Raw genomic sequence first — 55,205 nt, forward strand, 5'->3', positions numbered from 1 at the left:
GGCAGCAGGTCGGCCTCGGAGACCACACCGACGACCCTCCCCTCGCCCTCCAGGACCGGCAGGGCGCTGATCCGCCACTGCTCCAGGGTCGCCACGATCTGCTTGAAGGGGGCGCCCCGGCCGATGGCGACGACGGTGTGGGTCATCACGTCGCTGACGATGTAGGGGGTGCCGTGGGTGCCGTGGGTGCCGTCGGTGGTGTCCATGGTGTCTGCTTTCTCGGTGTTCTCCGTGGTTTCGTCGGACGCCCGGACGGCGGGGCCTTCCGGGCGTCCGGTGCGCCTCAGGGGCGCGGGCCGCTGCCGTACGGCCCGTACAGGTCCAGCAGCCGGGTGCGGGCGCTCTGCAGCCGGTGCCCGACGATCTCGGCGACCCGCAGGAAGACCGCGCGGCCCAGCACCGGGTCGGCCTCGCACAGTTCGCGTACCCGGGCGGCGTCGAACTCCACCGCCCGTACCGGGCTGAGCGTCTCGGCGCCCAGGTGCCAGATGCGGGGCGGGAAGAGCCACGACCAGCCCAGCAGGTCACCGGGGTGGAGGGTCTCCACGGCGGCGGCCCGGCGGCCGGGCACATGCAGGTCGAGGGTGACCGTGCCGGTGCGGATCACCCAGAACCGGTCGGCGCGCCCGCCCTCCTCGAAGATCCGGGCGCCGGCGGGGAAGGCCACCTCGTGGGCCAGTTCCAGCAGCCGCTCACGGCCTTCGGCGGGCAGTGCGCTCAGCAGGTTCGTGGGAGCGGAGATCATGTCGGTCCTCCCGTCGCGGCGTGCCGGATGCGGGCGGGGCGCCCGCGCCCGGCCCGGAGGGGGCCGGTGCGGCGGTACGGGCGTCCCCACCCCCATCGTCGGACGGCTCCCCGCACCGGGGCAGGGCCGTACGGGTGCGGCACGGGGGACCTTCGGCCCACCGTTCCGGGGCGCGCGGCCCCTCCGCGCCGTCCCCCGTGGCCCCGGCCGCCCCCGCCGGAGCCACGGGGACCTTCGGCCCCCGCCCGGGACTTGTGACTCTGCCGTCCGGCGGGTACCCGGGGCGATCATGGAGGCGAGAGAGGGCGGAAGCCGCCCCGCGACTGGAGGTGTGTGATGGTACGTACGGTCACCGTGGGAGTGGACGGCTCGCGGGAGAGCCTGGCCGCCGCGGACTGGGCGGCCCGCGAGGCGCGGCGCCGCGAGGTGCCGCTGCGCCTCGTCCACGTGCGGGAGCCCGACCCCTTCACCCTGCAGGACTCAGCCGCGGACCCCGAGACCCGGGAGCACTGGGCCCAGCGGATCCCGCGCGAGGCGGCGGAGACGCTCGCCGAGCGGTACCCCGGGCTGGAGATCACCACCGACCGGCGTACCGGCACCCCGTCCGCCGAGCTGATCGACGCCGCCCAGGAGGCCGAGGTACTGGTCATCGGGTCCCGGGGGCTGGGCATCGTCACCGGCTTCCTGGTCGGCTCCGTCGCCCTGGCCACCGTGGGACGCGTCGGATGCCCGGTGGTGCTGGTGCGTGCCGAGGGCGAGGAGCAGGGTGAACGGAGCGGCGGGGAGCAGGCACGGGGGGAGGAGGTCGTCCTCGGTCTGGAGCTGTACCGGCCCTGCGAGGAGCTGCTGGAGTTCGCCTTCGACGCCGCCGCCCGGCGCGGCGCGCCGCTGCGGGTCGTCCACGGCTGGAACCCGCCGCTGGTCTACGGCATCGACCCCATCGCCGTCGACCCGCGGCTGGCGACCGACCTGGCCGAGGAGAGCGCCCGGGTCCTCAAGGACGCGCTGCGGCCCTGGCGCGAGAAGTACCCCAGGGTCGAGGTCAGGGCGCAGGCCGTGGTCGGCAGGCCCGCCCGGCACCTGCTGGAGGCCGCCGAGGCCGCCGCCCTGGTGGTCGTCGGCCGCCGCAACCGGCGTTCCCCGCTGGGCTTCCACATCGGGCCGGTCGCCCACGCGGTGATGCACCACGCCACCGTGCCCGTCGCCGTCGTCCCGCACGACTGACACCGCCCCGTCGTCGGCCGGGACTCCGGGGCCGCGCCCGTCCGGCACTCGCCGGGCGGGCGCGATCCTCGGCGTACCGGGCGCCTCAGGGCGTGAACGTCTCCAGGTGGTCGACCACCGTGAAGCGGGTGTCCGGGCTCGCCGCGGCCACCGCCTCCCGCAGATCCGCCAGGCCGCCCCAGTCCACGGCGGGCTCGTCCAGCGGTTCGTCGAAGTCGTCCCAGTGGGTGGGGACGACATGCGGCGGGTGGTCCAGGCAGGACAGCAGCCGGGGCACGTACTCGTGCACGGAGGCACCGCCGGGCTGGATCATCGCCAGGTCCGGGGCGAGCCCGTCGAGGTCGGCGGCGCTGAAGTTGGAGCCGCCGAAGTTCACCGCGGTGAAGCCGGTCGCGTGGCAGGTGACCGCGTACGCCAGGGTCCCGCCCTCGACGAGGTCGGCGATGGTCCGCGGCCGGGGTGGTGGGCCGCCGGGCCGGGTGCCCGGGAAGGGGACCCGGGCGCGCTCGCCGGTCATGGAGTGCAGCGAGCGCAGCACCCGGACGGAGTAGCCCGCAAACCGCAGGTACTCGCCGCCGCTCACCACCGAGAGCTGTTCCTCCGGCGCCCCCAGCGCCAGCAGCATGTTGACGTGGCTCTCGGTGCCCAGGACGGTGGCGCCGGTGGTGCCGGCCAGATAGGGGACGTCGGGCAGGTGGTCGTAGTGGCCGTGGGTGACCAGGATCTGGTCGGCGCGCAGCCGGTGGCGGTCGATGACGTCCTCCCGCACGGACAGCTCCGTCGCCGGATCGGCGCCCTCCTCGGTGTAGGTGCCGGTGCGGAAACGGGTCAGCCAGGGGTCCACCAACACGGTGGCGGGCCGGGAGCCGGGCCGGGCGACGCGGATCTCCCAGCCGTTGTTGCCCAGCCAGCGCAGCCGGATCCCCGACCTCCCCGGCTCGGTGCGGGCGGGACGGGCACGGGCCGGTCCGGTAGCGGCGGCCGGCCGGACGGCCGCGCCGGTGACCAGACCGGTGGTCAGACCGGTCGCGGAGACGCCGAGCAGACCGCGTCGGGACAGGGCTGGGGGGCGCGCGGAACGCGCGCCTCGGAAGAGAGGTCGCATGCCGGGCAGCAGAGCACACCCGGCCGTACGGCGTCCAAGATCGGAAAATGCTCCCGGCGATACCGGAACCGGTATCGTCCCTGCGTGGACCTGTTGCGGCACCTGCGGTACTTCCGGGCCGTCGCCGAAGAACTCCACTTCGGGCGGGCGGCCGAACGGCTCGGCATGGCCCAGCCGCCGCTGAGCCGGAGCGTCCGCTCCCTGGAGGAGGAACTCGGCGCCCGGCTGTTCGACCGCACCTCGCGCGGGGTGCGGCTGACCGCCGCGGGCGAGGTGCTGCTGGCCGAGTCGGAGGAACTGCTCGCCAGGGCGGAGCGCACCCGGACCCTGGTGACGCGGGCCCACCGCGGCGAGTACGGTGTCCTGCGGATCGGCGTCCCGCCGGAGCTGCCCGGCCGGGTGCTGGCCCGCGTCCTCACCCGTTTCGCCGCCGAGGCACCGGACGTCCAGGTGGAGCCGCGGGAGCTGGGCACCGCCGAACAGGCGCGGCTGCTGGCGGACCGGGAGCTGGACGCCGGCCTCCTCCAGCACCCGGTGGAGCTGACCGGGCTGGTGAGCGAACCGGTCACCGAGCTGCCGCTGGGCGTCGTCGTCCCCCGCGGCTCGCCGCTCGCCGGGACGGAGCCGCTGTCCCTGGCCGCGCTCGCCGGCAGCCCGCTGGTCCTCTTCCCCCGGCCGGCCGCGCCGGGCCTGTACGACGCCACCCTCGGGGCCTGCCGCGCCCAGGGCTATCACCCGCCCCGGGTGCTGCACGCCGGCAGCCCGGAGACGGTGCTGGCGCTGGTGATCGCCGGGCGCGGTGCCGCCCTGGCGCATGCCGCCGTGGCGCAGAAGGAGCCCCGGGTCCTGTGGCGTCCGCTCGCCGCCGGCGGGCCGGTCTGGCCGGTGTCCTTCGTGCGGCACGCCACGGCGCCCCATCCGGCCGCCGGCCGGCTGGCGCCCGCCGCCACCGCGGCGCTGCGCGCCGAGACGGGGGAGTGCGCCCCGCGGGACCCGGGCGCGCCGGGCCCGAACGGCACACCGCGCCCCTGGGACATCGTCTACCCGCTGACGGAGGGCGGTGTCTGACCGGCCGCCCGGCCGCAGCAGCCGCGCAGTTCCGTCACCGCCGCCCGTCCCGCCGCGCCGATCGCCGCGTCGAGGTCCGGGCGGCGCTGCCGCAGCGAGTCGGTCTCGGCGAACACGGCGACCGCGTACCGGCCGCCGTCCGGGAGACGGACCACGCCGATCTCGTTGCGGACACCGGGCAGGGTGCCCGACTTGGCCGCGACGGCGACCTCCTCGGGGAAGGCCGCGGCCAGCCGGTGCCAGCTCACCTGCCGTGCCATCAGATCCCGCACCCAGCGGCACGCCCGCGCGGGACCGGCGCGGTCGGTCCAGATCAGGGTGAGCAGCCGGGTCATGTCCCGGGCGGTGCCGCTGTTCGTCCTCGGCGGGTCCAGGGTGGGCAGTGCCCGTATCCGCTCGGGGGAGAGCGTCGGATAGACGGCGGCGAACGCGGCCGGGTCGGCGGCACCCACTTCCGCCAGCACCTTCTCCAGCACGGTGCGCGGCGATCCGGCGATCCGGGTGGCCGTCAGCCCCAGCTCCCGGACCAGCAGCCGTACGGTGTCCACCCCCACCCGCCGGAACAGCAGGTCCGCGGCGGTGTTGTCGCTGACCGACATCATGAGCAGGGCCAGATCGCGCAGGCTCATCTCCACGTCGTCCCAGCACCCGGCGGTGCCCGTGCCGCCCAGTCGGTCCCCGCGCCGCACCACCACCCGCTCGGCGGGATCGAGCTGGCCGTACGCCGCCTGCCGGGCGAACTCCAGCACCAGCGGCACCTTGACGACGGAGGCCAGGATCACCGGAAGGTCCGCCCCGACGCCCGTTCGGTGTCCGCAGTCCACACAGCGCGCGTGCAGCCGCACCCGCGCGCCCAGCGCCTCGAACTCCCGCTCCACCCCGGCCGTACCCGCCCCGCCTGCCACCCGGCCATCCTGCCGCACCGCGCAGGGGCCCGAACGGCACGGGGTCCGCCGTTCGGCCGAGCGTGACGAGAGAATCACGCGCCGCTGTCCGAGGCTGAGGAAGACGCCCGGCAACCGGCCGGGTCGCTTGACAACCGACGCCCGGAGAGTTCCATGCGCCGATTTCCCCGAAGCGACCGCGCGGCCCTGACCGCGGCCGCCGTACTCCTCACCGGCTGCTCGGCGGCCGGCTCCACCGACCCCGGACGCTTCGACTTCAAGGGGGGCATCACAGGGAAGGGGACGGGAGGCAGAGCCGCGGAGGCGCCCGTCGAGGCCGGGAAGCCCGGCGACGCCGACCCGGCGAGCGTGGGCGCCAACGAGCTGGGCGCGGTACCGGTGCTGATGTACCACCGGGTCACCGACGAGCCGCTGGGCGTGGACGACCGCACCCCGGAGGACTTCCGCGCCGAGATGGAACGGCTGGCCCGGGAGGGGTACGTGCCGGTCACCGCGCGGGAGTTCACCGGCGGCGAGATGGACATACCCGCCGGTGCCCACCCGGTGGTCATCACCTTCGACGACTCCCAGCCCAGCCAGTTCCGGCTGGACGCCGACGGCCGTCCCGATCCCGGCACCGCGGTCGGCATCCTGCTGGACGTCGCGGAGCGGCACACGGGGTTCCGGCCCGTGGCCACCTTCTTCGTCAACGAGGACCCGTTCCGCGACCCCGGCGGGCGTGAGACGCTCCGGTGGCTGCACGACCACGGCTTCGAGATCGGCAACCACACCCTGCGCCACACCCTCCTGGAGACCGCCGGGGAGGAGTGGGTCCGCTGGGACATAGCCGCGATCCAGTGGGAGATCCACAAGGTCCTGCCCGGGGTGCCGGTGGTGTCGATGGCACTGCCCTACGGCGCGATGCCCAGCCCCCGGGACCTCGCCCGCAGCGGCGAGTACGCCGGGGTGCGCTACCGGCACCAGGGGGTCTACCTGGCCGGTGCCGGACCCGCGCCATCGCCGTACGACGCCGGGTTCGACCCCGGCGCCATCCCCCGCATCCGCTCCCAGGACGACACCGGCCCGGACGCCTCGTACGGTTCGCTGGCCTGGCTCGACCGGCTGGCCGACGGCACGGTCGAGCGGTACACCTCCGACGGGGACCCGGAGCGGATCAGCTTCCCCCGTTCCTGGGCGGACCGGCTCGGCGCCGCCCACCGGGACGCCGCCCGGCCGTACTGACTCCCCCTCCGGCCGCACCGTCCCCCGTCCGGATCAGCCCCGGTCCAGGGAGCGCACGATCATCACATGCGGCCGCCAGCCGGGGTACGGCTCCATCCGGCCGACCGGCTCGAACCCGTACTTGGCGTAGGTGGCGAGCATGACCTCGTTGTCCGCGGCCACCAGGCCCGCGGCCCGCTCCTCCCGGCGTTCGGCGAGGAACGCCTCGAACAGACGCTGCCCCACCCCGGCGCGGCGCCACCGCGGACGCACCAGCAGTTCGCACACCCCGACCGTGCGGTTCGGGTACTCGCGGGTGAACTCCGGGCCGGGGTCGGGGGTCAGCCCGTCCCACCACAGGGAGTCGGCGGGCAGGGTGTAGCCGTAGAGGAAACCGGCGACCGGGTCGCCGGCGTCGCCCGACGGACCCGGAGACCGGCTGCACGGCCTCGTTCCGCGCGGCCTCGACCTGGCAGGGCGGTTACCGGGGCGAGGTGACGGTGCGCAACTCCGGTGCGGCGCCGCTGTCCGGCTGGACGGTGCGGATCGTCCTGGCGGACGGCGGGCGGATCACCCAGGTCCGGAACGCCGCGCTCGACGCCGCCGGCACCGCGGCCGGCGCGGCCACCGTGCGCAACGGTGCCTGGAACGGAACGCTCTCCGCCGGGGACAGCACCTCCTTCGGTTTCATCGCGTCCGCCGGATCCGCCTCGGCGGCGGTCGACTGCGCAGCCGGCGCGGTCTGACGGCACCCTCCCGCCCCGGCGGCACGGCTCCTCGCCGTCGGGGCGGTCACTCCGGGGGGCGGTTCCCGGGGCGGTGACACGCACGGCCCACGGAGACCGTGGCCCAGACCGTCTTGCCGCCGCTGCCGGGCGGGGACCAGCCCCAGTTCTGGCTCAGCGCGTCGATGATGTGCAGTCCGCGCCCGGTCTCGGACAGCTGGTCGGGCCGTCCGAGGACCGGTGTGGCGGGGCTCGGGTCGGAGACCGCGCACAGCAGCGTGGGGCCCCGCCACAGCAGGCCCAGCCGGACGGGGCCCTCGGCGGGCCGTTCGGAGCGCTCCGCGGGGAGCGGGGGACGGGGCCCGGCGGTCATTCCGTAGCGCAGGGCGTTGCCCACCAGTTCGGACACGATGACCGCGACGTCGTCGACGAGCGGGCCCAGACCCCAGCCCCGCAGGGTCTCTCCGGTGAACTCGCGGGCGGCGGCGGCGTCCTGCGGGGCGGGGCCGAAGCCGCGGACCGCGATCCGGCCGTCCGCCGTCCCGTCCGGCGCGGCGGGGTGGCGGACGGCGGCGTGGGGGCGGAGGAAGGCCGGAGGTCTGGGAACGGAGAAGCGGCGTCCGGTCGGTCCCGGCCAGTCACCGGCGAGCACGGTCGGCAGAACGTCACTCACCGGAGTCATCGGATGCGCTGTCATCGCGGTCTCCCACCGTGCCTGTTGGGAAGTCGGCACGAGAATCGGCCTGTTGGGGCTACTATCCCGACTGCCGCATGCGGCTGCAAGCGCATCTGCACTTACAGATGTAATTGCAATCACGGCGGTTCGTGTGCGTAAAGTAACGTGACGTCATGTCCGCGGCCCGATCCGGAGGGACGACCGAGAGGGCCGCGGCCGGTGAGAGGCGGACCATGCAGCAGATCGTCAACGGCGTGCGGGCCACGGAGATCCAGGGCGCGCGCTGGCGGAAGAGCCACCACAGCAACCCCAACGGCAACTGCGTCGAGCTGACCCCGCTGCCGGACGGCGGGGTGGCGGTGCGCAACTCCCGTCACCCCGGCGGGCCCGCCCTGGTGTACACCCGGGAGGAGATGGTCGCCTTCCTGCGGGGCGCCAAGGACGGGGACTTCGACGACATGGTCGGATAGACCGGACAGGGGTGCGCCTGGGTGAGAGGGCGGGTGAACGGTGCGCCCGGGCGGCGCCGGTTCGGTGCGTTCGCTGTACGGCTCGATACCGACAGTGGCACACTGAGTGCCTGTCCCCTCACCCAGGAGAGCGCGCATGGCCGCCGAACCCAGTGGCTCTTTGTCGATAAAACGCTACATTGAGCACCCCAAGGGAAGCCCGACGGTTCTGCGGCTGGTCATCGGTGCCCAGCTGCGGCGGCTGCGCAAGGAGTGCGGCATCGACCTCGAGGAGGCGGCCAAGGCGATCCGCGGCTCCACTGCGAAGGTCAGCCGCCTGGAGCGGGGCCAGGGCGCCTGCAAGGAACGCGACGTGGCGGACCTGCTCACGCTCTACGGAGTGCTGGACGAGGAGGAGCGGGCCGACTTCCTGGCGCTGACCCGCCGCACCAGCACCCGCGGCTGGTGGCACCAGTACAGCGACATCCTGCCGCACTGGTTCGACCGGCACATCGGCCTGGAGGAGGCCGCCCAGCTCATCCGCACCTACGAGGTGCAGTTCGTGCCCGGCCTGCTGCAGACGGAGGAGTACGCCCGCACCGTGGTCCTCCTGGGGCATCCCCGAGCCTCCGCCGAGGAGAACGAGCGCCGCGTCCGGCTGCGCATGGAGCGTCAGGAACTGCTCGGCAGGCCGGACGCGCCCCGGCTGTGGGCCGTCCTGGACGAGGGGGCGCTGCGCCGCCGGCTCGGCGGCCCCGAGGTGATGCGCGACCAGTTCCGCCATCTGATCGAGATGGCCGGACGGCCGAACGTCACCATCCAGGTGGCCCCGTTCAGCATCAGTGACCTGGCCGCGGCGGGCGGCCCGGTGACCATCCTGCGCTTCCCCGAGCCCGATCTGCCCGACGTGGTCTACCTGGAGCAGCTGACCAGCGCCCTCTACCTGGACAAGGAGGAGGACGTCGACCACTACCTGTCCATCATGGACCGGCTGTGCGCGGCCGCCCAGACGCCCGCACGCAGCCTGGAGTTCCTGACCGAACTCCTCGACGAACTCGGCTGAGCGGAGGCCGGGAGACCGGAGGCCGGGAGACCGGACCGGCCGGTTCCCGGCCTCGCGCACGTCTGCCGGGCGTCCCCCGGGCGGCTCAGGGTTTGCGGCCGACGCCGCCGTACTCCTGCCACTCCCAGGTGGTCTGCTTCGGGCCGAGGTCGGAGTCGGGCCGCCAGGTGGAGACCTCCACCAGACCGGGCTCGAGGACCTCCAGCCCCTCGAAGAACCCGTCGACCTCGTGCGGTTCCCGGACCCGGCCCCAGTTCCCGCCGGTGCTCTCCGCCATGAAGTCGGTCACGGCCCTGCGGGTCTCGGGGTCCTGGCTGACCAGTTGACAGACCACCAGGAGACTGCCCGGTGCCAGCCGGCCGGCCACCCGCCGGACCAGACCGGCCGGGTCGTCGGCGTCGGGGATGCAGTGCAGGACGGAGACGAACAGCGCGGCGACGGGCTGGTCGAAGTCGATCAGCCGGACGGTGTCGGGGTGTTCGAGGATCCCCTCGGTGTCCCGCATGTCCGCCTGTATGACGGTGGTGTTCTCGTTCTCCTCCAGCAGGGCGCGGCCGTGCGCGAGGACGATCGGGTCGTTGTCCACGTAGACCACCCGGCAGTCCTTGTCCACCTGCTGCGCGACCTGGTGGACGTTGTCCTGGGTGGGCAGACCGGAGCCGTGGTCGATGAACTGCCTTATCCCGTACTCCCGGGCCAGCACCCGGACCACACGCTGCAGGAATCGGCGGTTGTTGAGCGCCAGGGCCTGGGTGCTGGGAACGACCTTGAGGAGCTCGTCCACGGCCTCACGGTCGACGGCGTAGTTGTTCTTGCCGCCCAGGATGTGGTCGTACATACGGGCGACACTGGGAACATTGACGTCGATCTTGTCGGGCAGCGGATCCCTGGCCTGTTGCATGAGGGCCTTCACAACCTTCCCGCCTGGAGGGCACGTTGAGGACTGGGCGGAGTTCGCCGGGTGGGGCCCCATGCTGCCAGCTCCGGCGCTCTTCCGCTGCGGAAAGCGAAACCAGGTGAGCACCGGGTGGTGGAAAGTGTCCGGAAGGCTCATTCCAGAGGCAACCCCGTGTAGTTCTCCGCCAGTTCGGCGGCGGCGTGCGGCGAGGCGGCGATGCGGTCGAGCTGCGCGAGCTGGAGCCGGGTGGTGAACGGACTCTGCTCCGGATCGGTGTGCAGGGTGGTGGTCATGAAGTACGAGAAGTGCTCCGCACGCCAGACCCGGCGCAGACAGGTGTCGGAGTAGGCGTCCAGGAGCTCCGCCGAACCGGTCCGCGCCAGGTGCGCGAACGCCCGGGCCAGGACGGTGACGTCGGAGACCGCGAGGTTGAGGCCCTTGGCACCGGTGGGCGGGACGATGTGCGCCGCGTCCCCGGCCAGGAACAGCCGCCCGTGCCGCATCGGCTCGGTGACGAAGCTGCGCATCGGCAGCACCGCCTTGGACGTGATGGGCCCGCGCTCCAGCGTCCAGTCGCCGTCCACGGCGAACCGGGCGGCCAGCTCGTCCCAGACGCGCTCGTCGGGCCAGTCGGCCGGGTCGGTGCCGTTGGGCACCTGGAGGTACAGCCGGCTGACGGCGGGGGAGCGCATGCTGTGCAGGGCGAAGCCGCGCGGGGAGTGGGCGTAGACCAGCTCCTCGCAGGACGGCGGCACCTCGGCCAGGACGCCCAGCCAGGAGTAGGGGTAGGTCCGCTCGTAGGTGTGCCGCACGTGCTCGGGCAGCGCGGCGCGGGCCACGCCGTGGAAGCCGTCGCAGCCGACGACCCAGTCGCAGGTGAGGGTTCTCTCGCGGCCCTCGTGCTCGAAGCGGACGACGGGCCGGTCGCCCTCGGCGCCCTCCACCGCGCGCACCGCGGCCTCGAACAGCAGCGGTACGCCGTCGGCCAGGTGGAGCGCTGTGAGGTCCTTGACCACCTCCGTCTGCGCGTAGACCGTCACCCGCCGGCCGCCGGTCAGGGAGGGGAAGTCGATCCGGTGGGAGCGGCGGTCGAAGCGCAGCTCGATGCCGTCGTGGACCAGGCCCTCGCGGTCCAGGCGCGCCCCGGCGCCGCAGGCGCGCAGCACGTCCACGGTGGCCTGCTCCAGGATGCCCGCGCGCTGGCGCCGCTCGACGTACTCCCGGTCGCGGCTCTCCAGGACGGCGCAGTCGATGCCCCGCAGCCGGAGCAGCCGGGCCAGCAGCAGCCCGGCCGGGCCGCCGCCGACGATGCCGACAGTGGTGTGCATGTCCCTCCTCGGTTCGCCCGGCTCAGTTCCCGTGGGCCGGGGGCTCGTTCAGGATCCGGTCGGCGACGGCGAACGCCGAGTTCGCGGCGGGGACGCCGCAGTAGACGGCGGTCTGGAGCAGGACCTCCCGGATGTCCTCGGGGGTCAGTCCGTTGCGCAGCGCGGCGCGTACGTGCAGGGCCAGCTCCTCGTGGTGGCCGCCGGCCACCAGCGCGGTGAGCGTGACGCAGCTGCGGGTGCGCCGGTCCAGGCCGGGGCGCGTCCAGATCTCGCCCCAGGCGTAGCGGGTGATGAAGTCCTGGAACACCTCCGTGAAGGCGTTCGCCCGGGCCAGGGCGCGGTCGACGTGCTCGTCGCCGAGCACGGCCCGGCGCACCGCCAGGCCCGCCCGGTGGCGGGCTGTGTCTTCGGCGTTCCCGGCGTTCCCGGCGTTCCCGGCGTCCCGGGTGTTCCGGCCGGAGTGCCCCCCGCCGCCGTCCGGGTGCCCGTGGGCGGCGGCGAGGTGGTCCAGCAGGACGGCCAGGACCGGCGCGGGCCGCTCGACGTTCGCCAGATGCGCGGCGCGCGCGATCTCCGTCAGGCTCGCGCCGGGGACGCCGTCGGCGATCTCGCGGGCGTGGGCGGGCGGGGTCGCCGGATCGTCGCGGCCCGCCACGACCAGGGTGGGCGCGGTGATCGCGGCCAGGCCGCCGCGCAGGTCGCAGCCGGCGAGGACCTCGCAGCAGACGGCGTAGGCGGCGTCGTCCGCGGCACACAGGTCCGCGAGCAGGGCGGCGCCGCGCGGGGTGGCCTCGAAGCCGGGCGCGAACCACGTCCCCGGGCGGCTCGCCACCAGCGCGCCGGTGCCCAGTTCGCGGACGGTCGCGGCCCGCTCCCGCCAGGCGCCGGCCCCGCCGAAGTGCGCCGAGGAGCACACCACGGCCAGCGCGGTGACGCGCTCGGGGTGGTGGGCGGCCAGGTGCAGTCCGACCGCGCCGCCGAGGGAGATCCCGGCGTAGGCGAAGCGCTCCCAGCCCCGCGCGTCGGCCAGGGCCAGCACCAGGTGGGCCAGGTCGGCGAGACCGGCCGTGCCGTCGCCGGGCAGCAGCGCGGCGGGGGAGCCGCCGTGGCCGGGCAGGTCCCAGCGCAGCACCCGGTGGTCGCGGGCGAGCGCCGCGAGCTGCGGCTCCCACACGGCCAGGGAAGTGCCCAGGGAGGGGCCCAGGATCAGCGGGACGCCGTCGGCGGGGCCGTCGAGCCGGTGGTGCGGAAGACCGGTCGGCCGGGTCATCGCCGCTCCTCCGGGGTGTGCGGGTGGCCCGGGCCCGGTTCCGGGACGGTGCGCAGGGCGCGGTCGACGAGGGCGCCGGCCGAGCCGGTGTACGCGGCCGGGTCGGTGAGCTCGCGCAGCCGCTCGGCGGACGGCAGGCCGTCCGGCGCCAGGGCCGGATCGGCCTGCGCCTCCTCGGCCAGCGAATCGGCCAGCGCGTCCGCCAGGTCGGTACCCTCCTCGGCCGCGCGGCGCGCGGCGGCGGCCAGCAGCTCCCCGGCCCGGCCCCGGCCGAGCAGCGGCGCGAGCACCGCGGCGACGCGCTCGCCGGCGGGCAGACCGCCGGTGCGCGCCAGGTTCTCGCGCATCCGGCCGGGGAAGACCCGCAGGCCGGCGGTGAGTTCGGCGGCATCGCGGGCGGCGCCGCCGGTCAGCCGCAGCAGTTCGCGCAGCGGCTGCCACTCGGCGTGCCAGGCCCCGGCGGGCCGCTCGTCCTCGGCGGCGAGCGAGCCGAGCAGGGCGGCGGCGAGCGCGGGCGCCTGCCGCGCGGCGGCGGTGACGAGCACGGCCCGCACCGGATTGCTCTTGTGCGGCATGGCGGACGAGCCGCCGCCGCTGCCCTCGGCGACTTCGCCGAGCTCGGTCCGGGCCAGCACCAGGACGTCGGCGGCGAGCTTGCCCAGCGCGCCGGCGGCGAAGGCCAGGGCGGTGCCCAGGTCGGCGACGGGGGTGCGCAGGGTGTGCCAGGGCAGCACCGGTTCGGCCAGCCCCAGCTCGGCGGCGTACGCGGACAGCAGCCGCGGCCCGGCGGGATGCTCCCCGTCCGCCGCGCCGACCGCCTCCGCACGGGCGTCGAAGGCGGCCAGGGTGCCCGCCGCGCCGCCGAGCTGGGCGGGCGGGTCGAGGGCGGCCAGCCGGGCGCGGGCGTCCAGGAGCAGGGCGCGCCAGCCGGCCGCCTTCAGGCCGAAGGTGGTCGGCACGGCGTGCTGGGTGAGGGTGCGGCCCGCCATCGGCGTGTCGCGGTGCCCGGCCGCCAGGCCCGCCAGCGCCCCGGCCGCGCGGTCGAGGTCGGCCAGGATCGCCGGCAGGGTGCGGCGGGCGGTGAGCATCAGCGCGGTGTCGACGACGTCCTGGCTGGTGGCGCCGTGGTGCACGTACTCCGCCGCCTCCCGGTCGGTGCGGGCCACCACCGCGCGCAGGTCGGCGACCAGGGGGATCACCGGGTTGCCGCCGCAGCGGGCGCGCAGCGCCAGGTCGCGTACGCCGAAGAGTTCGGCGCGGGCGGCTTCGGTGATCCGCCCGGCCGCCGCCGCCGGGATCAGCCCGAGCCGGGCCTGTGCCCTGGCCAGCGCCGCCTCCGCGTCCAGCATCGCCTGGAGGAGCGCGAGGTCGCCGGTGGCCGCCTCGGCGGCCGAGCCGGCCCGGCCGGGGGAGAGCAGGCCCACCTCGGCCGCCTCGCCGCCGGCCGGGCCGGGGCGCCCGGCCGGGTTCGGCTCAGTGGAAGTCAAGGAAGACCGTCTCCCTCTCGCCCTGGAGCCGGATGTCGAAGCGGTACCTGCCGTGCGGTTCGGCCGCCGCCACCAGCGTCTCCCGGCGCTCCGGGGCGAGGGAGGCCAGCAGCGGGTCGTCTCCGTGCGCCCGGGTGTGCCGGGGGAAGTAGATCCGGGTGAACAGGTGGTGGAGCAGGCCCCGGGCGAAGACGCACACGGCGATGTGGGGGGCGTGGCCGCCCCGGGCGCCCGGCAGCAGGGTCCGCGCCGTCCAGTGGCCGTCCGCGTCGGTGGGGATCCGGCCCCAGCCGGTGAAGTCCACTCCGTCGCGGCCGAGGAAGCCGCCGGTCACCGGGTCGCGGCGCATCGCGCCCGGCACGCGGGGGAGGCCGCCGTCCGGGCCGGTCTGCCACAGCTCGACCAGGGCGTCCGGGACCGGCGCACCCGCGCCGTCCAGGACGTACCCGTGCACGGTGACCGACTCCGGGTGTCCGGCCGGGGCGAGGTCGCCGCCGCCGGGGAAGGGCAGGGCGTACCCGTAGAACGGGCCGACGGTGTGGGAGGGGGTGGGCGGGAGCGTTCCCGCGGGGGCGTCCGAGTGCGCGTCGGCGGTCATCGGCGGCCCTCCTCGATCCAGGTGGCGGACGGGCCGTCGAGCACGATGTCCCAGCGGTAGCCCAGCGACCACTCCGGCCGCGACAGGCCGTGGTCGTAGGCGGCGACCAGCCGCTGCCGGGCCGATTCGTCGGTGACGGACTGCAGGATCGGGTCGTGGGGGAACAGCGGGTCGTTCGGGAAGTACATCTGGGTCACCAGGCGCTGGGCGAACGCCGTGCCGAACAGCGAGAAGTGGATGTGTGCCGGGCGCCAGGCGTTGTCGTGGTTGCGCCAGGGGTACGCGCCGGGCCTGATGGTGGTGAAGGCGTAGCCGCCGTCGTCGTCCGTCAGCGTCCGGCCCACCCCGGTGAAGTTCGGGTCGAGCGGGGCGGGGTGCCGGTCGTGCCGGTGGGCGTAGCGGCCCGACGCGTTGGCCTGCCAGATCTCGATGAGCTGGCCGCGCACCGGGCGCCCGGCGCGGTCCAGCAGCCGGCCGGTGACGGTGATCCGCTCACCCAGCGGCTCGCCGGTGTGCTGCCGGGTGAGGTCGTTGTCGAGTTCGGTGACGTCGGTGGGGCCGAAGACCGGTCCGTGCAGCTCCACGGCCTCCGGACCGCCGCCGCCCACCGCGACCGGCGGCCGCTTCGGGTGGCGCAGCGCGCTGCTGCGGTACGGCGGGTAGTCGCGCGGCGGGTGGTGCGCGGCCGGGGCGCCCGCGGCCCGGGCCCGGGCGTACGCGTCGCGGTGCTCGGCTATCTCCCGGTCGACGTCCTGCTGGGTCTCCCGCCGGGTTCCCTGCCGGGGAACCCGCTGCTGGTGGTGGGGCATCACTTCTCCAGTACGAGGGCCTGGCCCTGCCCGACGCCGACGCACAGGGCGGCGATGCCGGTGCCGGAGCCGCGGGCGGCGAGCTGGTGGGCGACGGCGCCGGCCAGCCGGGCGCCGGAGGCGCCCAGCGGGTGGCCGATGGCGATGGCGCCGCCGTGCGGGTTGACGATGGCGGGGTCCAGATCGGGCCACTCGGCCAGGCAGCCCAGCACCTGGGCGGCGAAGGCCTCGTTCAGCTCCATGGTGGCCAGGTCGGCGAAGGCGCGGCCGGCCTTCGCCAGGGCGCGGCCGACGGCCTCGACGGGGCCCAGGCCGAACAGGTTCGGCTCGACGGCGGTGACCGCCGAGGCGCTGATGCGGGCCAGCGGCTCGCGTCCGACGGCTGCCAGCCCCTCCTCGTCGGCCAGCAGCAGGGCCGCGGCCCCGTCGTTGAGGGAGGAGGAGTTCCCGGCGGTGACCGTGCCGCCCTCGGCGCGGAAGGCGGGCCTGAGCTTCGCGAGGGCCGCCATGGAGGTGGCGTCCCGGACGGTCTCGTCGCGGGGCAGGTCCACCCCGTCGACGGGGACGACCTGGGCGGCGTAGTGGCCGTCCCGCCAGGCCGCGGCGGCCTTCTGGTGGCTGGCCAGCGCCCAGGCGTCCTGGGCCTCGCGGGTGATGCGGTGCCTGTCGGCCACCTGCTCGGCGCCCTCGCCGAGGGAGACGGTCCACCGCGGCGGCATGGCGGGGTTGGTCATGCGCCACCCCAGCGTGGTGGAGTACAGCTCGGTGTGGCCGGCGGGGAAGGGCCGGTCGTTCTTGGGCAGGACGTAGGGGGCGCGGGTCATGGACTCCACCCCGCCGGCGACGGCCACGGACGCGTCGCCGACCGCGACGGCGCGGGCGGCGTGGATCACGGCCTCCAGCCCGGAGGCGCACAGCCGGTTGACGGTCACCCCGGGCACGGTCACCGGCAGCCCGGCCAGCAGCACCGCCATGCGGGCGACGTTGCGGTTCTCCTCACCGGCGCCGTTGGCGTTGCCGAAGACCACGTCGTCGATCCGGGCCGGGTCCAGCTCCGGGGCGCGGTCGACCAGGGCGCGCACCACACGGGCGGCCAGGTCGTCCGGGCGCACCCCGGCCAGCGCCCCGCCGTACTTCCCCACCGGGGTGCGTACCGCGTCGACGACGTAGACCTCTCGCAGCCGGTCCATGGTCAGTTCTCCTTTCCGGCGGCCTTCAGGGCGCGCAGCGCGGTGAGTTCGGCCTCGGTGGGCGGCTCGGTGACGGCCGGCGCGTCCACCGCGCGCAGCTCCCAGCCGGTGGCCGCCCGCACCTGCTCCACCGTGACGCCGGGGTGCAGTTCGGTGAGGACCAGTTCGGCGGAGTCCGGGTCCGGCCGCAGGACGCCCAGGTCGGTGATGACCGCGACCGGTCCGCGCCCGGGCAGGCCGAGCCGGGCCCGGTCGCCGGGCCCGGAGCCGTGGCCGAGGGTGGTGACGAAGTCCAGCTCCGCCACGAGGTTGCGGGTGGAGTGGCGCAGCACCAGCAGCACCGCCCCGCAGTTGGCGGCGATCTCCGGGGCGCCGCCGGCGCCCGGCAGCCGGCCCTCGGGCCGGTCCGGGCCGCGGTCGACGACGGTGGTGTTGACGTTGGCGAAGCGGTCGACCTGCGCGGCGCCGAGGAAGCCCACGTCGATCCGGCCGCCCTGGAGCCAGTAGTTGAACATCTCGGGCACGGACACCACCGCGTCCGCGGTGTCGGCCAGCTCGCCGTCGCCGATGGACAGCGGCAGCCGGGTGGGCCGGGAGCCGATCGTGCCCGACTCGTAGACCAGCACCAGATCCGGGTTGACGGTGCGCCGGGCGAGGTTGGCGGCGGTGCTGGGCAGCCCGATCCCCACGAAGCAGGTCCCGGCCCCGGCCAGCGCGCGGGCGGCGTTGACCTCCATCAGCTCGTCGCGGGTGACCTGCCCCGCCGCGTTCGCCGTGCTCATCGGGCCGCCTCCCGCCGGCCGTGCACATGGGTCCTGAGCCAGGCGGTGAACGTCTCGCGGTCCCGGGAGATCGCGTCCCAGGTGCGGTAGAAGCCGTTGTCGCGGACCGAGTACCCGGCCGCGTACGAGGGGTGGGCGCCGCCGGGGACCTCGGCCACCGCGTCGACCACCCAGGTGGGCAGCACGACTGCGCCCGGCCGGGGCTCCAGGGTGCCGACCACCTCCTCGACGGTGACCAGCACCCGGCGGGCGGCCAGCACGGCCTCCTTCTGCACGCCCGGCAGCCCCCACAGCTGGACGTTGCCGTCCCGGTCGGCCCGCTGGGCGTGGACGACGGTGACGTCCGGGTTGAGCGCGGCCACGGCCGCCAGCTCCTCGCCGGTGAAGGGGCACCGCACGGTGGAGACGGTGCCGGTGCGGCCGGGGAGGTCGCTGCCGCGGTAGCCGCGCAGCACCGCGAACGGCAGCTTCGAGGCGCCGGCGACGTAGCGGTTGGCCATCCCGGCGTGGCTGTGCTCGTCGAGCTCCAGCGGCCTGGGCCAGCCGTTCTCCACCGCGTCCCGGAAGCGGTGCAGCGAGCCGACGCCCGGGTTGCCGCCCCAGGAGAAGACCAGCTTCCGGGCCAGCCCGGCACCGATGAGCTGGTCGTAGACGACGTCGGGGGTCATCCGCGCCAGGGTCAGGTCGGTGACGCCCTGCCGGATGACCTCGTGCGCCGCGGCGTAGGGGATCAGGTGCGTGAAGCCCTCCATGGCCACGGTGTCGCCGGTGTGGATCAGCTCCGCGACGGCGTCCTGGAGTGTGCGGATCTCGGCCATCTTCTCCCACGGCTCTTCCCGCGGCCCGCGCCGCGTGGTCCGGTACGTCGTCCGCCGCGCACCTCGGTTAGGATGTTCGTTCAGCGAACTTTAGTTCACTATCTGCGGCCCGAGTCTGACCTCCTGGGCCGCACGATGTCAATGGGCGGTACGAGTACGGTTTCCGCGACGACCTCCGCACCCGGGAGAGCGCATGACGAACCTGGCCACGGACGCGGCGCCGCCCTCCGAGGCGGTGGGCCCGCTCATCCGGGGACTGGCCGTGCTGCGCGAGCTGGCCGCCGCCCGCGGCCTGCCGGGCGCCGGCGATCTGGTGCGCGCCACCTCACTGGCGCGCTCCACCGTCGACCGGACGCTGGGCACCCTGGAGCGCCTGGGGTATCTGCGCCTGGAGGGCCGGACGGCGGTGCCCGCCCCGCGGCTGATGGAACTGGGCAACGCCTACCTGTCGGCCTGCGGGCTGCCGGACCTGCTGGGCCCGCTCGCCGACGGACTCGCCGACGAACTCGACGAGTCCGTCTCCCTGGCCGTGCCCGACCGGGACGGGGTGCGCTTCGTGTACCAGGCGAGGCGGCGGCGGACGATGTCGGTGGCCTTCCGCATCGGGGACCTGCTGCCCGCCGAGTGCGGCGCCCCGGGGGCGCTGTTCGCCGCCGGGTGGACCGAGGCCGAGTGGGAGCGCTGGCGGTCGCGCCGGCGGGCCGACCCGCACCTGGCCGCCTTCCCCGCCGTACCGCCGGAGGCGGCGGGCGCCGGCGACACCTTTCCCGGGCGGGTGGCCGCCGCCCGGCGGCAGGGCTGGTCCGGGGACGACCAGCTGATCGAACCGGGGCTGGTCGCGGTGGCGGTGCCCGTACGGGACGCCGGGGGACGGCAGGTGTGCGCGGCCAGCGTGGTCAGCCACACCAGCCGGCACAGCGCCGGATCGCTGCGCGAGACGCTGCTGCCGCGGCTGCGCCAGGCCGTCGCCCGGATGGAGCGGGCGCTGGCCGCGCCGCCGGCCCCGCCCGCGCCTTCCGGGTGGAAGGCCCCCGGTCGCGCGGAGGACGTGCCCGCCGCCGCGGCCCGGGCCTCCAAACAGGAGCTGGGCCCCGGCTTCGTGGAGTCCCTGGCCCGCGGCCTGGCCGTACTGGCCGCCTTCGGCCGCGGCCGGGGCGGGGCCACCCTGACGGCGCTGGCCGAGGCCACCGGGCTGCCCCGGGCCACCGTGCGGCGCTCCCTGATCACCCTGGAGCACCTGGGGTACGTCACGGGCGAGGGCCCGCTGTTCCGTCCCGCGCCGCGGGTGCTGGAACTCGGTTTCGCCCGGCTGTCCGGACTCACCCTGCCCCAGATCGCGCAGCCGCACCTGGCGTCCCTGGTGGAGCGGGTACACGACTCGGCGTCGATGTCGGTCCTGGCGGGCGACGAGATCCGGTACGTGGCCCGGGTGCCCACCGTGCGCATCATGAGCGTCGACATCACCGTCGGCACCCGCTTCCCGGCCCACGCCACCTCCATGGGCCGGGTGCTGCTGGCCGGACTGCCCGCCGCCGAGCGTGCGGAGCGGCTGCGGCGGGCCGACCTCAGGCCGCTGACCCGCTCCACCGTCACCTGCGCCGAGCGGCTCGGCGAGATCGTGGCGCGGGCGGCGCACGACGGCTACGCCCTGGTGGAGGAGGAACTGGAGGAGGGGCTGCGCTCCCTGGCCGTCCCGGTGCGCGACCGCGCCGGGCGGACCGTCGCCGCCGTCAACGTCTCGATGCACACCTCCCGCCGCAGCGCGGAGCAGGCCCGCGCCGAGCTGCTTCCCGAACTGCGCCGGACGGCGGCGGACATCGAGGCCGACCTGCGGGTGGCGGGCCGCCACACGGCGATACGCACGGCGTAGCGGCCGCGCGCCTCGCGGCGGGCCCGCGCGCCGGGCGGCCCGGGGCGCCGCACCGCCGGTGCCCGCGGTGCGCTCCGGTGCCGGCAGGCGGGCCGTACCGCCCCGGCGGTTCCGGCAGGTGGCGGTGCGGTAACCGGTGCCGCGGTGGACTTCGGCCCCGGGCCACCGCGCCGCCGGCGTCGGCCGTGTCCGGTGCGGCGGCGGTGTTCCCGCCGCCGGACTCCGGGCCCGCCCCCGTCCCCGTCCGGGCGGTGCGCGGGCGACATCGCCGACGGTACGGGCGGGGTGTGCCCGGCGGCGGCCGGTACGCGTCCGCGCCCGCCGCCCGGTGGCCCGGGGCGGGGAGGGACGCGGGGGAGGAGTCCCGCCCGGCGCCGGGGCACGGACCCCGCGGGCCGGAGCCCCCGGAGACCCGGTGTGCCTCAGGACGAGTCGCGGACGACGAGCGAGGTGGGCAGCACCACGTTGTGCCGGGCGCTGCCGGGCTTCTCGATCTCCTGCAGCAGCAGCTCGGTGATCGTCCTGCCGATCTTCTCGATGGGCTGCCGCACGCTGGTCAGGGGCGGATCGGTGTGCCGGGCGATGATCGAGTCGTCGAAACCGACCACCGCCACGTCGTCCGGCACCCGGCGGCCCTGTCTGCGCAGCTCGGCCAGGGCGCCCGCCGCCATCACGTCCGAGGCGGCGAAGACCGCGTCCAGGCCGGGACTGCGCTCCAGGAGGTCGCGCATGGCGGTCCGCCCGCCCTGCTCGGTGAAGTCGGCGGGTGCCACCAGTTCGTCGCCGGCCCGGTGGCCGGCCTCCCGCAGCGCGTCCCGCCAGCCCAGCAGCCGGCTGTCGCCGACGTCCATGTCCAGCGGACCGGTGATGGTCGCGATCCGCTTCCGGCCGCGCTCCAGCAGATGGCGCACCGCCTCGCAGGCGCCTCCCACGTTGTCCGAGTGCACATGGTTCAGCGGCTCGCCGGGGGAGCGCCGGCCGGCCAGCACGGTCGGCAGGCCGAGCTTCTCCAGCAGGTCGGGCAGGGGGTCGTCACGGTGCACCGAGACCAGGAGCACACCGTCCACCCGGCGGGCGGTGAGGAAGCGGGTGAGCTGGTCCTTCTCCCGCTGGTCGCGCACCAGGGTGAGCAGCAGCTGGAGCTGGGTGCCCACCAGGCCGTTGCTGACCCCGCGGATCACGGCGGAGAAGTAGGGCTCGGAGCCCAGCCGGCTCTCCGACTCCGGGATGACCAGGGCGATGGAGTCGGTCCGGCTGGTGACCAGCGAGCGGGCGACGGAGTTGGGCACGTAGCCGAGTTCGGTGATCGCGGCCTGTACCGCGGCCCTGGCCTCGTCGCTGACCAGGGGAGAGCCGTTGAGAACGCGGGAGACGGTGGTGCGTCCCACGCCGGCCCGCGCCGCCACGGTCTTGATGGTCGGCCGCTGGGTGGCCCCCATGGCTTATCCCCGCCTCCTCGAACTGTCGCCCCGTGCACGGCGCTCACCAGCGCATTGTGCCAGAAGAGCGATTGCGGGCCCGTTTCGCGCGGGAGCGCCTGGTGACGTTCCGGCAACGGAATCGACTTCTCTTATTGACATCGGTCTCACGGGAGGCGAGTCTTCCACAACCCGATGGGAGCGATCCCACCCCTGAGTGGGAACGATTCCACTCCCGTCACTGTGTTCCGGTGCGCCCTGACGAGTCCGGAGCGCGGTGTCCGGACATCGTCGCTAGAAGGAGACGCCATGGGCAGAGCCCACAAGCTGTTCGGTACAAGAGTCGTAGCCGTCGCGTCGGCTGCCGCCCTCACGCTCGTGGCGGGCTGTTCAAGCGGCGACGACAGCGGCAGCGGCAAGACCGAGGACGGCAAGACCGTCATCACCATGGGCCTGTTCGGTGTCATGGGTATCAAGGAGACCGGCCTCCTCGACAAGTACATGGAGGAGAACCCGGACATCGTCATCAAGGAAGAGATCGCCGGTGACGAGCAGACCTACTACACGGCGCTGCAGACCCGGCTGGCCGCCGGCAGCGGCCTGAAGGACATCCAGGGCATCGAGATCGGCCGCGCCAAGGAGCTCGCCGACACCCGGGCCGACAAGTTCGCCGACCTCGCCGACCTGTCGGGCACCGACCACTTCCTGCCCTGGAAGCAGAGCCAGGTCACCACCGGCGACGGCAGGGTCATCGGCCTGGGCACGGACATCGGTCCGATGGCGGTGTGCTACCGCAAGGACATGTTCGAGCAGGCCGGCCTGCCCAGCGACCGCGAGGAGGTCGCCAAGCTCTGGGACGGCGACTGGGCGAAGTACGTCGAGGTCGGCAAGGACTTCAAGGACAACTTCAAGGGTGACGCCGCCTTCCTGGACAGCGCCAGCGGCCTGTTCAACGCCATGATCTACGGCAGCTCCGAGCAGTTCTACAACAAGGACGGCGAGCTGATCTACCAGGACAACCCGGTCATCAAGGACGCCTGGGAGCTGTCCACCGCAGCGGCCCAGGACGGCCTGACGGCCAAGCTGCGCCAGTTCCAGCCCGGCTGGGACCCCGGCCTGTCCAACAGCAGCTTCGCCACCACCGTCTGCCCGGCGTGGATGCTCGCCCACATCAGTGAGAAGGCCGGCGAGGTCAACAAGGGCAAGTGGGACGTGGCCAAGGCCCCCAAGGGCGCCAACTGGGGCGGCTCCTTCCTCGGGGTCATGGAGAACAGCAAGGTGAAGGAGGAGGCCAAGAAGCTGGTGGCCTGGCTGACCGCGCCGGAGCAGCAGGAGCACATCTTCAAGGAGATCGGCAACTTCCCCTCCTCCGCGAAGGCCCTGGAGTCCCCGGCGGTGACCGAGGCCAAGTCCGAGTACTTCGACAACGCCCCGATCGGGCAGATCTTCGGCGCCGCGGCCAAGGACATCCCCGACGAGCAGGTGCTCGGCCCGAAGGACGGCACCATCAAGGACACCTTCTCCCAGGGCCTCCAGCTCGTCGAGCAGGGCAAGAGCCCGGATGAGGCGTGGAAGACCACCGACGAGCGCATCAAGAAGGCCGTCGACTGATCCGCTCCACCCGTCCCTGAGGTCCCCCGGTGGCACCGCCTCCCCGCGGCCACCGGGGGCCTCGTCCCCATCGTTCTCCACCAGGCACCCCCAGGAAGGAAGCCCTCCGTGGCCACCTCCACCTCGGCTCCCGGCGTCGACGGGCCGCAGAGCGGGCCGGCCGGCCCCACGAAGGAGAGCCCCGACGACCGGAACGGGGCGCGTCCCCGGCAGGCGTGGCGCACTCTTCTCCACCGTTTCGACATCAAGGCGGCGCCCTATGCGTTCGTCGCCCCCTTCTTCGTCGTCTTCGGCGCCTTCAGCCTCTACCCGCTGCTCTACACGGCGTGGATCTCCCTCCACGACGTGGAGCTGGCGACCATGGACCTCATGGAGTGGGAGGGCTTCGGGAACTACACGGAGCTCTGGCAGGACGAACGCTTCTGGAACGCGCTGGCGAACACCTTCACCATCGGCGTGATCTCCACCGTTCCGCAGCTGCTGATGGCCCTCGGCCTGGCGCACCTGCTGAACTACAAGCTGAAGGGCTCGGCCTTCTTCCGGGTCGCCGCCCTGACGCCCTACGCGACCTCGATCGCCGCCGCCGCGCTGGTGTTCACCATGCTCTTCGAGCGCGACTTCGGAATGATCAACTGGTTCCTGAGCCTGTTCGGAGTCGACAACGTCGACTGGGAGAACAGCAAGTGGCCCGCCCAGTTCGCGATCTCCACCATCGTGATCTGGCGGTGGACCGGCTACAACGCCCTGCTGTACCTGGCCGCGATGCAGGCCATCCCCCAGGACCGGTACGAGGCGGCGGCCATCGACGGCGCGTCGCGCTGGCAGCAGTTCACCAAGGTCACCATCCCCGGCATCCGCTCCACGATCGTCTTCACCATCGTGCTGTCCACCATCGGCGCCACCCAGCTCTTCGGTGAGCCGCTGATCTTCGGCCAGGGCCCGAACGGTGTCAGCGGCGGGGCGGACAACCAGTACCAGACGCTCGGTCTGCTGCTGTACGAGGAGGGCTGGAAGAACTACGAGATGGGGCGGGCCGCCACGGTCGCCTGGGCGATGTTCCTCCTGCTCATCCTCGTCTTCGTCCTCCAGCGCGTCGTCAAGCGCGTCAAGTCCCGCACGTCCTGACCAGGGAGCGGCAATCCCATGACCACCGACACCGCCCGTCCCCGGGCGGACGTACCCGAGCCGATCGCGGACACCGTTTCGCCCACGAGCCGCCGGCTCCGCCTGTCCCTGCGCCCGAAGGCCGGACAGCAGCAGAAGGCCGGACCCGTGGCCTACCTCCTGCTCGGCCTGGCCGCGCTGCTCTCCCTGTTCCCGCTGTACTGGACGATGGTGGCGGCCTCCACCGACAACACCCGGGTCTCCCAGACCCCGCCGCCGTTCCTCCCCGGGCCCAACCTGTTCAAGAACCTCTCGGCCGCGTGGCAGGACGCGGCGATGGGCACGGCGCTGATCAACAGCTTCATCGTCGCCACCACGATCGCCCTGTCCACCGTCCTGTTCGCCACCCTGGCCGGCTTCGCCTTCGCCAAGCTGCGCTTCCGCGGCCGCAACATCCTGCTGATGCTGGTCATCGGCACGATGCTGGTGCCGCCGCAGCTGAGCGTCGTACCGCTGTTCATGATGATGACCGAGCTGGGCTGGGGGCAGAAGCTGCCCGCCGTCATCTTCCCCACCCTGGTCAGCGCCGTCGGCGTGTTCTTCATGCGGCAGTACCTGGTGGAGGCGCTGCCCGACGAGCTCATCGAGGCCGGCCGGGTGGACGGGGCGCACAGTCTGCGGATCTTCTGGAGCGTCGTCCTGCCGGTCGCCCGCCCCGCGATGGCGGTGATCTTCATGATCACCTTCGTGCACGCCTGGAACGACTTCTTCTGGCCGTTCATCGTGCTCGACATGACCAATCCCACGATCCCGGTGGCCCTGACCCAGCTCAGCGCGGGATACGTGCGCGACCAGTCGCTCATCATGGCCGGCGCCCTGCTGGGCACCCTGCCGCTGCTGGTGATGTTCATCGCCTTCGGCAAGCAGATCGTCGGCGGCATCATGCAGGGCGCGGTCAAGGGCTGACATCCCCGGCCCGGCGCACCGCGCCGGGCTCTCCCCCTTCACAACCTCCTTACCCGATTTCGAAGGAAGGACCTTCGTGGCCATCTCCTCCCACACCGCCGAGCCCGCCGCGCAGGCCCAGGGCGTCCGGGTGTTCCCACCGGGCTTCGTCTGGGGCACCGCGACCGCCGCCTACCAGATCGAGGGCGCCGCGAACGAGGACGGCCGCACCCCCTCCATCTGGGACACCTACTCCCGCACCCCGGGGAAGGTGCGCAACGGGGACACCGGCGACATCGCCTGCGACCACTACCACCTCTGGCGTGACGACCTCGCGATCATGTCCGAGCTCGGCGTGGGCGCGTACCGCTTCTCCATCTCCTGGCCGCGTGTCCAGCCCGGCGGCAGCGGGCCCGCCTCCGCCAAGGGCCTGGACTTCTACAACCGCCTGGTGGACGGACTGCTGGAGCGGGGCATCCGGCCCGTGGCGACCCTCTACCACTGGGACCTGCCCCAGGAGCTGGAGGACGCCGGGGGCTGGCCCGAGCGCGCCACCGCCGAGCGGTTCGCGGAGTACGCCTCGCTCGTCGCCGGGGCGCTCGGCGACCGCGTCAAGACCTGGACGACGCTCAACGAGCCGTGGTGCTCGGCCTTCCTCGGCTACAGCTCCGGCGTCCACGCCCCCGGCCGCACCGACCAGGCCGCCGCGCTGCGCGCCGCCCACCACCTCAACCTGGCCCACGGCCTGGGCACCCAGGCGCTGCGCGCCGTGCTGCCCGCCGACGCCCAGACCTCCGTCACGCTCAACCTGCACCATGTGCGGTCCCTGACCGACAACCCCGAGGACCTCGACGCGGCGCGCCGTATCGACGGCGTGGCCAACCGGGTCTTCACCGGGCCCATGCTGCGCGGGGAGTACCCCGAGGACATCCTGCGGGACACCGCGCACCTGACGGACTGGTCCTTCGTGCGCGAGGGCGACACCGCGGCGATCCACCAGCCGATCGACTTCCTGGGTGTCAACTACTACAGCCCCACCCTCGTCTCCGCCGCCTCCGGCCCCGGCTCCCACGGCGACGACGGCCACGGGGCGAGCGAGCACAGCCCCTGGCCGGGCGCCGACGACGTGGCCTTCCACAGCACGCCCGGCCCCCGCACGGCCATGGGCTGGACGGTGGACCCCGACGGCATGTACGAGCTGCTGTGCCGGGTGCGCGACGACTTCCCCGGCACACCGGTGATGATCACCGAGAACGGCGCGGCGTTCGACGACTACGTCAACCCCGAGGGCCGGGTCGTCGACCCGGAGCGCATCTCCTACCTGCACGGCCACCTGTCGGCGGTGCACCGCGCCGTCCAGGACGGCGCGGACGTGCGCGGCTACTTCCTGTGGTCCCTGCTGGACAACTTCGAGTGGGGCTACGGCTACAGCAAGCGGTTCGGGGCGGTGTACGTCGACTACGCCACCCGCCGGCGCATCCCCAAGGAGAGCGCCCGCTGGTACGCCGGGGTGGTCCGCGACAACGCCCTGCCGCCCGCCCCCGGCACGGAGCTCTGACCGGTACCGCTGCCGCGGGAAGCGAAGCCCCGGTCAGCCGGGGAGCGGAAGGGCGGCCGCCCTTCCGCTCCCCGGCTCCGGGGCCGTTCCCGCAGCCGTCCGAGTCGTCGTCGAGGATCGGGGCGACGGGGAGACGGCCCAGGAGGGAAGGGGGATCGGCGGCTCGCAGCGCCCCTCGCGGACCCGCACGCGGCTCCGGTCGTCGAAGGGCCCCTCCTCCGGAGGGTCCGGCGGCCGGATCCGGAGGCAGAGGACGTCGTCGGACTCGGCCACGCCGTCCGCGCGGATGTCGTAGAGGCCGTGCTGGCCGCTGTACCGCTTGACGTGGACCCCGCCGGAGGGGGTCCGCGGGCCCCTGCGCGCCACGATCGCGTCCCTGACCGCCGCCTCGGCCGCGCGGTCGGGGACGCCGGGGCCGGGGAGGAGGTGCGGATACGCCTCCAGGGCGGAGGCCGCGGCGTGGACGGCGTCCTCCAACTCGTCGTCGTCCCAGGTCGCCCTGTCGTACCACACACTCAGAACGACGATCCCGGCGACGGCCGCCAGCCCCGCGGCCGTCAGGACCGCGGGTCGGCGGAGGACCCGGGACAGGCCCCACCGCCCTTCGCGCCGCTGCTCACTGTCCACGGCCGCACCCTACGGCCGGGCACCCGCCGCCCGTCAGGCGCGGCGGTCGAACGGCGGGCCAACACCTCGCGAACACCGTCCCGCGGTGCCCGTCAGGTGGCGCGGCCCTCGCGCCACTCCCGTACGACCTCCTCGGGGTCGAAGGGCGCCAGACCCAGCGGCGGGCCCGGCGGCGGCCTGCGGAGCGCCGCGGCGATCTTCTCGTTGATCCCGGCCACGATCCGCCGCGCCTCGCTCTCGGAGGGTGCCCGGCGGGCGGCGGCCAGGGCGTCCTCCGCCTCCTTGCGCAGGGCCAGTGCGGGCGGCAGGAAGGAGAGCTCCTCGCGGCGCATCTTCTTCTTCACCCACCACTGCTCGTCGTAGGGCGCCCCCAGATCGGGCAGCGGCTTGCCGAAGCCGGGCAGGTTCTCGAAGTCGCCGCGCTCGGTCGCCTCGCGGATCTGCCGGTCGGCCCAGGTCTCGAAGTCGACGCCGGGCGGTTTGCGTTCGGTCACGGTGCGGTCCCTCCCGTCGGACGGCGCTCGTACCCGAAAGCCTAGGACCGCGCGCCGCCGCCCGGCGACAGGGCCTCACCCGGTGCCGCCGGCCTCCGCCGGCCGGCGGGCGAGACAGCGCCGTCCGGGATCGACGGTCACCAGCGCGAGTGCCTCCCGGCAGGCCGCAGCCGCCTCCTCGCGGCGGCCAGCAGACCGCTCAGCAGCCGTCCGCGCCGGGCCTGCGCCCCCTTGCCGGAGACGGCGGCGATCTCGTCCAGCGTCCGGTGCGCCTCCCGCACGGTCAGGGCGGGCCCGGCGGCCGGGGGCACCTCCTCGTACAGCACCCGCCGGTCGATCCCGGTCCGGCGCTGCGGGAGCCGGCCCGCCAGAAAGGTGATGACGACCGGGGCGTCCGCGGGGTCGGTCCGGCGGAGCAGTCCGGCGAGCAGGGCGGTCTTCCCGGTGCGCGAGGGGGTGTCCGCGACCCGGCGGGAGATGTGGGCGACATCGGCCAGCAGCATGGCCCCATCCTCGCGCGGCGGCGGCACGGAGCGGCGGTGGACAGGCGGTGGGCACCGGTGCCGGGCACCGATGAGTTCCGGGCCGCCGGGGCGTCCTACCCCCGTGAACACCCCGGAACGGGGAACGGCACGGCAGACAGGAGCAGACCATGGCCAAGGTGACACTGACCGCGTTCATGACCCTGGACGGGGTCGTGCAGGCGCCCGGTGGCCCGGACGAGGACCGCGAGGGCGGCTTCGAGCACGGCGGCTGGGTGGCGCCCCACTTCGACGAGGAGCTGGGCCGCTTCGTGGACGAGACCTTCAGCACCGTGACCGGCTTCCTGCTGGGCCGCCGGACGTACGAGATCTTCGCCGCCTACTGGCCGCAGGTCACCGACGCGGACGACCCCGTCGCGGGCAGGCTCAACACCCTGCCCAAGTACGTCGCCTCCCGGACCCTGGAGTCGGCCGGGTGGCACAACTCCACCCTGCTCGGCGGGGACGCCGTCAAGGAGGTGGCCGGGCTGAAGGAGCGGCTGGACGGAGAGCTGCAGGTCCACGGCAGCGGGAACCTCGCGCACAGCCTGATGGCGCACGGCCTGATCGACGAGTACCGCCTGATGGTCTTCCCGGTGCTGCTGGGGAGCGGGAAGCGCCTGTTCGCCGACGGGACGGTGCCCACCGCCCTGGAGGCGGTGGAGAGCAGGACCACCGGCACCGGGGTCGCGATCCACGTCTACCGCGCGGCGGGACGGCCGGAGTACGGCCTGGTCGGAGCCTAGTGCCGCGTCAGGAGGGGTCACCGGACCGGGCGGCCAGGGCCCGCAGCAGGTCCAGCGCCTCCCGTGCCCGCTCATGGGGCACGAAGAGGTGGTCGTGGTGGAAGCCGGCCACCACGTTGCAGCTCAGCCCCGCCGCGGCGAGTTCCGCGGCGACGGCCGCCGTCAGCCCCACGGCGTCGAGCGCGGAGTGGACCCGCAGGACGATCCGGCCCGCGGTGTAGTCGTGGGGCAGCCCGGCCCGCTCCGCCTCCGTCCGGCGCAGCACCAGGGTGAGGCCCTCGGGCTCGGCGACGGTGACCACGGGGGCCAGGCCCGGCGGAATCCGGTCGCCGGGGACGGTGGTGAAGACGTACTCGTCCGGATCGAGCTCCGGACGCAGCCCGGCCAGCAGTCTTCGAAGATCGCGTTCTCCCGCCACCGGGGCATCCTAAGAGCTCGCGCGGACAGGCGTGGTGGACGACCCCGGGAGCAGAACAGGCGCAGGACCTGGTGATCACGGAGTTGCGATGCTCTGTGATCAATGGGGAGATCCGCGCCTGCGCTGCCGTCATGGCTGACCGAACCGCTCCGGGACCGGTTCTCGGCGCCGTTGCCCCACCGCTCCCGAGTGCCGCGCCGAGATGACCGACCGTTTCACCGCCCGGAACCATGTCACCGGCCTGGCCACGGCGGCCCGACCGCCACGACAGCGCAACATGATTTCGTGGTAGTTTGATTACCATGAATTCTTGTGCATTCTGGAGAGGCCCATGACTCCCGCGCCCACTCCCTCGCAGGCCGACGCGGCGACGGTCCCAGTCGCGACGGCACCCGAGGCGTCCGCGTCCGAGCGGTCCCTGGAGATGCTGCGCCTGCTCTCCGGTTTCCAGCAGTCCCAGGCGCTGTACGCGCTGGCCAAGCTCGGTGTGGCCACGGCGCTGCACGGCGGTCCGATGACGGTCGAGGAGTTGGCGAAGGCCACGGAGACGGACGCCGGCGCGCTGGGGCGGCTGCTGCATGTCCTCTCCGGCATCGGGGTGGTGACCCATCACGGCGAGGACGCCTTCGCGCTCACCCCACTCGGCTCCACGCTGGCGGCGGATGTGCCCGGTTCGGTGCGCGACGTGGCGATCATGTGGATGGAGACGCACTACGCGCCCTTCTCCGAGCTGGTCACCACCGTCCGTACGGGCATCCCGGCGGCCACGGCGCACTTCGGGCAGTCCTTCGTGGAGTGGCTGGGCGCCCACCCGGAGCACATGCCCGTGATGGCGTCGGCGATGGCGAACCTGACGTACGGCCCCAAGGACGCCGCACTGGCCGGCTACCGGCTCCCGGCCGGTGAGGTGGTTGCCGACATCGGCGGCGCCGACGGCTCCGTGCTGGCCCGGCTGCTGGCCGACGAACCCGGTCGACGCGGCATCGTCCTCGACGTGGAGCACGTGGTGCCCACCGCACGCGCACGGCTGGCCGACCAGGGGATGTCCAGCCGCATCGAGGTACAGGCCGGTGACTTCTTCGAGAGCGTGCCGGCCGCGGACGTCTACCTGCTGTCCACCGTGCTGCACGACTGGGACGACGCCTCGTGTGCGCGCATCCTGGGCCGGATCGCGCAGGCGGCGCCCGACGGCGCCCGGCTGGTGGTGGTGGAGACGGTGCTCTCGGAGGGCGACGAGCCGCATCTGAGCAAGCTGCTCGACCTGACCATGCTCGGCATGGTGTCGGGCCACGAGCGCCGGGAGGCAGAGTTCGCGGCACTGTTCGCCAGTGCCGGGTTCACCCTCGACCGGCGCGTCCCAGGGCCTGTGGACAGCCCGTTCGCGATCCTGGAGGCCACACTCACCCGGTGAGCAGGGCGGCCACGGTCCGGTTCCGCAGCCACCGCTCGGCGGTGTCCCAGTCCCAGCCGTTCTCCCGCACCAGCACGCGCCAGGACGACAGGCCGAGGTAGTACCAGAGCACGTCCGTCGCGCCCGCCGCGTCGAGCCCCTCCGGCAGGGCGCCCAGCGCGGCGAGCCGGTCGGCGATGGTCCGCAACGCGTCACGGAATCGCTCTTGGGCGAAGTGCAGCACCTCGGCGGCGTGCGCGTCGACCGAGGCCGCGTCAAGGAGGATCTCGATGACAACGGCGTGTTTCTCGCTGTCGCGGCGGATGCCCTCGACGGCGTACGCGACCACGTCGTGGGCGTCGCCGGCCGCCGCGACCCGCGCGAGCGTTCGTTCGGCGATGGGGTCCTCGACGCTCGCGGTGACCAGCTCGCGCAGAATTTGCGGTTTGCCGCCGGTGCTGGTGTAGACGGTGTTGGTGCCGACCCGGGCCGCGGCGGCGATCCGGGTGACGGTGGTGGCCACGTAGCCGTGGGTGGCGAAGAGCTCCTTGGCGGCGTCCAGGATCGACTGCCGGGTCGCGGCAGCGGCCTCCACGCGGCGGGGCGAGTGGTAGCGACGGCCTGGCATGCGCCGACCGTAGCAAGGGCGCAGGCGGGATCCCAGCCGTTGTCCGGGTGATACGCGGGGCACGCCGGGCGGCCGGGTGCCCGCCACGCTCTCCGGCGGGCACGCGGGGTGGCAAGGCGGCTCCGCCGCGCCGGCCGCCGTACGGCGGCCCCGCTCGCGCGGGACCGCCGTACCGTACCGGGACGGGCCGGGATCACAGGGCGCCGCGGCGCCAGGGACCGGTGATCGCGAAGGTGATGCCGGGGGTCTGGATGTTGACGAACAGCCAGTTGCCGTTCTTGGGCTCGAACACCGAACCGGCCCACTCCGAGCCGGTGTGGTCGGCCGCCGCCACGTCCTTGCCCGCGGTGCCGCCGCGCAGGTCCACGGTGTTGGCCGCGAAGCGGAAGATCTCACCCTCCGGGGTCAGACCGTGGACGTACTCGGTGCCGCCGCCGTCCTCGCACAGCACCAGGCCGCCGCGCGGGCTGACGCACATGTTGTCCGGCGCGTTGAGCACCTCGGCGCCGGGGGAGGCGAACAGCACCCGGAACTCGTCCGTGACCGGGTCGAGCTCGAAGACCTGGCCCTGCCGGGCGGGACCGCCGTCGGTGGTGATGACGTAGATCCGGTCGTTGCCGTACCAGGCGCCCTCCAGGCGGCTGAAGACGGCGGCGCCGTTCCGCTGGGCCTGGTGGCGGAGCGTGTCGCCGTCCGGGTCGACGTCGCCGACCGGCACCCAGGAGACGGTGCCGTAGGACCGCGCGCCGTCGCGGCGGGTGTCGTAGGACGCCTCTCCGAGACGCAGCGCCTCCAGCCTGCCGCCCCGGGACAGCTCGCCGGGGACCGCCGGGGTGAAGCGGTACAGGCAGGCGTCGCCCCGGTCCTCGGTCTCGTAGATGTGACCGGTCGCCGGGTCGACGGCGACGGCCTCGTGGTTGAAGCGGCCCATGGCGGTCAGCGGGGTGGGGTCGCCCTTGCCGCGCGAGGCCACCTCGAAGATGTAGCCGTGCCGCCGGCCCGCCGTGGTGCCGAAGGTCTCCTCGCAGGTCAGCCAGGTGCCCCACGGGGTCGGGCCGCCGGCGCAGTTGCGTATGGTGCCGCCGAGGCTGCCGTAGGACTCCAGCCACTGCCCGGCGTCCGGGTCGAAGACCAGCGTGGTGGTTCCGCCGCCCGCACCGGGGTTGTACGCGGGGGAGGTGAAGGCGGGACCGGCGCCGCGCTCGTGGTTGCGGACCAGGTGGACCCGGTCGCCGTACCGGAAGGCGGCCATGCCGTCGTGTGCGCCCGGGGTGCGGATCCCGTCGTCCATCAGGTCGTTGGTCCAGCCGTAGGAGATGTACTCGAAGCCGCGCGGCAGCGCCAGCAGCTCCAGACCGGTGGCCTGGTCCCGCACCGGGCGCAGCGGGCCGTAGCCGGGGTCGTGGTCGAACTTGGCGGGTACGGCCGCCGCCGTGCGGGCGGTGAGTGCCTGGAAGGGGAGGCCGGCGGCCGCGGCCGCCGCGGTGCCCCGCAGCAGACTGCGCCGCGCGAAACCGGAGCGGTTCGTTCCGTCGGTGGGCGTGCTGGTCATGGTGTCCCTCTCGGACGCGGTGGACGGACGCGGGGGGTGGGATCGACCGTGATCACCGTAGGCAGCGCGGTGGCGGGCCGTCCCCCAACGAGGGGCGACCGCCGGGGGAACCTTTCATGGCCGCGCGGCGGCCCGTCCGCCACGGCGGACGGAGATGTGTGCGGATCTTCACGGAGGTGCCGATCCGGTGACGTCCCGGTTTGGGATAGCCTCGGGGGCGTTTGTGTGTCCGCCGAACGGCGGACATGTCGGTTCACGAACGTGGCGCAGCCGCGTCGCTCCTCCGCCGGTACGGGCGGACGGGTCGGCTGCCGTGCGCGGCGGGCCCTGGTGGCGGAGACGGAGCGAGGGCGGACATGGTTGACACCACGGTCGGGGAGGCACGTCCCGGTGGCGGGCGCGGCCGGGGCACCCGGAGCGCCGGCAAGGCCGGCGACCAGGAGCTCCGGCAGCTCCTGGCCGGGCTCACCGCGGTCCGGGACGGCGACTTCGGCACCCGGCTGCCGGACGGCGCCGACGGTCTGCTGGGCGAGATCGCCACGGTCTTCAACGGCATGGTGGACCAGCTGTCGCTGTTCACCTCCGAGGTGACCCGGGTCTCCCGGGAGGTCGGCAGCGAGGGCCGGCTCGGCGGTCAGGCCCAGGTGCCGGGGGTCGGCGGGGCCTGGCGGGACCTGACCGACTCGGTGAACTTCATGGCGGGCAACCTGACCACTCAGGTCCGCTCCATCGCCCAGGTGACCACCGCGGTCGCCAAGGGCGACCTGTCGCAGAAGATCACCGTCGACGCCCGGGGCGAGATCCTGGAGCTGAAGAACACCATCAACACGATGGTCGACCAGCTCTCCGCGTTCGCCGACGAGGTCACCCGGGTGGCCCGCGAGGTGGGCACCGAGGGCATCCTGGGCGGCCAGGCGGACGTCAAGGGCGTCTCCGGCACCTGGCGGGACCTGACCGACTCGGTGAACTCCATGGCCGGGAACCTGACCGGCCAGGTGCGGTCCATCGCGCAGGTGGCCACCGCGGTCGCCAAGGGCGACCTGTCGCAGAAGATCCGGGTGGACGCCCGCGGGGAGATCCTGGCGCTGAAGGAGACCATCAACACGATGGTCGACCAGCTGTCGTCGTTCGCGGACGAGGTGACGCGGGTGGCGCGGGAGGTGGGCACCGAGGGCAACCTGGGCGGCCAGGCGCACGTGCCCGGGGTGTCGGGGACGTGGAAGGACCTGACCGACAACGTCAACGTCATGGCCTCCAACCTGACCGGCCAGGTGCGGTCCATCGCCCAGGTGGCCACCGCGGTCGCCCGCGGCGACCTGTCGCAGAAGATCACCGTCGAGGCCAAGGGCGAGGTCGCCGCCCTCGCGGACGTGATCAACACCATGGTGACCACGCTGTCGTCGTTCGCGGACGAGGTGACGCGGGTGGCGCGGGAGGTGGGCACCGAGGGCATGCTCGGCGGCCAGGCGCACGTGCCCGGGGTGTCGGGGACGTGGAAGGACCTGACCGACAACGTCAACTCCATGGCGAACAACCTGACCGGCCAGGTCCGCAACATCGCCCAGGTGACCACCGCGGTGGCCCAGGGCGACCTCACCCGCAAGATCGATGTCGACGCGCGGGGCGAGATCCTGGAGCTGAAGACCACCATCAACACGATGGTCGACCAGCTCTCCGCGTTCGCCGCGGAGGTCACCCGGGTGGCCCGCGAGGTCGGCAGCGAGGGCCGGCTCGGCGGCCAGGCGGAGGTCGAGGGCGTCTCGGGCACCTGGAAGCGACTGACGGAGAACGTCAACGAGCTGGCCGGGAACCTGACCCGGCAGGTGCGCGCCATCGCCGAGGTCACCAGCGCCGTCGCCGAGGGCGATCTGACCCGCTCCATCACCGTGGACGCCTCCGGCGAGGTCGCCGACCTCAAGGACAACATCAACTTCATGGTGGAGTCCCTGCGCGAGACCACCCGGGCCAACCAGGAGCAGGACTGGCTCAAGACGAACCTGGCCCGGGTCTCCGGCCTGATGCAGGGCCGCCGCGACCTGTCGGTCGTGGCCGAACTGATCATGGACGAGCTGACCCCGCTGGTCGGCGCGCAGTACGGCGCCTTCTACCTCGCCGAGGAGAGCGCCGCCGGCGAGACGGAACTGCGCCTCATCGGCTCCTACGGCCATCCGGAGGTCGCCGGGGGCGCCGGGACGCCGCGCTTCCGGCTGGGCCAGTCCCTGGTCGGCCAGGCGGCCCGCAGCCGCCGCACCATCACCGTCGACGACCTGCCGCCCGGCTATGTCACCGTCTCCTCCGGGCTGGGCGCCGTCCAGCCGAGCAGCCTGATCGTGCTGCCGATCCTCGCGGAGGACCAGGTGCTCGGCGTCATCGAACTGGCGTCGGTCAGCCCCTTCACCGCGGTGCACCAGGACTTCCTCGGCCAGCTGATGGAGACCGTGGGCGTCAACGTCAACACCATCGTCGCCAACGCCCGCACCGACGAACTGCTCCAGGAGTCGCAGCGGCTGGCCGGCGAGCTCCAGGCCCGCTCGGAGGAACTCCAGACCCAGCAGGAGGAGCTGCAGCGCTCCAACGCCGAGCTGGAGGAGAAGGCCGCCCTGCTGGTCTCCCAGAACCGCGACATCGAGACCAAGAACCTGGAGATCGAGCAGGCCCGGCAGGAGCTGGAGGAGCGGGCCCGGCAGCTGTCGCTGGCCTCCAAGTACAAGTCGGAGTTCCTGGCCAACATGAGCCACGAGCTGCGCACCCCGCTCAACAGCCTGCTGATCCTCGCCCAGCTCCTGGCCCAGAACCCCACCCGCAACCTCACCCCCAAGCAGGTGGAGTACGCGGGCATCATCCACTCCGCCGGCTCCGACCTGCTCCAGCTGATCAACGACATCCTGGACCTGTCCAAGGTCGAGGCGGGCAAGATGGACATCAACCCCGAGCGGTTCCCGCTGCGCCGGCTGCTGGACTACGTCGAGGCCACCTTCCGGCCGCTGACCACGCAGAAGAGCCTCGACTTCACCATCAGCACCGCGCCGGGCGTCCCCGTCGACCTGTTCACCGACGACTCCCGGCTGCGCCAGGTGCTGCGCAACCTGCTGTCCAACGCGGTGAAGTTCACCGAGTCCGGCGGCGTCCGCCTGCGGATAGAGCCGGTCTCCCCGGACGAACTGCCCGCCACCGTGCGGCTGCACGGCGCGGCCGTGGCCTTCCGGGTGGAGGACACCGGCATCGGCATCCCCGAGCAGCAGCTGGAGACCATCTTCGGGGCCTTCCAGCAGGCCGACGGGACCACCAGCCGCAAGTACGGCGGCACCGGGCTGGGCCTGTCCATCAGCCGGGAGATCGCCTACCTGCTGGGCGGCGCCATCACCGTCGAGAGCGTCCCCGAGCAGGGCAGCACCTTCACGCTCTACCTGCCCGTGGCCCGCCCCGACTTCCAGGACCGGCCGGCCGCCGGGCCCCGCGAGGACGGCGTCCCCCGGGAGGAGACGGACACCGCCGCCCCGGAGCGGAACGCCGTCACCGCCCCGCCGCGCCCGCAGAAGCGGCGGCTGCTGGTCGTCGAGGACCGCCCCCGCGGCCTGCTGTCACTGGTCGCCGAGAACGCCGTGGCCGATCTCGCGGACGGCGCCGGCCCGGGCGACCCGCGCGGACCGGTGGAGATCGTCACCGCCGTCGGGGAGCAGGAGGCGGCCGCCGCGCTCGCCGCGGAGGACTGCCACTGCATCGTGCTGCAGCTCGACCTGGCCGACGGCACGGCGCTGCGCTTCCTGGAGGCCATGGAGGGCGACGCGGCGCTGGGCCGGGTCCCGGTCCTGGCCCACAACAACCGGCGGCTGGACCCGGACCAGGAACGGGTGCTGCAGGACCGCGCCCGGCGGCAGCCGCTGGAACTGCTCGCCGGCCTGGACGAGCTGCGCGAACGCATAGCGCTGCACCTGACCGCGGAGGAGCCCGGCGACGTGCTCCCGCTGGTGCGGCCCGAGGAGACCACCGAGACGTTCGAGCCGAAGGAGGCCGACGGGACGCTGGCGGGCCGCACCGTGCTCGTCGTCGACGACGACGCCCGCAACGTCTACGCCCTCACCGGCATCCTGGAGCTCCACGGCATGCACGTCCTGCACGCCGACAACGGCCGCAAGGGCATCGACTGCCTCACCGCCCACCCCGAGGTCGACCTGGTCCTGATGGACGTGATGATGCCGGAGATGGACGGCTACGCAGCCACCGCGGCGATCCGGGCGATGCCGGAGTACGCCGGGCTGCCCATCATCGCGGTGACGGCCAAGGCCATGCCCGGGGACCGGGAGAAGAGTCTCGCCGCCGGGGCCAGCGACTACGTCACCAAGCCGCTGGACGCGCGTGATCTCATCGCGTGCATCCAGCGCTGCCTGGACCTGTAGCCCGCGTCGCCGGGCACCGCCCGGCCGGCCCGCCCGCCCGCCCGCCCGTCGACCATCTCCCCGAGGAGCAGCGCAGTGGACACCCAGCGGCCGGACGAGTCCGTCCGGCAGGACGGACCGCCGAGGGCTGTCCCGGAGGGGGAGCCGCTTCCGGTGGCGTCCGTCGGCGACGCCCCCGCAGCGGGCACCGTGACCGTGGTGCCGAACGGGGAGCGGCGGGACGGGGAGCGGCTGCGGGGGACGCCGCGGAACGGCACCGACGCCGCCGGTCTGGGCAGACTGGCCGCCACCGTCGAGCGGCTCCGCCGTGAGGTGCGCCGGGCCCATGCGGCCGCCGAGGGGCGCGCCCTGATCGAGATGGCCAAGGGCATCCTGGTCGAGCGGCTGGGCTGCGGACCGGCGCAGGCCGCCCGGCAGCTGGCGGTCCTCGCCGAACAGGCGGAAACGTCCCAGCTGGAGCTGGCCGTCGACCTGATCAACCAGGCGGCCCGCGACCGTCTCACCGAGGCGGCCCACGAATTCGTGGCCCGGGCCCGGGAGGAGGCGCGGGCGCGGGCGGCGGAGGCCGGTGGTCCCGGGAGGTCCGGGGTCTCCGGGAGCCCGGAGGAGGACGGGGACGTCCCCTCGCTGCCGGTGCGGCTGCGCACCGCCGAGAGCGGCGCGCTGGCCGCGGACGACACCCAGGCGGTCGCCGAGTCCCTGCTTGAGCACGCGCTCACCCCCCTGGGCGCCGTGGCCGTGGCCATCTGGGCCGCCGGCACCGACTCCTCCCTCACCCTGGCCGGCTGCGCGGGCTTCGTCCCGGAGGAGGCCGCCCGCTGGCACTACGTACCGCCCGGGGTGGCCACCCTCGCCCGCCGGGCGCTCATCGAGCGGCGCGCCGTGTGGTTCCCGTCCCCGGCCGAGTCCGGGCTGCCCACCCTCGGCCGCCGGCAGGCCCCCGAGGGCTGCCGGGTGACGGTGCCGGCCGGCACCGGCGGACGGATCCTGGGCGTACTGGAGATCTGCTGGCCCGGCGCGCTCGAGCAGCCGCAGCCGCCGCAGGTCCAGCGGCAGATCGAGGCGCTGGCGGAGCTGTGCGCCCACACCCTGGACGCCCTCCCCGAGGAGGTCGAGGGACCGCGCCACTCCCCGCGGCCGCGCCCCCCGGGCGTCTCCGAGCTGGCGGACTTCGCCGACGGCCTGCTGGACCCGGCCCTGGTGCTCGTTCCCCAGCTGGACGCCGACGGCCGGCTCGCCGACTTCCGCATCCACCACGTCAGCAGCCACTTCGTCGACCCGGCGGGGCGGCCCCGTTCCTCCGTCGCCGGGACACTGCTGCTGGAGGCCTATCCGCTGGCGATCGGCGAGAGCGGTCTGTTCGAGAAGATCGAGCACGTCCACGCCACCGGGGAGCCCTTCCGCGCCGAGCGGATGGTGCTGCGCGCGATGGTCGGGCAGGTGCCGCTGTCCGTGGAGGCGGGCGTCAGCGTCAGCCGGCACGGGGACAGCGTGCTGCTGATCTGGCGGGTGCAGGACGAGGCGGCCCGGCTGGCACGGGTGCTGCAGCACGCCCAGCGGCTGGGCCGCATCGGCGGGTTCGAGGAGAACCTCGCGACCGGCGAGATCGTCTGGAACAGCCAGCTGTTCGCCCTCCACGGGCTGCCGCCGACCGCCGCGCCCGTCCCCCTGGAGCAGCTGCCCGTCCACACCCACCCCGACGACGAGGCCGTCATCGGGCGCTTCCTGCGCACCCTGTTCCACCACCGTCGTCCCGCCTCCGAGGCCTTCCGGCTGCGGCGGGCCGACGGGATCGTGCGGCACATCCGGGTGATCGCCGAGCCCGACCTCGACGCCGAGGGCCGGCTGGTCGCGGTGCGCGGCGCCTACCAGGACGTCTCCGCCCAGCACTGGACCGAGGTCGCCCTGGGCGCCACCCGTGACCAGCTCGCCCAGAGCGAGCAGGAGGCCGTCGAGCGCGACCGCATGGCCCTGCAGCTCCAGCGCGCCATCATGCCCCCCGCCCGGGGCCCCATCAAGGCGGAGGGCCTGCACATCGCCGTCCGCTACCGCCCCGCCGAGAAGGACCACCTGGTCGGCGGCGACTGGTACGACGCCGTCGTGCTGCCGTCCCGCCAGGTCCTGCTGTCCGTCGGCGACGTGGCCGGCCACGGCATCGACGCGGCCACCGGCATGGTGGTGCTGCGCAACGCCCTGCGCGGGCTGGCCACCACCGGCGCCGGCCCGGCCCAGCTCATGTCCTGGCTGAACACCGTCGCCCACCACCTCACCGAGAACGTCACGGCCACCGCGGTGTGCGGACTGTACGACCCCGGCACCCGCACCCTGCGCTGGGCCCGGGCCGGGCACCCGCCCCCGGTCCTGGTGCGCGGGGGACGGGCCGCCGCGCTGCCCCTGGTGGGCGGGCTGCTGCTGGGCGCGGTCCCGGACGCCGAGTACGAGGAGGAGCGGCTGGAGCTGGAGAGCGGCGACGTGCTGCTGATGTACACCGACGGGCTGATCGAGCGCCGGGACAGCTCCCTCGAGGAGGCCCTGGACCGGCTCCTGGCCATCGCCCGGAAACCCGGCGACACCCTCGACCAGCGCCTGGACCGGATGCTGACCTACAGCAACGCCGACACCGACGACGACACCTGCATCGTCGGCGTCCGGATGAGCTGATCCCGGGTCGGCCCGGCGGGTGGCCGTTTCCGGGCGGTCCCACCGGGTACCTGCGCCGTACACCGAAGATCGCGGGGAGCCGCACCGGCCGGTGCGGACGACGGACCCGGATCCGGACACAGAGACGGCGAGGACGGACGGCCATGGGCGGAACGGACAGGCACCACGACGACCGGGAAGACCGCGGGGACCGGCGGGACGCCGCGGCGGCGCACCGCCCGCAGGGCGAGCGGACGGATCCGGCCGACCGGGGGCCGGGGGCCCACTCCGGCCGGGAGACGCAGATGGAGCACCGCGTCGTCCCCGGCACGGCGAGCGCCGCGGAGGGGTTCTCCGGCGGCGGCACCGTCGCGGGGGAGCCCCTGAAGGGCGTCGAGGCGGAAGCGCCGCAGGACGCCGCGCGGGCGGCGGACACCGTGGCGGAGAAGGCGGAGAAGGGTGCCCGGGAGCGGGGCACCGCGGCCGGGGGCGGAACCCACGGCGAGGGGGCGGGACGGGCATAGCCCGTCCCGCCCCGGTGCGCGCCGCCGGGCGGTGGTCCCATGCCGCCCGGCGGCCGACCGTACGCCCGCGGTACGGCGTGTGCCGCGGGTCAGTGGCCCGCGCCGCCGCCCGACAGGCCGAAGAAGTCGATCGCGGCGGCGGCCATGCCGCCCATCGGCAGGCTGTGCCCGGCGCCCGAGACGCTGATGGCCTCCACCCGCACGGTGCCGTTCTGGTCGGCGAAGCGCTGCCGGTTCCAGCTCGGCTGCGGCCGGTCGGTCGAGGTCGGGGTCTGGCCCAGGCCGAAGACGTTCGTCCACTGCTTGGTGGTCTCCTCCAGGAGCTGGAACGGCACGAGGGTGTCGTTCGTGCCGTGCCACACCTGCACCCGGGGACGCTCGCCGCTGTGGCCGGGGTACGCCCGCCGTACCGAGTCGCCCCACTCCTGCGGGGTCCGGCGCATGTTCCCGCCTGTGCACCTGCTGGTCCACGGCGGGAAGTCGGCCTCGTTCGCGAAGCAGTCGAAGGGGACGCCCATGAACACCGCTCCGGCCTGGAACACGTCCGGGTACAGGGCGAGCAGGGCGTTGGTCTCCATGCCGCCGGAGGAGCTGCCGGTGGCGAACACCCGCTGCGGGTCGCCGCCGTAGCGCTGCTGGACGTGGGTGACCATCGAGACGATCGAGGCCGGGTCGCTGCCGCCGCCGCGCCGCTTGGAGGCCTCGGACCACACGTCGAAGCAGGTGCCCATCGCCGTCTGCTTGGTCGCGCTCGGGTAGATGACGACGAAGCCGTGCCGGTCGGCCAGCGAGGCGAACTCGCTGCCCTGGAAGAAGCCGGGGCCCGAACCGCCGCAGCCGTGCATCGCCACCACGATCGCCGGGTTCGCCGGGCGGGAGTCCGGCACGTACACGTGCATGCGCAGACCGCCCGGGTTGCTGCCGAAGTCCGTCACCTCCACCAGTGAGGCCGCGGTGGTGGAAGTGGTGGAGGCGGTGGCGGCCGAGGCGGGGACGGCCCCGCCCAATAAGAGCAGTAAGCCGCTGACGACGGCCGCCACAGCGGCCCTGGTGCGTTTCATGGCTTCCTCCTGTGAACCGATCGCGGAAGACGATGGGCATTCTGGTGACGTCCGTAATTATTTCACCGAACAATGCTCGGGGGTACCCCTCCGGAGCCTCCGGTTCCGGCCCGTCGGCCCGCCGTTTCAGCGGCGCAGCGGGACGAAGCGCACCGCCAGCCCCGGTACCGCCTGCGCGGCGGACGCCAGCGCCGCCTCGGGCACCACCCCGATCACCGGATAGCCGCCCGTGGTGGGGTGGTCGGCGAGGAAGACCACCGGCCGGCCGTCGGGCGGCACCTGGACCGCGCCCGTCACCATGCCCTCGCTGGGCAGCTCGCCCTGCCGCGCCCGCTCCAGGGCGGGCCCCTCGGTGCGCAGGCCGACGCGGTTGCTCGCGGCGGCCACCCGGTACGTCCGCGCCGCCAGGGTGCGCAGCGCGCCGGGCGTGAACCAGTCGTCGCGCGGCCCGAGCACCACCGGCAGCACCAGCTCGCCGGCCGGCGGCCCCGGCGCCGGAGCGGGACCGCACCAGGGGACGGGTCCCGGCGCCGGCCCCACCGGCAGTCGCGTCCCCCCGGTCAGCGGCGCCGGACCGAGCCCGGAGAGCAGATCGGTGGAGCGGCTGCCCAGCACCGGCTCGACGGCGATGCCGCCCGCCACGGCCAGGCAGCAGCGCACCCCGGCCCGCGCGGCGCCGACGTCCAGCACGGCCCCCGCCGGCACCCGCAGCGCCGCGCCCCAGGGCGCCGGACGGCCGTCGACCCGCACCGGACACGGGGCGCCCGTCACCGCCGCGGTGACCGGGCCCCCGATCACGCGCACCGCGCAGCCGGTGAGGGTGGTCTCCAGACCGGCGGCCCCGGCCGGGTTGCCCACCAGCCGGTTGGCGAGCCGGTGCGCGGGGGCGTCCAGGGCCCCCGAACGCGGCACACCCAGGTGGGCGTGGCCCACCCGGCCCAGGTCCTGCACGGTGGTCAGCGCCCCGGCCCGTACCACCTCCAGCACGGCGCCGCCCGCCGTACCGCCGCCCGCCGTGCCGCCCGTCACGGGACCGCCTCGAAGCGCACCCGGGTGCCCGGCGCCAGCAGCGCGGCGGGCTCGCGCGTCACGTCCCACAGCACCGCGTCGGTACGGCCGATGAGCTGCCAGCCGCCGGGGGAGGCGCGCGGATACACCCCCGTGTACGGACCGGCCAGGGCGACCGAGCCGGGCGGCACCGCGGTACGGGGCGTCGCCCGCCGGGGCACGTGCCGATGGGCGGGCAGCCCGGTGAGGTAGCCGAACCCGGGAGCGAACCCGCAGAAGGCCACCCGGAACGCGGTGCCCGAGTGGATCGCGGCCACCTCCTCCCCGGTCACCCCCCACAGTGCCGCCACCTCGGCCAGGTCGGGGCCGTCGTAGCGCACCGGCAGCACCACCTCGGCCGCCTCGGCCGCCGCGGTGTCCGGCACCCGCAGGCGCCGCAGCAGCCCGGCCACCGCGCGCGGCTCGTCCAGCCCGTCCAGCAGGACGGTGGCCGCCGCCGGGACGATCTCCTCCACCGGCGGCAGTTCGCCGGCGTCGCGCAGCCGCACCAGCTCGGCGTGGAGCGCCTGGGCCCGCTCGGCGCCGTCCACCTCGACCAGCAGGGCGCGCCGGCCCGCGGGCAGCACCCGCGGGCCCGCGCCGCCCGGCGCGGGCCCCGTACCGCCCGCGCCGCCCGCGCTCACGCGAACGCCCCGATCCGCACCCCGGCCTCCTCCAGCGCCCGCCGCACCCGCCGGGCGAGACCGGCGGCGCCCGGGGTGTCGCCGTGCAGGCACAGCGACCGGGCGGACACGGCCACCTGCCGTCCGTCGGCGGCGGTCACGGTGGCGCGCAGCGCGATGCCCAGCGCCCGGTCCACCACCGCGCCGGGCTCGTGGAGCACCGCGCCCGGCTCCCGGCGCGGCACCAGCGTGCCGTCGGGGGTGTAGCCGCGGTCGGCGAACGCCTCGGTGACGGTGGGCAGTCCGGCCTCCCCGGCGGCCCGCAGCAGCGAGGACCCGGGCAGGCCCAGCACCGGCAGCCCGCCGCCCGCCAGCAGCACCCCCGCCACGACCGCCCCGGCCTGCCCGGTGTCGCGCACCGTGCGGTTGTACAGGGCGCCGTGCGGTTTGACGTACGCCACCCGCGTCCCCGCGGCCTCGGCGAAGACCCGCAGGGCGCCGATCTGGTAGGCGACCTCGTCCGCGAGCTCGTCGGCGGGCACGTCCATCGCCCGCCGCCCGAAACCGGCCAGGTCCCGGTAGGAGACCTGCGCGCCGATCGCCACGCCCCGCCCGGCCGCCGCCGCGCACACCCGCCGCATGGTGGACGGGTCCCCGGCGTGGAAGCCGCAGGCGACGTTGGCGCTGCTGACGACGGACAGCAGCGCCTCGTCGTCGGTGAGCCGCCAGCGCCCGAAGCCCTCACCGAGATCGGCGTTGAGATCGATCACCGTGTCCCCGCCGGGCGTGCCGCCGGTGTCCTCCACTGCCATGCGAAGAGCGTAGTGCGCGGCGGAGGAGGGGGCGGCGGCACGGCGCCGGACACACCGGCCGGTCGGCGGGGCTCAGTAGAGCTTGCCGACGGCGACGGCCGTCGTCTTCCGGAAGTCGGACACCTGCGCGTGCCGGAAGTCGCCCAGCTGCCCCCAGTGCACGACCGTGACGGTCCGCCCGTCCCGGCCGACCGAGAACAGATGGATGTCGGAGGAGCCCACCGCGGTGTGGTTGATGTGCACGCCGTACACCCGGGCGCCCTCCTCCACCCGGACCCTGCCGTAGTACCTGGACTCGGCCTCGATCTCGGGGTCCCGCTGCTCGGTCCGCTCGGCGCACTCCCTGATCGCGCGGTTCAGCAGCGCGGCCAGCGCCGTGGCCGCCGCCTCGTCACGCTCCACGACGGTGACCTGCCGGGCGTTGGTGTCGTACTCCGTCCAGAACTCGCGGTACCGGGAGGTGGCCCCGGGCAGGGCCTCGCCATAGCAGAAGGGCAGCGGGTCCGGTACGCCGGCGGTCACCTCACCGGCGTACCAGGGGGACGAGGGGTGGGGCGGCAGCTCCGCCGGGGAGAGGAAGGCGGGCGTACCGCCCGCCGCCGCGGCGGCGGGGGAGGACAGGGCGACGGGCAGGGCGGTGGCGAGTGCGGTGAGCACGGCGAGGCCGAGCCGGCCAGGACGACCGATGCGTGTTCTCGTATTCATGTATGCCCCTATTTGGTGGAGTTCTTTGGAAGGTTGGACGCTTTGCGCCGCCGAATGGTTGGCCCGTGGAGCGATCGGATCCGGCCGTTCTCGGGGCGCCCGGTCCCCTTTGCTGCGGGGATCCCTCCGGTGGCCCGTACACGTGTCGGGCCGCCTGTCGCCGCTCCGGTCCCGTCGGTCATACTGCCCGCCGTGGAGCAGCGCATCGAACCCATCATCCAACTCGAGAACGTCGCCGGGACCGATCCGGCGTACGTCCCCGGAATCACGCCCCAGGAATCCGCCGAGGAGGCGGAACGGGAGGAGCGGACGGAAGGCCGGGACGGCGACGAGGCCGCGGCCGCGGCGGAGAAGAGCGCCGGGGCCGAGGAGCCGTCCGGCGAGGAGCCCGCCGAGGGACGGTCCGGCGGCACGGACGCCGGCGCCGACACCGACACCGCCGGCGCCGGGGAGCCCGAGGCGGCGGACACCGCGGACGGCACCGGGGACGACACCGGGGAGGAGACGGCGGCGGACGACGCCGGCGGCCCCTCCTTCGAGGTCATCGACCCCCTCGGTGCGATCAGCGCCGGCCGCGACGGTGTCACGCTCCGGATGGACGGCGAGGAGGTGGAGCTCGACTGGGAGGAGATCGGCGCGGTCGAGGTCACGCCACCGCGCATCGGGCGCCGGTTCACCGTGACGTTCTACACCGTCGACGGGCCCTGGTTCCGGGGCGAGGTCCACGCCCCGACCAAGGAACACCTCAAGAAGTGGGACGCGGAACTCGACGAGGTCCTGGACGCCTACTTCGAGGGCTGACCGGCCGCGGGGGAGGACTCAGCGGCGGGGCGGCAGCCGGTGCAGGGTGACCTCGCGCAGTTCGCCGCCCTCGGCCACCGCCGTCAGGTACGTGCAGCGGGGCTGGGCGCGGCGGTCGGTCGGCGAGCCGGGGTTGAGCAGCCGCAGCGTCCCGCCGCCGGGCCTGACCGCCGTGCTGTCCCAGGGGATGTGGCTGTGCCCGAAGACCAGGACGTCCAGTTCGGGGAACCGCTCGGTGCACCGGCGCTCCCTGCCCTGCTTCGGCCCGGTCTCGTGGACCACGCCGAAGCGCAGCCCGCCCAGCTCCGCACGGGCCACCTCGGGCAGCCGGGCGCGCAGCTCCGGGCCGTCGTTGTTGCCGTACACCGCGACCAGGCGCCGCGACCGCTCCTGGAGCAGGTCGAGCGTGGCGGCGTCCACCCAGTCCCCGGCGTGCAGGACGGCGTCGGCCTCCGCCACCCGCGCCAGCAGTTCCTCCGGCAGCCGCCTGGCGCGTTTGGGCAGATGGGTGTCGGACATCAGGAGCAGACGCACGTCCACCACCGTAACGGCCGCCCGCCGCCGGGCTCCGGCAGCCCGTGTCCGACGGCGGGCGTGTACACGATGTGGACACCTGTGCGACGGGCGGACGGTCACCGCATAGGGTGATCACCGCACACCACCCGGCGGCCCATCGCCGGCGAACCGAACTCGGGGGACGCATGACGCGCACGGACGACACCATCAGATGGGGCATCCTCGCCACCGGCGGGATAGCCGGCGCGTTCGCCCGGGACCTGGCCACCCTCCCCGAGGGGGAGACCGTCGCGGTGGGCTCGCGCTCGCCGGAGTCCGCCCGCCGCTTCGCCGACGCGCACGGCATCCCCCGGGCGTACGGGAGCTGGACCGAGCTGGCCGCCGATCCGGACGTCGACGTGGTCTACGTCGCCACCCCCCACTCGGCGCACTTCGAGGCCGCCCGGGTGTGCCTGGAGGCGGGCAAGGCGGTGCTGTGCGAGAAGCCGCTCACCCTGAACCTCGCCCAGGCGCGGGAGCTGGTCGAGCTGGCCCGCCGCCGGAAGGTCTTCCTGATGGAGGCCATGTGGACCTACTGCAGCCCGGTGGTGCGGCGCATGCTCGAGCTCATCGACGACGGCGCCGTCGGCGAGGTGCGCTCGGTCCACGCGGACTTCGGCATCGCCGCGCCCGACGACCCCGCGCACCGGCTGCGCGACCCCCGGCTGGGCGGCGGCGCCCTGCTGGACCTGGGCGTCTACCCGGTGTCCTTCGCCCATCTCGTCCTCGGCGCGCCGTCCTCCGTCGCCGCCTGGGCTCATCTGACGCCCGAGGGTGTGGACGAGACCACCGGCGTCCTGCTGGGCTACGACAGCGGGGCGGTGGCCACCCTGTCCTGCTCCATCGCCGCCGCCAGCCCCACCGTGGCGGCCGTCAGCGGCACGCGCGGGCGCATCGAGCTGCCGCACGGCTTCTTCGCCCCCGAGACCTTCCTGCTCCACCGCGCCGGACACGAGCCGGAGGAGGTCCGTGTTCCCGGGGCGCGTGACGGCGCCGGGTACGCGCACGAGGCGGCGGAGGTGATGCGCTGCCTGCGGGAGAAGGAGACGGAGTCGCCGCTGGTGCCGCTGGACGGCACACTGGCGGTGATGACGACGCTGGACGCGGTCCGGGAGCGCGTCGGCGTCCGCTACCCGCAGGACTGACGGCCGCGCCCCGCCGGGGCGCGCCGCACAGCCGTACAGCCGCGTACCGGGAGGAGCCGCCCGTGTCCTACCCCGAGCCCCGCTACCTGGGGGAGAACGGCGAGATCAGCGCGGTGTTCCGGTCGGCGGAGACCGGGCCTGAGCTGGTCTCCCCGTCGGGCACCCGCACCCACTACCTGGCCACCCACGCCCTGACCGGGGGTGAGTTCGGTCTGTACAAGGTGGAGATGGGGCCGCGGGCGCCCGGCCCGAGCACCCACTTCCACCGGACGATCTCCGAGTCGTTCTTCGTGCTGTCCGGCGAGGTGCGGCTGTACGACGGCGACCGCTGGACCACCGGGCGGACGGGGGACTTCCTGTACGTACCGCCCGGCGGGCTGCACGCGTTCCGCAACGACTCCGACGAGCCGGCGTCGATGCTCATGCTCTTCACGCCCGGGGCGCCGCGCGAGGAGTACTTCGAGAAGGTCGCGGAGACGGCGCGGCGCGGCGGCCCGGAGTTCGCCGAGTTCCTGCTGCGCCACGACAACCACTTCACCGACCCCGGGGGCGGGCCGCTCAAGGCGTGACGGCGGTCCCCGCCGGCCCCGGTGCCCGCGGCCGGGCCGGCGGGGACCTTTCCCGGTGCTGCACCGCCGCTCACCTGCGGTGCTGCAGAGAGCGCTCTCAATCCGTCGGGTCCGGCGGTGGAATCCCGGCCGGTTCCTCCAAGAAGTGCACGTGTCGAGGGTCTTGACGGCCCATCTGGCCGCGTACATGATCAGCGCGGTGCGCAGGGGGAGACGTGTGTGACCGCATGCGTTCAAGCACCGAAGACAACGACCGCGTCCGACGGGAGCCGCCATGGGACAGCCGCTGTACGCACGACCGCCCCGCCGCCGGAGAGTACGAACAGCCGCCGGAACCCTCGGCGCCCTGCTCGCCCTCCTCGCCTCCGGGCTGACGCCCACCGCGACGGCCGCCGAGCCCACCCGCACCCTGGACGACTTCGACGCCGCCTTCCCCGGCCCGATCGGCACCTACGGCAACGACGACGCGGACACCCCCGAGATCAGCCAGGTCGCCGCCGAGGCCCGCCCCGGCGCCAACGCCGGCAACAAGGCCATGCGCGTGGCCTACGACATCACCGCCTGGGGCGGTTTCGACCACACCCTGCCCGCCACCGAGGACTGGAGCGGCCACGAGGGCCTGTCCTTCTGGGTGAAGGGCACCGGCAGCGGACAGCGGGTCCAGTTCGAGGTCAAGGACGGCGGCCCGAACGCCGGGCAGGCCGAGCTGTGGGCCGGGTACTTCACCGACGACACCGACGGCTGGAAGCAGGTCCAGACCCCCTTCGAGGACTTCGTCCGCCGCCCCGACTACCAGCCGGGCGGCGCCCCGGCCGACGGCGTGCTGGACCTGACCGACATGTGGGGCTACGCCGTCAACCTGCCCGCCGACTCCGGCACCCTGGAGTTCGACCAGGTCGAGCTGTACGGCACGGGCGGCGTACGGGCCCGGGTCGCCGTCGACACCGCCGTCCACGCCGTGGACGGCGGCGAGACCGCCACCGTGAAGGTGTCGGTCGGCACCACCGGCAACGCACCGCTGCCCGAGGACGTCACCGTCCGCTACGCCACCGGCGAGGGCACCGCGAAGCCCGGCGAGGACTACACCCCCGTCGAGGGCACCCTCACCTTCCCCGCCGGCAGCGACTCGGGCACCGCCCAGAGCTTCACGGTCACCACCAAGCGCGGCGCGAAGGCGTCCACCGCCAGGACCATCCCCGTCACGCTCACCGCCGAGGGGGCGCGCGTCACCGACGACCTGCCGGTCGTCGTGATCAACGCGCACGGACTGCCGTACCAGAACGCGAAGCTGCCGGTGCGCAAGCGCGTCGCCGACCTGCTGTCCCGGATGACCCTGGACGAGAAGATCGGCCAGATGACGCAGGCCGAGCGCGGCGCGCTGGAGACCCAGGACGACATCGCCCACTACGAGCTCGGCTCGCTGCTCTCCGGCGGCGGCTCCAACCCGACGCCCAACACCCCCGAGGCCTGGGCCGACATGGTCGACGGCTTCCAGCTGCGCGCCCAGCAGACCCGGCTGCAGATCCCGCTGATCTACGGCGTCGACGCCGTCCACGGCCACAACAACGTCGTCGGCGCGACGATCTTCCCGCACAACACCGGCCTCGGCGCCGCCCGCGACCCGCGGCTGGTCGAGGACACCGCGCACGCCACGGCCAAGGAGGTCCGCGCCACCGGCATCCCGTGGAACTTCAGCCCCTGCCTGTGCGTCAGCCGCGACGAGCGCTGGGGCCGGGCCTACGAGGCCTTCAGCGAGGACCCCGCACTGGTCACCCGGCTGGCCACGGCCGTCGAGGGCTACCAGGGCCACCCGGACGGCCGCGACCTGAAGGACGCCGACCGGGTGCTGGCCACCGCCAAGCACTACGTCGGTGACGGCGGCACCGAGTTCGGCTCGTCCACCACCGGCACCTACACCATCGACCAGGGCGTCACCAGGACCACCCGCGAGGAGCTGGCGGCCGTCCACATCAGGCCCTTCGAGGAGGCGGTGGACCTGGGCGTCGGCACCGTCATGCCGTCCTTCTCCAGCGTCGACTTCCTCGGCGACGAGGAGGGCCCGGTCAAGATGCACGCCCACGCCGACCTGATCACGAAGGTCCTCAAGGGCAAGCTCGGCTTCGACGGCTTCGTGATCAGCGACTGGCAGGCCATCGACCAGATCCCCGGCGACTACGCCTCCGACGTGCGGACCTCCGTCAACGCCGGACTCGACATGATCATGGTCCCGTACGACTACAAGGGCTTCACCACCACCCTGCGCGAGCAGGTCGACTCCGGCGCCGTCCCCGTCTCCCGCATCGACGACGCGGTCTCCCGCATCCTCACCAAGAAGTTCCAGCTCGGCCTCTTCGAGGAGCCCTACGCCGACCGCACCCACCTGGAGTCCGTCGGCTCCGCGAAGCACCGGAAGCTGGCCCGCGAGGCGGCCGCCGACTCCCAGGTGCTGCTGAAGAACGAGGGGAACCTGCTGCCGCTGAAGGGCGACGAGAAGCTCTACGTCGCCGGCTCCAACGCCGACGACCTGGGCAATCAGGCGGGCGGCTGGACCATCACCTGGCAGGGCACCTCCGGCGACATCACCGAGGGCACCACGATCCTGGAGGGCATCCGCCAGGTCGCGCCGGACGCCTCGGTCACCTTCAGCGAGGACGCCTCCGAGCCCACCGACGGACACCAGGTGGGCCTCGTGGTCGTCGGCGAGACCCCGTACGCCGAGGGCGTCGGCGACGTCGGCAACGGCCACGACCTTCAGCTCTCCGAGGCCGACGAGCAGGCGGTCGACACCGTCTGCGGCGCCATGGACTGCGCGGTGCTGATCGTCTCCGGCCGCCCGCAGATCGTCACCGACCAGCTCGGCGACATCGACGCCCTGGTCGCCTCCTGGCTGCCGGGCAGCGAGGGCACCGGCGTGGCGGACACCCTGTTCGGCGAGCGGCCCTTCACCGGCCGGCTCCCGGTGAGCTGGCCGCGCTCGGCCGAGCAGGTGCCGGTCAACGTCGGGGACGAGGAGTACGCCCCGCTGTACCCGTACGGCTGGGGTCTGCGCACCGACAGCCCCCGCGACCGGCTCGCGGACGTCCGCGGCGAGCTGCGCGAGCGCCGCGACGTCACCTCCCGGGCGACGGCGGCCCTGCTGGGCCTCGCACTGAACCGCCACCACTGGAAGGCCGACGGCACGGCGCGGCACGCGGGCGTGACCCTGACGGTGCTGGGCCAGGCGGCCCGGCTGCTGGAGAAGTCCCGCGGCGACTCCTACGCCCAGGCCGACGAACTGGTCTCCGTCGCCCGGGACATCGCCCAGAACGCCCTGCTGGAGGCGGGCGACGGTGCCCCGCAGCGGGCCCTGGCCCGTACCGCGGACGCCGACAGCGCCCTGGCGTCGGGCCAGTACGCGAAGGCGGTGAAGTACCTGGCGGAGGCCCACCGCCTGGCCACCCGCCGCTGATCCCCTTCCCGCACCACCCCTGAACCGGTCCGCCGGGTGCCCCGAACCACGGGCGCCCGGCGGACCGGCGTTCCGGGGCACCGGCGCCGGGTCCCTGCATCGGTCCGTGGGCGGGAGGCCCGTACGGCCGGGTCCGTCCTGCCGGCCCTGGCCGGCAGCCGTGCCACCCGGCGGGACCGCGCGTCGTGTGTCGCGTGGCCGGGGGCGGTTTCGGGATCGGGGGCGCGCCGTGCCGACGGCGCGTTCGGCGGTCAGGAAGCCGTGGCGGGTCGTGGCTCGCCGCGGAAGACCTGACGGAGGTGCCAGTCGCGGTGCGCGGCCGCGACAGGACGCGTGCCGGACCGCGGGCCGAGGAGCGGACGGCCCGAGAGGGCCGTGACGTACTCGCGGGCGGCGGGGCTGTGGCCGGCGAAGCGCTGCGAGACCAGGACGCGATGATCCTCGCCCACCCCGAGGACGCCCTTGTCGAAGAGCTTGTGGTGCAGCGAGCACAGGCACAGCCCGTTCTCGACCTCGTCGGGGCCGTCGAACGCCCACCAGCGCACATGGGCGGCCTCCAGCCCGACCGGCACCGGGCCGAGCCTGCCGTCGTAACCGCAGAACGCGCACCGGTGTTCGTAGGCGGCCAGTACCAGTTCCCGCATCCGCCGGTCCCGCTGCCTGCGCGCCGCCGGGAGGTACCCGGTCCCCGCCGGCTCCAGGTCCAGGCCGACGGCCTCGCACAGCTCGCCGTGGAGGGACGGCGGGAAGTGCAGATCGAGCAGCGAGCGAGCGATCCTGCCGAGCAGTGCCGGCTCGCGCCGCAGCGCCGCTCTCAGCTCCGGTGCGAGCCGTCCGGTGGCACCCGTCCTCCGCAGTTGCCGCACTCCGTTTCCCGGGCTGCCGGGCCCGTGATCGGTGCGCACCTCCCACACACCGTCGCTGACCAGGTAGTGGAAAGGGTAGGCGGGCGTCGTCCTGTTCGGCGGGCCGTACTCGGCCAGCAGCCGTTCCAGGTCCCGCTCCACGGCGCTGTAGCGCAGGCCGCCCTCCGCGTCCTCCTGGAACCGGCCGAGGGCGTACAGGAGCAGCAGCGGCTTGTGCGGGGCGCGGATTCCGCCCCGGGTCCACTGCCTCAGGTTCGCGGTCCGCTCCAGCCAGTTCATGACGACTGATCGTAGGCGGGCCCTTCTGTCCGGCAGCCGGAGGGGAAGAACACGGAGCAGGTGTTCCGCCGCGCCCCGGCAGGACACGATTTCGCGGCACCCGGTTGAAGGGCTTTCCCCGGATGGGAGTCGTAACCGGCGGAAACGTCGGCCTCCGGGGCTCTTGCCGGGGGCAGGCGCGGGGGCTCTGTCAGATCTTCTCGATCCGTACGGGGTGTCCTGCACCGCCACCGCGACGGGCACGCTCCCGGGTGACCTCCGCGCGGACGCCCGGCTGGTGCGGCGCGCCCCGGCCGGGGCGCGCCGGTCAGCGGCCGCAGCCGACGCGTTCGGTGGACAGCGCCAGGTCGTCCAGGCGCAGGTCGTAGGAGCCGGGGGTGGGGTCGCCCTGGTAGAGCTGCCAGCCGACGCGGACGGTGTCGAACTCGGGGAAGACGAAGTCCACCGGGTTGCCGCCGTGCCGGGTGGTGGTGACGGTCATGTCCGGCTGGGGCTCGCCGTCGATCCACACCGCCACGCGGTTGTCCGAGGCGTCCATCTCCCACTCCAGGCACGTCCACCTCCCGGCCTCGGCCGGGGCGGACTCGCGCCAGTCGGTCCAGTCGCCGGTCGGGCCGCCGTCGGAGCCGATGCCCCACAGCTGCACACCGTCGCCGACGGTGGGGACGTACTGGCCGCCGATCGGCCGCACCACGCTGCCGTCGCCGCGGCCGGTGGCCTCGACCAGGGTGAAGTGGGCCCAGTCGGGTGCGGTGGGGAAGGCGTCGGCCTTCACCCGCATCCGGCCGAAGAAGCTGTTGCCCGGGGCGGAGAAGTCGTCGACCTCCAGGAAGGCGTATCCGTTGCCCTCGGTGCGCACCCGCAGCACCTGGTCCGGGTCGGGTCCGCCCCGCCGCTCCCCGTGGCGGCCGTGCTCGCGCTCGACGGAGAGCATCCCGTGCCGGGTGTCCACGCCCCAGTCCAGGCTGGTGCCCGCGCCGCGCGGCAGGTCATCGAAGTCCTCGCAGAACAGCAGCGCCGTACCGGCGGTGTCGGCGGGGCAGTTGTCGTGCGGGCGGTGGCCGGGGCGCTCGTGCGCGGGGGCGGCGGCACCGGTGGCGGCCACCGCGGTGGCGCAGGCCAGGGCGAGGGCACCGAGCAGGCGCGGTAACCGGCGTGCGGGGGAGGAGAGGGACAGGGGAGAGCGCATGGAGGTCTCCATCGGGTGAGGCCGGAGGGTGTGCGGACCGTGCTGGGAGCGCTCCCAGCACGGTCGCCCGGCACCCTACGGCAACCCGCCGCCCGGCACCAGGAGTCGCCCACGGTGAATGGACCCACCCCCGGCAGACGGCACCGGGCAGGGGGCGTGTCCTCTTCCCCGCCGGGTCCCGGTGGTGGTTCCGTACGGGGTGCGCACGGCAGCGCTTCCCGGACCACGCATGGAGGAAAGATGACGGAACGGCACAGGCACCCGACCCGGCGTACGGCCCTGACCCTCCTCGGCGCGACCGCCGCGGGAGCGGCGCTCGCCCCCCACGCCGCCGCACACGCCCGTCCCGGCGGCCGGTCCGACGGCGGGTTACGCGTCTACCTGGGCGCCTACACCGGCACCGACACCGCCCACGGCATCGGCGTGGCGAGCGGTGACGCCGCCACCGGCGCCCTGACGCTGGAGACGGTCGTCCCCACCGCGGACCCCTCCTTCCTGGCGCTGTCACCCACCGGCCGGGTGCTGTACGCGGTCAACGAGACCACCGACGGCCGGGTGTCCGCCTTCGCGCTCGCCGCGGACGGCACCGTGGCGGAGCAACTGGGCGAGGCCGCCGCCGGCGGTGACCATCCGTGCCATCTGGCCGTCCACCCCGGCGGGCGCCACCTGTTCACCGCCAACTACACCTCCGGCACGGTCGCCGTCCTGCCGCTGGACCGGGACGGCGTCCCGGGCGACCCGGTCCAGGTGCTGGGCTACACCGGCTCCGGCCCCCATCCGGAGCGGCAGGACGGGCCGCACGCCCACATGGTGCTGCCCGACCCCGCCGGGGACCGGCTGCTCACCGCCGACCTGGGCACCGACACCGTCCACGTGCACCGCTTCGACGCCCGCACCGGCGAACTCACCGACGGCAGCCGGGCACCGATGCCGCCCGGCTCCGGCCCGCGCCATCTGGCCCTTTCCCCGTCCGGCCGCACCGTCTACGTCCTGGGCGAGCTGGACTCCACGATCACCGTGTGCGGCTACGACGCCCGCCGGGCCGCCCTCACCCCGGTCGCCACCGTCCCCTTCCTGCCCGAGGGCGCCGAACCGGCCGGCACCACCGCCGCCGAGGTGCTGGTCTCGGCGGACGGCCGCTTCGTGTACGCGTCCAACCGCGGCCACGACCTCGTCGCCGTCCTGGCCGTGGACGCCGCCGACGAGACGGTGCTGCGCCCCGTCTCCCACCACCCCAGCGGCGGGAGCTCACCGCGCCACCTGGCCTTCGGCCCCACCCAGACGCTGCTGTTCGCCGCCAACCAGGCCACCGGCACCGTCGC

Annotated in this window: 50 protein-coding genes and 1 pseudogene (2 of these 51 only partly in view); 21 read left to right on the forward strand and 30 right to left on the reverse strand. The window is 74.2% G+C overall.

The annotated features are described in order from the left end of the window. Both V1L54_RS18000 and V1L54_RS18005 read right to left on the reverse strand, forming a co-directional pair. On the reverse strand, positions 1-206 hold the beginning of the coding sequence (locus tag V1L54_RS18000; protein ID WP_330119055.1) for a CBS domain-containing protein. 520 nt of this gene lie to the left of the window's left edge; 206 of the gene's 726 nt are visible here — the first part of the coding sequence; its start codon is at positions 204-206; the stop codon falls past the left edge of the window. A 77-nt stretch (positions 207-283) separates the two neighbouring features. Continuing rightward, a complete protein-coding gene (locus V1L54_RS18005) occupies positions 284-745 on the reverse strand; it encodes a Crp/Fnr family transcriptional regulator (protein ID WP_330119056.1) in 462 nt (153 codons plus the stop codon). Between the two features lie 336 nt (positions 746-1,081). Here V1L54_RS18005 and V1L54_RS18010 point away from each other — a divergent pair, with 336 nt between their 5' ends. Beyond that, the gene (locus V1L54_RS18010; RefSeq protein ID WP_330119057.1) at positions 1,082-1,969 is read left to right on the forward strand and encodes a universal stress protein; all 888 of its coding nucleotides are present in this window, start codon (positions 1,082-1,084) and stop codon (positions 1,967-1,969) included. Between the two features lie 85 nt (positions 1,970-2,054). Here the strand turns inward: V1L54_RS18010 and V1L54_RS18015 are convergent, their stop codons facing one another. Then, positions 2,055-3,074: an MBL fold metallo-hydrolase gene (locus V1L54_RS18015; RefSeq protein WP_330119058.1), complete on the reverse strand. Its 1,020-nt coding sequence runs from the start codon at positions 3,072-3,074 to the stop codon at positions 2,055-2,057. Positions 3,075-3,158: 84 nt separating this feature from the next. Between V1L54_RS18015 and V1L54_RS18020 the strand changes: the two genes are divergently transcribed. After that, the gene (locus V1L54_RS18020; protein ID WP_330119059.1) at positions 3,159-4,142 is read left to right on the forward strand and encodes a LysR family transcriptional regulator; all 984 of its coding nucleotides are present in this window, start codon (positions 3,159-3,161) and stop codon (positions 4,140-4,142) included. Here V1L54_RS18020 and V1L54_RS18025 read toward each other — a convergent pair. Further along, on the reverse strand, positions 4,115-5,047 hold the full coding sequence (locus V1L54_RS18025) for a serine hydrolase (RefSeq protein WP_443076680.1): 933 nt from the start codon (positions 5,045-5,047) through the stop codon (positions 4,115-4,117). The genes V1L54_RS18020 and V1L54_RS18025 overlap by 28 nt on opposite strands. Positions 5,048-5,200: 153 nt before the next feature. Between V1L54_RS18025 and V1L54_RS18030 the strand changes: the two genes are divergently transcribed. Then, on the forward strand, positions 5,201-6,268 hold the full coding sequence (locus V1L54_RS18030) for a polysaccharide deacetylase family protein (protein ID WP_330119060.1): 1,068 nt from the start codon (positions 5,201-5,203) through the stop codon (positions 6,266-6,268). 33 nt (positions 6,269-6,301) lie between these two features. On the opposite strand, the gene V1L54_RS18035 is transcribed toward V1L54_RS18030, so the two are convergent. Next, positions 6,302-6,622 carry a GNAT family N-acetyltransferase gene (locus tag V1L54_RS18035; protein WP_330119128.1) on the reverse strand — a complete coding sequence of 107 codons (321 nt, stop codon included), beginning with the start codon at positions 6,620-6,622 and terminating at the stop codon, positions 6,302-6,304. Positions 6,623-6,699: 77 nt separating this feature from the next. Here V1L54_RS18035 and V1L54_RS18040 point away from each other — a divergent pair. Next, positions 6,700-6,993 (forward strand): annotated as a pseudogene (locus V1L54_RS18040) (cellulose binding domain-containing protein); the annotation flags it as partial. A gap of 46 nt (positions 6,994-7,039) precedes the next feature. Here V1L54_RS18040 and V1L54_RS18045 read toward each other — a convergent pair. Then, positions 7,040-7,654: an ATP-binding protein gene (locus tag V1L54_RS18045; RefSeq protein WP_443076690.1), complete on the reverse strand. Its 615-nt coding sequence runs from the start codon at positions 7,652-7,654 to the stop codon at positions 7,040-7,042. A gap of 227 nt (positions 7,655-7,881) precedes the next feature. On the opposite strand from V1L54_RS18045, the gene V1L54_RS18050 reads away from it, so the two are divergent. Both V1L54_RS18050 and V1L54_RS18055 read left to right on the forward strand, forming a co-directional pair. Beyond that, positions 7,882-8,118, forward strand: coding sequence for a DUF397 domain-containing protein (locus V1L54_RS18050; RefSeq protein WP_330119129.1), 237 nt, complete (start codon positions 7,882-7,884; stop codon positions 8,116-8,118). A 136-nt stretch (positions 8,119-8,254) separates the two neighbouring features. Next, on the forward strand, positions 8,255-9,160 hold the full coding sequence (locus V1L54_RS18055) for a Sco1979 family transcriptional regulator (protein ID WP_330119063.1): 906 nt from the start codon (positions 8,255-8,257) through the stop codon (positions 9,158-9,160). Positions 9,161-9,245: 85 nt separating this feature from the next. Here V1L54_RS18055 and V1L54_RS18060 read toward each other — a convergent pair whose 3' ends face one another. The 9 genes from V1L54_RS18060 to V1L54_RS18100 form a co-directional block, all read right to left on the reverse strand. Continuing rightward, positions 9,246-10,061, reverse strand: coding sequence for an SAM-dependent methyltransferase (locus tag V1L54_RS18060; RefSeq protein ID WP_330119064.1), 816 nt, complete (start codon positions 10,059-10,061; stop codon positions 9,246-9,248). 149 nt (positions 10,062-10,210) lie between these two features. Beyond that, on the reverse strand, positions 10,211-11,386 hold the full coding sequence (locus V1L54_RS18065) for a 4-hydroxybenzoate 3-monooxygenase (RefSeq protein ID WP_330119065.1): 1,176 nt from the start codon (positions 11,384-11,386) through the stop codon (positions 10,211-10,213). 22 nt (positions 11,387-11,408) lie between these two features. After that, positions 11,409-12,656 (reverse strand): bifunctional 3-oxoadipate enol-lactonase/4-carboxymuconolactone decarboxylase PcaDC, encoded by a 1,248-nt coding sequence (gene pcaDC, locus V1L54_RS18070; protein WP_330119066.1) that lies wholly within the window; start codon positions 12,654-12,656, stop codon positions 11,409-11,411. Then, positions 12,653-14,143 carry a 3-carboxy-cis,cis-muconate cycloisomerase gene (gene pcaB, locus V1L54_RS18075; RefSeq protein ID WP_443076682.1) on the reverse strand — a complete coding sequence of 497 codons (1,491 nt, stop codon included), beginning with the start codon at positions 14,141-14,143 and terminating at the stop codon, positions 12,653-12,655. Before pcaB ends, pcaDC begins: the two co-directional genes overlap by 4 nt. Then, positions 14,130-14,741 (reverse strand): protocatechuate 3,4-dioxygenase subunit alpha, encoded by a 612-nt coding sequence (gene pcaG, locus V1L54_RS18080; RefSeq protein WP_330119067.1) that lies wholly within the window; start codon positions 14,739-14,741, stop codon positions 14,130-14,132. The genes pcaB and pcaG overlap by 14 nt, the downstream gene beginning before the upstream one ends. After that, entirely contained in the window at positions 14,738-15,550 is an 813-nt protein-coding gene (gene pcaH / locus V1L54_RS18085; protein WP_330119068.1) for a protocatechuate 3,4-dioxygenase subunit beta, read from the reverse strand. Before pcaH ends, pcaG begins: the two co-directional genes overlap by 4 nt. Then, positions 15,550-16,740, reverse strand: a complete 1,191-nt coding sequence (locus tag V1L54_RS18090; protein WP_330119069.1) for a thiolase family protein — start codon at positions 16,738-16,740, stop codon at positions 15,550-15,552. Before V1L54_RS18090 ends, pcaH begins: the two co-directional genes overlap by 1 nt. Positions 16,741-16,742: 2 nt before the next feature. Further along, positions 16,743-17,522 (reverse strand): CoA-transferase subunit beta, encoded by a 780-nt coding sequence (locus V1L54_RS18095; RefSeq protein WP_330119070.1) that lies wholly within the window; start codon positions 17,520-17,522, stop codon positions 16,743-16,745. Continuing rightward, a complete protein-coding gene (locus V1L54_RS18100) occupies positions 17,519-18,340 on the reverse strand; it encodes a CoA transferase subunit A (RefSeq protein WP_330119071.1) in 822 nt (273 codons plus the stop codon). Before V1L54_RS18100 ends, V1L54_RS18095 begins: the two co-directional genes overlap by 4 nt. A gap of 193 nt (positions 18,341-18,533) precedes the next feature. Here V1L54_RS18100 and V1L54_RS18105 point away from each other — a divergent pair, with 193 nt between their 5' ends. After that, positions 18,534-20,210 carry an IclR family transcriptional regulator domain-containing protein gene (locus V1L54_RS18105; protein WP_330119072.1) on the forward strand — a complete coding sequence of 559 codons (1,677 nt, stop codon included), beginning with the start codon at positions 18,534-18,536 and terminating at the stop codon, positions 20,208-20,210. A gap of 422 nt (positions 20,211-20,632) precedes the next feature. Here V1L54_RS18105 and V1L54_RS18110 read toward each other — a convergent pair whose 3' ends face one another. Further along, positions 20,633-21,649, reverse strand: coding sequence for a LacI family DNA-binding transcriptional regulator (locus V1L54_RS18110; protein WP_330119073.1), 1,017 nt, complete (start codon positions 21,647-21,649; stop codon positions 20,633-20,635). A gap of 288 nt (positions 21,650-21,937) precedes the next feature. Between V1L54_RS18110 and V1L54_RS18115 the strand changes: the two genes are divergently transcribed. From V1L54_RS18115 to V1L54_RS18130, 4 genes are all read left to right on the forward strand, one after another. Then, positions 21,938-23,239, forward strand: a complete 1,302-nt coding sequence (locus V1L54_RS18115) for an ABC transporter substrate-binding protein (protein ID WP_330119074.1) — start codon at positions 21,938-21,940, stop codon at positions 23,237-23,239. A gap of 108 nt (positions 23,240-23,347) precedes the next feature. Continuing rightward, positions 23,348-24,364, forward strand: a complete 1,017-nt coding sequence (locus tag V1L54_RS18120; RefSeq protein WP_330119075.1) for a carbohydrate ABC transporter permease — start codon at positions 23,348-23,350, stop codon at positions 24,362-24,364. Positions 24,365-24,382: 18 nt separating this feature from the next. Then, entirely contained in the window at positions 24,383-25,309 is a 927-nt protein-coding gene (locus V1L54_RS18125) for a carbohydrate ABC transporter permease (protein ID WP_330119076.1), read from the forward strand. An 82-nt stretch (positions 25,310-25,391) separates the two neighbouring features. After that, positions 25,392-26,846 (forward strand): GH1 family beta-glucosidase, encoded by a 1,455-nt coding sequence (locus V1L54_RS18130; protein ID WP_330119131.1) that lies wholly within the window; start codon positions 25,392-25,394, stop codon positions 26,844-26,846. A gap of 33 nt (positions 26,847-26,879) precedes the next feature. Here V1L54_RS18130 and V1L54_RS18135 read toward each other — a convergent pair whose 3' ends face one another. The 3 genes from V1L54_RS18135 to V1L54_RS18145 form a co-directional block, all read right to left on the reverse strand. Then, the gene (locus V1L54_RS18135; RefSeq protein WP_330119077.1) at positions 26,880-27,473 is read right to left on the reverse strand and encodes a hypothetical protein; all 594 of its coding nucleotides are present in this window, start codon (positions 27,471-27,473) and stop codon (positions 26,880-26,882) included. Between the two features lie 92 nt (positions 27,474-27,565). Continuing rightward, on the reverse strand, positions 27,566-27,967 hold the full coding sequence (locus tag V1L54_RS18140) for a DnaJ family domain-containing protein (RefSeq protein WP_330119078.1): 402 nt from the start codon (positions 27,965-27,967) through the stop codon (positions 27,566-27,568). 137 nt (positions 27,968-28,104) lie between these two features. After that, positions 28,105-28,470, reverse strand: a complete 366-nt coding sequence (locus V1L54_RS18145) for a hypothetical protein (protein ID WP_330119079.1) — start codon at positions 28,468-28,470, stop codon at positions 28,105-28,107. 149 nt (positions 28,471-28,619) lie between these two features. Between V1L54_RS18145 and V1L54_RS18150 the strand changes: the two genes are divergently transcribed. After that, complete coding sequence (locus tag V1L54_RS18150) at positions 28,620-29,234, forward strand: dihydrofolate reductase family protein (protein ID WP_330119080.1); 615 nt, start codon at positions 28,620-28,622, stop codon at positions 29,232-29,234. A gap of 7 nt (positions 29,235-29,241) precedes the next feature. Here V1L54_RS18150 and V1L54_RS18155 read toward each other — a convergent pair whose 3' ends face one another. After that, positions 29,242-29,652: an ACT domain-containing protein gene (locus V1L54_RS18155; RefSeq protein WP_330119081.1), complete on the reverse strand. Its 411-nt coding sequence runs from the start codon at positions 29,650-29,652 to the stop codon at positions 29,242-29,244. A 331-nt stretch (positions 29,653-29,983) separates the two neighbouring features. Here V1L54_RS18155 and V1L54_RS18160 point away from each other — a divergent pair, with 331 nt between their 5' ends. Beyond that, on the forward strand, positions 29,984-31,063 hold the full coding sequence (locus V1L54_RS18160) for a methyltransferase (RefSeq protein WP_330119082.1): 1,080 nt from the start codon (positions 29,984-29,986) through the stop codon (positions 31,061-31,063). Here the strand turns inward: V1L54_RS18160 and V1L54_RS18165 are convergent. Next, complete coding sequence (locus V1L54_RS18165) at positions 31,053-31,670, reverse strand: TetR/AcrR family transcriptional regulator (protein WP_330119083.1); 618 nt, start codon at positions 31,668-31,670, stop codon at positions 31,053-31,055. The genes V1L54_RS18160 and V1L54_RS18165 overlap by 11 nt on opposite strands. Before the next feature lie 193 nt (positions 31,671-31,863). Further along, on the reverse strand, positions 31,864-33,222 hold the full coding sequence (locus V1L54_RS18170; RefSeq protein ID WP_330119084.1) for an alkaline phosphatase PhoX: 1,359 nt from the start codon (positions 33,220-33,222) through the stop codon (positions 31,864-31,866). 356 nt (positions 33,223-33,578) lie between these two features. On the opposite strand from V1L54_RS18170, the gene V1L54_RS18175 reads away from it, so the two are divergent. From V1L54_RS18175 to V1L54_RS18185, 3 genes are all read left to right on the forward strand, one after another. After that, positions 33,579-37,619: a HAMP domain-containing protein gene (locus V1L54_RS18175; RefSeq protein ID WP_330119085.1), complete on the forward strand. Its 4,041-nt coding sequence runs from the start codon at positions 33,579-33,581 to the stop codon at positions 37,617-37,619. A 75-nt stretch (positions 37,620-37,694) separates the two neighbouring features. Next, a complete protein-coding gene (locus tag V1L54_RS18180) occupies positions 37,695-40,280 on the forward strand; it encodes a SpoIIE family protein phosphatase (protein WP_443076686.1) in 2,586 nt (861 codons plus the stop codon). 143 nt (positions 40,281-40,423) lie between these two features. Continuing rightward, positions 40,424-40,783 (forward strand): hypothetical protein, encoded by a 360-nt coding sequence (locus tag V1L54_RS18185; RefSeq protein ID WP_330119086.1) that lies wholly within the window; start codon positions 40,424-40,426, stop codon positions 40,781-40,783. Positions 40,784-40,872: 89 nt separating this feature from the next. On the opposite strand, the gene V1L54_RS18190 is transcribed toward V1L54_RS18185, so the two are convergent. From V1L54_RS18190 to V1L54_RS18210, 5 genes are all read right to left on the reverse strand, one after another. After that, positions 40,873-41,844 (reverse strand): extracellular catalytic domain type 1 short-chain-length polyhydroxyalkanoate depolymerase, encoded by a 972-nt coding sequence (locus V1L54_RS18190; RefSeq protein ID WP_330119087.1) that lies wholly within the window; start codon positions 41,842-41,844, stop codon positions 40,873-40,875. 126 nt (positions 41,845-41,970) lie between these two features. Beyond that, positions 41,971-42,873 carry a 5-oxoprolinase subunit C family protein gene (locus V1L54_RS18195; RefSeq protein ID WP_330119088.1) on the reverse strand — a complete coding sequence of 301 codons (903 nt, stop codon included), beginning with the start codon at positions 42,871-42,873 and terminating at the stop codon, positions 41,971-41,973. Next, positions 42,870-43,535 carry a 5-oxoprolinase subunit B family protein gene (locus V1L54_RS18200; protein WP_330119089.1) on the reverse strand — a complete coding sequence of 222 codons (666 nt, stop codon included), beginning with the start codon at positions 43,533-43,535 and terminating at the stop codon, positions 42,870-42,872. Before V1L54_RS18200 ends, V1L54_RS18195 begins: the two co-directional genes overlap by 4 nt. Beyond that, a complete protein-coding gene (locus V1L54_RS18205; RefSeq protein WP_330119090.1) occupies positions 43,532-44,326 on the reverse strand; it encodes a LamB/YcsF family protein in 795 nt (264 codons plus the stop codon). The genes V1L54_RS18200 and V1L54_RS18205 overlap by 4 nt, the downstream gene beginning before the upstream one ends. Positions 44,327-44,398: 72 nt before the next feature. Continuing rightward, positions 44,399-45,031 (reverse strand): hypothetical protein, encoded by a 633-nt coding sequence (locus V1L54_RS18210; RefSeq protein WP_330119091.1) that lies wholly within the window; start codon positions 45,029-45,031, stop codon positions 44,399-44,401. 192 nt (positions 45,032-45,223) lie between these two features. On the opposite strand from V1L54_RS18210, the gene V1L54_RS18215 reads away from it, so the two are divergent. Further along, positions 45,224-45,832 carry a hypothetical protein gene (locus V1L54_RS18215; protein WP_330119092.1) on the forward strand — a complete coding sequence of 203 codons (609 nt, stop codon included), beginning with the start codon at positions 45,224-45,226 and terminating at the stop codon, positions 45,830-45,832. An 18-nt stretch (positions 45,833-45,850) separates the two neighbouring features. Here the strand turns inward: V1L54_RS18215 and V1L54_RS18220 are convergent, their stop codons facing one another. Further along, complete coding sequence (locus tag V1L54_RS18220; protein ID WP_330119093.1) at positions 45,851-46,366, reverse strand: metallophosphoesterase family protein; 516 nt, start codon at positions 46,364-46,366, stop codon at positions 45,851-45,853. A gap of 167 nt (positions 46,367-46,533) precedes the next feature. Between V1L54_RS18220 and V1L54_RS18225 the strand changes: the two genes are divergently transcribed. The 3 genes from V1L54_RS18225 (at position 46,534) to V1L54_RS18235 (ending at position 51,549) form a co-directional block, all read left to right on the forward strand. After that, the gene (locus V1L54_RS18225; protein ID WP_330119094.1) at positions 46,534-47,532 is read left to right on the forward strand and encodes a Gfo/Idh/MocA family protein; all 999 of its coding nucleotides are present in this window, start codon (positions 46,534-46,536) and stop codon (positions 47,530-47,532) included. A 62-nt stretch (positions 47,533-47,594) separates the two neighbouring features. Continuing rightward, on the forward strand, positions 47,595-48,101 hold the full coding sequence (locus tag V1L54_RS18230) for a cupin domain-containing protein (RefSeq protein ID WP_330119095.1): 507 nt from the start codon (positions 47,595-47,597) through the stop codon (positions 48,099-48,101). 274 nt (positions 48,102-48,375) lie between these two features. Further along, positions 48,376-51,549: a glycoside hydrolase family 3 N-terminal domain-containing protein gene (locus V1L54_RS18235; RefSeq protein ID WP_330119096.1), complete on the forward strand. Its 3,174-nt coding sequence runs from the start codon at positions 48,376-48,378 to the stop codon at positions 51,547-51,549. Between the two features lie 251 nt (positions 51,550-51,800). Here the strand turns inward: V1L54_RS18235 and V1L54_RS18240 are convergent, their stop codons facing one another. After that, positions 51,801-52,694: a phosphorothioated DNA-binding restriction endonuclease gene (locus V1L54_RS18240; protein WP_330119097.1), complete on the reverse strand. Its 894-nt coding sequence runs from the start codon at positions 52,692-52,694 to the stop codon at positions 51,801-51,803. A gap of 307 nt (positions 52,695-53,001) precedes the next feature. Next, positions 53,002-53,883 (reverse strand): hypothetical protein, encoded by an 882-nt coding sequence (locus V1L54_RS18245; protein ID WP_330119098.1) that lies wholly within the window; start codon positions 53,881-53,883, stop codon positions 53,002-53,004. 240 nt (positions 53,884-54,123) lie between these two features. On the opposite strand from V1L54_RS18245, the gene V1L54_RS18250 reads away from it, so the two are divergent. Further along, positions 54,124-55,205, forward strand: the 5' portion of a protein-coding gene (locus tag V1L54_RS18250; RefSeq protein ID WP_330119099.1) for a lactonase family protein. It continues 106 nt past the right edge of the window; the window shows 1,082 of its 1,188 coding nt (coding positions 1-1,082); the start codon lies at positions 54,124-54,126; its stop codon lies beyond the right edge, outside the window.

The organism is Streptomyces rubellus (genome assembly GCF_036323805.1).
In the GTDB taxonomy this organism is placed as follows: Bacteria; Actinomycetota; Actinomycetes; order Streptomycetales; family Streptomycetaceae; genus Streptomyces.

What these genes read in the sequence shown, in the direction of transcription:
- pcaG (WP_330119067.1), bottom strand. Translation starts at nt 14,741, where the DNA reads ATGACCGCCGACGCGCACTCGGACGCCCCCGCGGGAACGCTCCCGCCC.
- V1L54_RS18235 (WP_330119096.1), top strand. Translation starts at nt 48,376, where the DNA reads ATGGGACAGCCGCTGTACGCACGACCGCCCCGCCGCCGGAGAGTACGA.
- V1L54_RS18060 (WP_330119064.1), bottom strand. Translation starts at nt 10,061, where the DNA reads ATGCAACAGGCCAGGGATCCGCTGCCCGACAAGATCGACGTCAATGTT.
- V1L54_RS18110 (WP_330119073.1), bottom strand. Translation starts at nt 21,649, where the DNA reads ATGGGGGCCACCCAGCGGCCGACCATCAAGACCGTGGCGGCGCGGGCC.
- V1L54_RS18005 (WP_330119056.1), bottom strand. Translation starts at nt 745, where the DNA reads ATGATCTCCGCTCCCACGAACCTGCTGAGCGCACTGCCCGCCGAAGGC.
- V1L54_RS18090 (WP_330119069.1), bottom strand. Translation starts at nt 16,740, where the DNA reads ATGGACCGGCTGCGAGAGGTCTACGTCGTCGACGCGGTACGCACCCCG.
- V1L54_RS18170 (WP_330119084.1), bottom strand. Translation starts at nt 33,222, where the DNA reads ATGACCAGCACGCCCACCGACGGAACGAACCGCTCCGGTTTCGCGCGG.
- V1L54_RS18030 (WP_330119060.1), top strand. Translation starts at nt 5,201, where the DNA reads ATGCGCCGATTTCCCCGAAGCGACCGCGCGGCCCTGACCGCGGCCGCC.
- V1L54_RS18185 (WP_330119086.1), top strand. Translation starts at nt 40,424, where the DNA reads ATGGGCGGAACGGACAGGCACCACGACGACCGGGAAGACCGCGGGGAC.
- V1L54_RS18210 (WP_330119091.1), bottom strand. Translation starts at nt 45,031, where the DNA reads ATGAATACGAGAACACGCATCGGTCGTCCTGGCCGGCTCGGCCTCGCC.
- V1L54_RS18055 (WP_330119063.1), top strand. Translation starts at nt 8,255, where the DNA reads ATGGCCGCCGAACCCAGTGGCTCTTTGTCGATAAAACGCTACATTGAG.
- V1L54_RS18115 (WP_330119074.1), top strand. Translation starts at nt 21,938, where the DNA reads ATGGGCAGAGCCCACAAGCTGTTCGGTACAAGAGTCGTAGCCGTCGCG.
- V1L54_RS18205 (WP_330119090.1), bottom strand. Translation starts at nt 44,326, where the DNA reads ATGGCAGTGGAGGACACCGGCGGCACGCCCGGCGGGGACACGGTGATC.
- V1L54_RS18105 (WP_330119072.1), top strand. Translation starts at nt 18,534, where the DNA reads ATGACGAACCTGGCCACGGACGCGGCGCCGCCCTCCGAGGCGGTGGGC.
- V1L54_RS18190 (WP_330119087.1), bottom strand. Translation starts at nt 41,844, where the DNA reads ATGAAACGCACCAGGGCCGCTGTGGCGGCCGTCGTCAGCGGCTTACTG.
- V1L54_RS18145 (WP_330119079.1), bottom strand. Translation starts at nt 28,470, where the DNA reads ATGCTGCTGGCCGATGTCGCCCACATCTCCCGCCGGGTCGCGGACACC.
- V1L54_RS18125 (WP_330119076.1), top strand. Translation starts at nt 24,383, where the DNA reads ATGACCACCGACACCGCCCGTCCCCGGGCGGACGTACCCGAGCCGATC.
- V1L54_RS18065 (WP_330119065.1), bottom strand. Translation starts at nt 11,386, where the DNA reads ATGCACACCACTGTCGGCATCGTCGGCGGCGGCCCGGCCGGGCTGCTG.
- V1L54_RS18240 (WP_330119097.1), bottom strand. Translation starts at nt 52,694, where the DNA reads ATGAACTGGCTGGAGCGGACCGCGAACCTGAGGCAGTGGACCCGGGGC.
- V1L54_RS18010 (WP_330119057.1), top strand. Translation starts at nt 1,082, where the DNA reads ATGGTACGTACGGTCACCGTGGGAGTGGACGGCTCGCGGGAGAGCCTG.
- V1L54_RS18150 (WP_330119080.1), top strand. Translation starts at nt 28,620, where the DNA reads ATGGCCAAGGTGACACTGACCGCGTTCATGACCCTGGACGGGGTCGTG.
- V1L54_RS18160 (WP_330119082.1), top strand. Translation starts at nt 29,984, where the DNA reads ATGACTCCCGCGCCCACTCCCTCGCAGGCCGACGCGGCGACGGTCCCA.
- pcaDC (WP_330119066.1), bottom strand. Translation starts at nt 12,656, where the DNA reads ATGACCCGGCCGACCGGTCTTCCGCACCACCGGCTCGACGGCCCCGCC.
- pcaH (WP_330119068.1), bottom strand. Translation starts at nt 15,550, where the DNA reads ATGCCCCACCACCAGCAGCGGGTTCCCCGGCAGGGAACCCGGCGGGAG.
- V1L54_RS18165 (WP_330119083.1), bottom strand. Translation starts at nt 31,670, where the DNA reads ATGCCAGGCCGTCGCTACCACTCGCCCCGCCGCGTGGAGGCCGCTGCC.
- V1L54_RS18050 (WP_330119129.1), top strand. Translation starts at nt 7,882, where the DNA reads ATGCAGCAGATCGTCAACGGCGTGCGGGCCACGGAGATCCAGGGCGCG.
- V1L54_RS18225 (WP_330119094.1), top strand. Translation starts at nt 46,534, where the DNA reads ATGACGCGCACGGACGACACCATCAGATGGGGCATCCTCGCCACCGGC.
- V1L54_RS18045 (WP_443076690.1), bottom strand. Translation starts at nt 7,654, where the DNA reads ATGACTCCGGTGAGTGACGTTCTGCCGACCGTGCTCGCCGGTGACTGG.
- V1L54_RS18100 (WP_330119071.1), bottom strand. Translation starts at nt 18,340, where the DNA reads ATGGCCGAGATCCGCACACTCCAGGACGCCGTCGCGGAGCTGATCCAC.
- V1L54_RS18095 (WP_330119070.1), bottom strand. Translation starts at nt 17,522, where the DNA reads ATGAGCACGGCGAACGCGGCGGGGCAGGTCACCCGCGACGAGCTGATG.
- V1L54_RS18175 (WP_330119085.1), top strand. Translation starts at nt 33,579, where the DNA reads ATGGTTGACACCACGGTCGGGGAGGCACGTCCCGGTGGCGGGCGCGGC.
- V1L54_RS18245 (WP_330119098.1), bottom strand. Translation starts at nt 53,883, where the DNA reads ATGCGCTCTCCCCTGTCCCTCTCCTCCCCCGCACGCCGGTTACCGCGC.
- V1L54_RS18015 (WP_330119058.1), bottom strand. Translation starts at nt 3,074, where the DNA reads ATGCGACCTCTCTTCCGAGGCGCGCGTTCCGCGCGCCCCCCAGCCCTG.